36 protein-coding genes (1 of these 36 running past the window's edge) are annotated in these 45,937 nt (G+C 40.5%); 21 read left to right on the top strand and 15 right to left on the bottom strand.

Annotated elements, in window-relative coordinates; genetic code table 11:
- Nucleotides 1-144 precede the first annotated feature (144 nt).
- From QZ076_RS06490 to feoB, 4 genes are all read right to left on the bottom strand, one after another.
- The gene (locus QZ076_RS06490) at nucleotides 145-894 is read right to left on the bottom strand and encodes a WecB/TagA/CpsF family glycosyltransferase (protein WP_293711447.1); all 750 of its coding nucleotides are present in this window, start codon (nucleotides 892-894) and stop codon (nucleotides 145-147) included.
- Nucleotides 895-922: 28 nt separating this feature from the next.
- Nucleotides 923-1,918, bottom strand: coding sequence for an NAD-dependent epimerase/dehydratase family protein (locus tag QZ076_RS06485; RefSeq protein ID WP_293711445.1), 996 nt, complete (start codon nucleotides 1,916-1,918; stop codon nucleotides 923-925).
- A 159-nt stretch (nucleotides 1,919-2,077) separates the two neighbouring features.
- Nucleotides 2,078-3,736 (bottom strand): hypothetical protein, encoded by a 1,659-nt coding sequence (locus QZ076_RS06480; protein ID WP_293711443.1) that lies wholly within the window; start codon nucleotides 3,734-3,736, stop codon nucleotides 2,078-2,080.
- Nucleotides 3,737-3,991: 255 nt separating this feature from the next.
- Nucleotides 3,992-6,475, bottom strand: coding sequence for a ferrous iron transport protein B (gene feoB / locus QZ076_RS06475; protein ID WP_293711441.1), 2,484 nt, complete (start codon nucleotides 6,473-6,475; stop codon nucleotides 3,992-3,994).
- A 148-nt stretch (nucleotides 6,476-6,623) separates the two neighbouring features.
- Between feoB and QZ076_RS06470 the strand changes: the two genes are divergently transcribed.
- On the top strand, nucleotides 6,624-7,043 hold the full coding sequence (locus QZ076_RS06470) for a 2-amino-4-hydroxy-6-hydroxymethyldihydropteridine diphosphokinase (RefSeq protein WP_293711438.1): 420 nt from the start codon (nucleotides 6,624-6,626) through the stop codon (nucleotides 7,041-7,043).
- Here QZ076_RS06470 and QZ076_RS06465 read toward each other — a convergent pair.
- The 9 genes from QZ076_RS06465 to QZ076_RS06425 form a co-directional block, all read right to left on the bottom strand.
- Nucleotides 6,972-7,982 (bottom strand): class I SAM-dependent methyltransferase, encoded by a 1,011-nt coding sequence (locus QZ076_RS06465; protein WP_293711434.1) that lies wholly within the window; start codon nucleotides 7,980-7,982, stop codon nucleotides 6,972-6,974. The two genes, QZ076_RS06470 and QZ076_RS06465, sit on opposite strands and share 72 nt — an antisense overlap.
- Complete coding sequence (locus QZ076_RS06460; RefSeq protein ID WP_293711431.1) at nucleotides 7,969-9,099, bottom strand: glycosyltransferase family 1 protein; 1,131 nt, start codon at nucleotides 9,097-9,099, stop codon at nucleotides 7,969-7,971. The genes QZ076_RS06465 and QZ076_RS06460 overlap by 14 nt, the downstream gene beginning before the upstream one ends.
- Nucleotides 9,092-10,339: a hypothetical protein gene (locus QZ076_RS06455; protein WP_293711428.1), complete on the bottom strand. Its 1,248-nt coding sequence runs from the start codon at nucleotides 10,337-10,339 to the stop codon at nucleotides 9,092-9,094. The genes QZ076_RS06460 and QZ076_RS06455 overlap by 8 nt, the downstream gene beginning before the upstream one ends.
- Nucleotides 10,336-11,421: a UDP-N-acetylglucosamine 2-epimerase (non-hydrolyzing) gene (wecB, locus tag QZ076_RS06450; protein WP_293711425.1), complete on the bottom strand. Its 1,086-nt coding sequence runs from the start codon at nucleotides 11,419-11,421 to the stop codon at nucleotides 10,336-10,338. Before wecB ends, QZ076_RS06455 begins: the two co-directional genes overlap by 4 nt.
- A complete protein-coding gene (locus tag QZ076_RS06445) occupies nucleotides 11,418-12,719 on the bottom strand; it encodes a polysaccharide deacetylase family protein (RefSeq protein ID WP_293711422.1) in 1,302 nt (433 codons plus the stop codon). Before QZ076_RS06445 ends, wecB begins: the two co-directional genes overlap by 4 nt.
- Nucleotides 12,716-13,669: a GNAT family N-acetyltransferase gene (locus QZ076_RS06440; protein WP_293711419.1), complete on the bottom strand. Its 954-nt coding sequence runs from the start codon at nucleotides 13,667-13,669 to the stop codon at nucleotides 12,716-12,718. The genes QZ076_RS06445 and QZ076_RS06440 overlap by 4 nt, the downstream gene beginning before the upstream one ends.
- A gap of 108 nt (nucleotides 13,670-13,777) precedes the next feature.
- The gene (gene recA, locus QZ076_RS06435) at nucleotides 13,778-14,821 is read right to left on the bottom strand and encodes a recombinase RecA (protein ID WP_293711416.1); all 1,044 of its coding nucleotides are present in this window, start codon (nucleotides 14,819-14,821) and stop codon (nucleotides 13,778-13,780) included.
- Between the two features lie 5 nt (nucleotides 14,822-14,826).
- Nucleotides 14,827-15,285 (bottom strand): thioredoxin-dependent thiol peroxidase, encoded by a 459-nt coding sequence (gene bcp / locus QZ076_RS06430; RefSeq protein WP_293711413.1) that lies wholly within the window; start codon nucleotides 15,283-15,285, stop codon nucleotides 14,827-14,829.
- Nucleotides 15,285-16,478: a saccharopine dehydrogenase family protein gene (locus QZ076_RS06425; protein ID WP_195374608.1), complete on the bottom strand. Its 1,194-nt coding sequence runs from the start codon at nucleotides 16,476-16,478 to the stop codon at nucleotides 15,285-15,287. The genes bcp and QZ076_RS06425 overlap by 1 nt, the downstream gene beginning before the upstream one ends.
- A 631-nt stretch (nucleotides 16,479-17,109) precedes the next feature.
- Between QZ076_RS06425 and QZ076_RS06420 the strand changes: the two genes are divergently transcribed.
- From QZ076_RS06420 to QZ076_RS06325, 20 genes are all read left to right on the top strand, one after another.
- The gene (locus QZ076_RS06420) at nucleotides 17,110-18,480 is read left to right on the top strand and encodes a hypothetical protein (RefSeq protein ID WP_293711410.1); all 1,371 of its coding nucleotides are present in this window, start codon (nucleotides 17,110-17,112) and stop codon (nucleotides 18,478-18,480) included.
- A gap of 87 nt (nucleotides 18,481-18,567) precedes the next feature.
- Nucleotides 18,568-20,169 (top strand): outer membrane protein transport protein, encoded by a 1,602-nt coding sequence (locus tag QZ076_RS06415; RefSeq protein WP_293711407.1) that lies wholly within the window; start codon nucleotides 18,568-18,570, stop codon nucleotides 20,167-20,169.
- Between the two features lie 201 nt (nucleotides 20,170-20,370).
- Nucleotides 20,371-20,964 (top strand): sigma-70 family RNA polymerase sigma factor, encoded by a 594-nt coding sequence (locus QZ076_RS06410; protein ID WP_046148865.1) that lies wholly within the window; start codon nucleotides 20,371-20,373, stop codon nucleotides 20,962-20,964.
- Between the two features lie 82 nt (nucleotides 20,965-21,046).
- Nucleotides 21,047-21,223, top strand: a complete 177-nt coding sequence (locus tag QZ076_RS06405) for a hypothetical protein (RefSeq protein ID WP_293711404.1) — start codon at nucleotides 21,047-21,049, stop codon at nucleotides 21,221-21,223.
- 76 nt (nucleotides 21,224-21,299) lie between these two features.
- Nucleotides 21,300-21,950, top strand: a complete 651-nt coding sequence (gene rpe, locus QZ076_RS06400) for a ribulose-phosphate 3-epimerase (RefSeq protein WP_293711401.1) — start codon at nucleotides 21,300-21,302, stop codon at nucleotides 21,948-21,950.
- A 34-nt stretch (nucleotides 21,951-21,984) separates the two neighbouring features.
- Entirely contained in the window at nucleotides 21,985-23,268 is a 1,284-nt protein-coding gene (locus tag QZ076_RS06395; RefSeq protein WP_293711398.1) for a ComEC/Rec2 family competence protein, read from the top strand.
- Nucleotides 23,269-23,313: 45 nt separating this feature from the next.
- A complete protein-coding gene (locus tag QZ076_RS06390) occupies nucleotides 23,314-24,363 on the top strand; it encodes a bifunctional oligoribonuclease/PAP phosphatase NrnA (RefSeq protein ID WP_293711395.1) in 1,050 nt (349 codons plus the stop codon).
- A 55-nt stretch (nucleotides 24,364-24,418) separates the two neighbouring features.
- Entirely contained in the window at nucleotides 24,419-24,997 is a 579-nt protein-coding gene (locus QZ076_RS06385; RefSeq protein WP_293711392.1) for a DUF4827 family protein, read from the top strand.
- Between the two features lie 8 nt (nucleotides 24,998-25,005).
- Nucleotides 25,006-26,394: a phosphoglucosamine mutase gene (gene glmM / locus QZ076_RS06380; protein ID WP_293711389.1), complete on the top strand. Its 1,389-nt coding sequence runs from the start codon at nucleotides 25,006-25,008 to the stop codon at nucleotides 26,392-26,394.
- Nucleotides 26,395-26,818: 424 nt separating this feature from the next.
- Nucleotides 26,819-28,639 (top strand): histidine kinase, encoded by a 1,821-nt coding sequence (locus tag QZ076_RS06375; RefSeq protein WP_293711386.1) that lies wholly within the window; start codon nucleotides 26,819-26,821, stop codon nucleotides 28,637-28,639.
- Entirely contained in the window at nucleotides 28,636-29,403 is a 768-nt protein-coding gene (locus tag QZ076_RS06370) for a response regulator transcription factor (RefSeq protein WP_293711383.1), read from the top strand. The genes QZ076_RS06375 and QZ076_RS06370 overlap by 4 nt, the downstream gene beginning before the upstream one ends.
- Nucleotides 29,404-29,576: 173 nt before the next feature.
- Entirely contained in the window at nucleotides 29,577-30,281 is a 705-nt protein-coding gene (locus QZ076_RS06365) for an FHA domain-containing protein (protein ID WP_293711380.1), read from the top strand.
- A gap of 32 nt (nucleotides 30,282-30,313) precedes the next feature.
- Nucleotides 30,314-31,879 carry a serine/threonine-protein kinase gene (locus QZ076_RS06360; RefSeq protein WP_293711376.1) on the top strand — a complete coding sequence of 522 codons (1,566 nt, stop codon included), beginning with the start codon at nucleotides 30,314-30,316 and terminating at the stop codon, nucleotides 31,877-31,879.
- A gap of 13 nt (nucleotides 31,880-31,892) precedes the next feature.
- A complete protein-coding gene (locus QZ076_RS06355) occupies nucleotides 31,893-32,924 on the top strand; it encodes a serine/threonine-protein kinase (protein ID WP_293711373.1) in 1,032 nt (343 codons plus the stop codon).
- Nucleotides 32,921-34,276 (top strand): protein phosphatase 2C domain-containing protein, encoded by a 1,356-nt coding sequence (locus QZ076_RS06350; RefSeq protein WP_293711370.1) that lies wholly within the window; start codon nucleotides 32,921-32,923, stop codon nucleotides 34,274-34,276. The genes QZ076_RS06355 and QZ076_RS06350 overlap by 4 nt, the downstream gene beginning before the upstream one ends.
- A gap of 12 nt (nucleotides 34,277-34,288) precedes the next feature.
- Nucleotides 34,289-34,879, top strand: coding sequence for an FHA domain-containing protein (locus QZ076_RS06345; protein ID WP_293711367.1), 591 nt, complete (start codon nucleotides 34,289-34,291; stop codon nucleotides 34,877-34,879).
- A gap of 30 nt (nucleotides 34,880-34,909) precedes the next feature.
- Nucleotides 34,910-36,493: an FHA domain-containing protein gene (locus tag QZ076_RS06340; protein ID WP_293711364.1), complete on the top strand. Its 1,584-nt coding sequence runs from the start codon at nucleotides 34,910-34,912 to the stop codon at nucleotides 36,491-36,493.
- 1 nt (nucleotide 36,494) lies between these two features.
- Nucleotides 36,495-38,024, top strand: coding sequence for a WG repeat-containing protein (locus QZ076_RS06335; RefSeq protein ID WP_293711361.1), 1,530 nt, complete (start codon nucleotides 36,495-36,497; stop codon nucleotides 38,022-38,024).
- A gap of 16 nt (nucleotides 38,025-38,040) precedes the next feature.
- The gene (locus QZ076_RS06330) at nucleotides 38,041-39,303 is read left to right on the top strand and encodes a hypothetical protein (protein WP_293711358.1); all 1,263 of its coding nucleotides are present in this window, start codon (nucleotides 38,041-38,043) and stop codon (nucleotides 39,301-39,303) included.
- Between the two features lie 175 nt (nucleotides 39,304-39,478).
- Nucleotides 39,479-43,174, top strand: a complete 3,696-nt coding sequence (locus QZ076_RS06325) for a hypothetical protein (protein ID WP_293711355.1) — start codon at nucleotides 39,479-39,481, stop codon at nucleotides 43,172-43,174.
- A gap of 224 nt (nucleotides 43,175-43,398) precedes the next feature.
- On the opposite strand, the gene QZ076_RS06320 is transcribed toward QZ076_RS06325, so the two are convergent.
- Together QZ076_RS06320 and QZ076_RS06315 are read right to left on the bottom strand one after the other, a co-directional pair.
- Complete coding sequence (locus QZ076_RS06320; RefSeq protein WP_293711352.1) at nucleotides 43,399-43,890, bottom strand: NUDIX domain-containing protein; 492 nt, start codon at nucleotides 43,888-43,890, stop codon at nucleotides 43,399-43,401.
- 57 nt (nucleotides 43,891-43,947) lie between these two features.
- Nucleotides 43,948-45,937, bottom strand: the 3' portion of a protein-coding gene (locus QZ076_RS06315; RefSeq protein WP_293711349.1) for a DNA topoisomerase 3. It continues 83 nt past the right edge of the window; the window shows 1,990 of its 2,073 coding nt (coding positions 84-2,073); the start codon falls outside the window, past its right edge; its stop codon occupies nucleotides 43,948-43,950.

Here is a 45,937-nt window from a genome sequence, read left to right as displayed (position 1 = left end):
AAGGCACATATTTCATCTGCAGATTTAAAACCTATTAAATCATATAATACTACTCCAAAAAGTAAAGTAAATATATATAAATAATAAAATTGCTTGTTTATAAAATCTTGAATCATGTTTTATTTGTTCTTAATAAGGATATTATTATAGACTTTGATTTTTATTTAATTTCTTATATTCCTGCCTGATCAATCCTGGTAATATTTTAATGAAGCGAGCATAGCGCGGCATATTTTTTCGCGGTTCTTCAAAAGCCCTGAATAACCACTCTAAATGAAATTTTAACATTAATTTAGGGGCACGCTTTACAGAACCAACTCCTGCATTGAAATTGAATATTGCTCCAAACCCGAACATTACACCTTGATTTAAATGAGGAAGTAGCAGACTCATAAACTCTTCCTGTTTAGGTGCTCCTAATGAAACCCAAATTATATCAGGTTTATATTCGTTTATTTTTTGTGCAATAGCCGGATAATCGAATTCATGGACTTTTCTAAAGGGCAATTCTTCAAAAGGCATAGAACTTATTTTGGGATCAATTTTTGAAAGGTTGTTTTTTAGTCCTCTCAAAACTTCTTCTGTATTACCCAGAAAATATTGATTGTATTTACATTTATTTACATACTTGATGAATAAATCGGCGCCAATATAGGATTTAAATTTTTGTTTATGTATTTTTCCTAATATCCATGCCAAATTGGATCCATCACAAATATTAACTAAAGCTCCATTTACAACATTATTAAAAGTTTTATTTGTATTGGCTATAGTTAGATTATTACTTTCAATAGAGCAGACATATCCTTTTCCTTTCTCTTGAATGGTTTTGTGTATAATCTGATCTACTTTTTGGGGGTCAAATTCAATTGATACATTAAAATATGTTTCCATTCTAATTGTACATGATTTTAATAATATTTTATTGTTCTTTTTCAATCTGCTCTTTGACCCATTGATATTGAAGTTTTAACCCTTCTTCGAGAACCATTTGTGGATACCAGCCTAATACTCGCTTAGCTTTACTATAGTCTGCGCTTCTGGCTTTATCTCCTTCAGGTTTAGTTGTATCATAGTAGATATCAATATCTTTACCAGATATTTTTACTATCGACTCTGCAATTTCTTTAATTGAAGTGCATTCGGAAGGACCAATTTGTATAACTCCTTGGCCTAGACCTTTTTCTAGTCCCAAGCAAAGAGCATTGACAATGTCATTTACGTGAATAAATGCACGACCTTGTTTCCCGCTTCCCCAAACATTAAAGGGTTCTTTGGGATAGTTTATTGCTTTTCTAATTAAAGCCGGTATCACTTGGCTTCTTTCTCCAAAATCACATGGAGCTCCATAAACATTATGAAACATGAGTACGCAGGTCGGAATACCTGTTTCTTTTTCAAGAAGTTCTGTTTCATATTGCCCCATTAATTTACTCCATCCATACGCCGATTCCGGCATAGCTGGATAAAGTTCTTCTTCTTTTAGAGGAATGACATCCAGTGAGTTTTGACGAGTTAAGGGGAAACTACATGCTGTTCCAACATACAGAAAGCCTTTTATATTATCTTTTGCTAATCTGGCTGATGTAATTACGTTTGAATTTATTAATAAATTCTGTCTGAAAAGATCTCCTTGATTATTAAAGACATAGTCAATACCTGCTACAACATCAGCTAGATGAACAATATAATCTACTTTTTGTGCTAAATCGTCACAACTTCCTTTTTCAGATAAATCACGATTAAAGAAATGTGTATCTAACGGAATTACCGAATGACCATTTTCATCAAACAAATATTCTAACTTGCCTCTCCAAAGATTATCTACAACAAAAACTTCTTTCCCTTTGTTTACTAAGCGTTTAACCAAATTTGAGCCTATCATACCAGCTCCACCTGTAACAAGAATCTTTTCCATACAAAATAGATGATTATATGATTGTATTATTTTCCTTTAGTCTTAAAAACGAAATATTATTCTAGTTATTATAAAAGTGTCCTAGTTATTTGGACTGCCACAAAGGTAATACAAATTACTCGAAGAGTCTCAACAGATTCATTGTCTTTATTGTTTTTATTATTCGTAGTCGTTGTCTTGTATAGTCAAATCATTGATGATAGACAATCTATTTGTTAATGAATGTGCAGGAGTAAAGCCTTCATTAATATAGTACATTTCCCAGTCTGTTCCTGTAAAATAATAGAACTTATCTTTTTGAATATCCTGGAAGGCCCAAGTGATATTATTTATATCTTTATCTTTTTCATTATAGTGGACAGTAATAACTCTACCTTCTTTTTCAAAATAGCGAATGTCTGAATTCCAATCTTTCTCTTGTGGTAGAATAGATAATTTGTATCCATCCATGACAAGATAATGAGTAAGAAAAGATATTGCATTATATGTAATAACTGCAATATGATTTATTTTACCATTATTAATAATTTCTGTAATCTGTTTTCGTTCATTTTTTTCGTTAGTTTTAATATAGCTCCAATAAAAGGGAGAAAAGAAAGAGCCTGTTAAAGGTATAAGCTCATCAGCTGTGGGAATAATTTGCCCAATACCAATACCCAATGAAAACTCTACTTGGTCGGATATTTGTACAGATGCTCCTTTTATCAAAGGATGAGCATGCTGAATGGCATATGTTTTATTAATCCATGGCTTTGAAGCTGGAGTTATTGATATAGATATGAAGCTGTAAAGTATAAAAAATATGATTAATGGAGAAATAAAATACCGCTTCTGAACTTTTGTCAAATACTTTAAATAACAAATGGGGTAAGATGCTATGAATGCAACAAATGGTAAAATATACAATAGGTGCTTTGTCGCGTTTCCGAAATCTTTTAAAACATAATAGGTTATTAATATTGGTATAAAAGAAATAAGTAAATATTTCATTTGTTTATCTCTAACCAATAAGATTACACCTGCAAGTATAAATAGTAGATTGAAAAATGTAAAGAAGGTGATATTTATAATAATAAATTTATCTGAGAAAATTCGATTTTCAACATAATCCTGAAAAGAGTCAAAGGTAGATAAAGGATTAGAATTTAATATCCAAAATATGAGAGATATGCAAATAATAGTGCTGACAGCATAAAAAACAGAATATGCTAGTGCCTTACTCCACGATTCTTTTATCAAAAGAAGTGGAAAAACAACAGGATATATTATTAAAATATCGACTCTAAAAAGAGGTGCTAAAACTAATAAAATAGCACTATATATATTCCATGATTTATAATGTGTGATTAAATAAAATCCTAATAATGAGCTTGCTGCTGCAAAAATGGCTGTATTGGGATAAGAAGATATAGCGTAACTTTCAGGAAAGAGAAAGAGTATTAACATAATGTATTCCCACCGTGTTTTGATGAGTTTTGATATAAAGAGGGATATGAGGTATAAATAGCCAGCTGTACAGAAAAATGTTAATGTACAATAAATTTGTTCGCAGGTGAAAAAAGGAATAATATGTTTTACAAATATGATTAGAAGATATATTAATGGTTGCATATTCCACTCATATGAAAAAGAAGGTGGAATTTGAATGCCATTCTTCCACATTAATTCACAACCAGTAATTAGATTAATACTATCACTTTCAAAATTGATAATAGGAAATACACCAATAAGACACCATCCAAAAAGAAGCAATAATACGCATCTAACTATTAATAACTTATTTGTTAGATAAAAGCTCCACTTATTTGCTCGTTGCATATTTTTTTGTTGCCAAAGTTAAAGAAAATATGGAACTGATTGGTTTTACATTTTGAAAATATTGATTTATGTATATTTTTTTAGATGTTTTTGAGATCTGAAGTTCTCTTTTGTTAGAGAACAGCCACAGCACCCCTGACATGCTTTAGGTGAGCCTTTGTGGTTGCAGGTCAATAGAATATATAATTTTCTTCCAATGTAAGCGATTACCAATAAACCTATGATAAATATAGAAATTTCTTGCCACATAATTTTTCAATTTAGTAGATTAATAAACAAACTTCCCGTCTGATAAACCACAAACGAAACGATCCAAGCCAGCACACACGTGTAAATAACTACAAATATTCCCCATTTCCATGATCCTGATTCATTGACGATAGCAGAGATTGTTGCTATACATGGGAAATAGATGAGCACGAAAAGCATTAGGCTTAAAGCTATAAGGGGAGTAAATACCGGGTTGCCTTCTGCATCCATATCTTGTTTCAGACGCTCGGATAAGGCTTGGCTATCCTCTTCTTCACCTGTATATAATACACTCAGGGTACTTACAACAACTTCTTTGGCAGCCATACCTGTAAGTAAGCTGACACTCATTTTCCAATCGAAACCTAATGGATTGAGTACCGGTTGTATTGTCCGGCCTACCATTCCGATATAAGAGTTCTTTTGATGCTCCATGTTTTTCAGACGTTCCAGTTCTGCAATAGTTTCAGTCTTTTCGACAGAATCCAGTTCTGCATTTTCAACTTCCGCTATTTGCTTGTCAAATACGTCGCCTATTTCTGTGTTACGAGGGAAATACCCCAGGAACCAAATAATGATAGAAGCAACCAAGATGACACCTCCCATTTTATGAAGATATTGTTTTGCTTTCTCCCACATGTGGATCATGATCGATTTAGCCGTAGGCATACGATAGGGGGGAAGCTCCATTACAAACGGTACATCTTCTTCATTAAACAGGAAACGTTTGAACAATCGGGCCATAACGACAGCCAGAATAATTCCGGTAACGTATAATGCGAGCAGAATAAAGCTGGCATTGTTAGGGAAAAATGCTCCGGTCAATAATACATACACCGGAAGACGGGCGCTACAACTCATCAACGGGTTAATCAGCATCGTTATCATCCGGCTGTTACGGCTTTCGATCGTACGTGAGGCCATAATAGCCGGCACGTTACATCCGAATCCCATCACCAGCGGTATGAACGATTTTCCATGGAGTCCCATTTTGTGCATGATCTTATCCATGATGAAAGCTGCACGCGCCATATATCCCGAATCTTCCATAAAAGAAATGAATAGATATAATATTAGGATATTAGGCAGGAAGACAATAACACCGCCGACTCCACCGATGATACCGTCTACCAACAAATCTTTTAAAGGTCCTTCACTCATATGGGACCGTACAAAGTTGCCGATAAAACCAACCAAATCCTCGATCCATCCCATCGGATATTCTCCCAGGCGGAATGTCGCTTCGAACATAATCCACATAAACAGGATAAATATGGGAAAACCTAAAACTTTATGAGTAACAAACAGGTCTATGATCTGAGTGCTGGTTGCTTCTTTTATTTTATTTTGTTCAAAAGTTTCCCGTAAAGCCCCTGATATAAATCCATAGCGGGCATTCGTGAATGCCGTTTCGCAATCTTCCAGTAATAACTCTTCGATTTGAGTCACATTACGATCACGTTCCTGAAGGATTATTTCCGCACATGGCAATGTTTGTATAAATCCTTCGATTTCGGGATCACCTTCCAGTAGCTTGATAGAAAGGTAACGCTTTGAAAGGCTTTTGGCTATATTCGCATTCTCCTTGATTGCCTTGCGAACGTTAGTAATACCTTTCTCCAATACTTCGCCATAATTAATGTGAATATGCCGGATTACCGGGTCTTCTTCCTCGTAAACTTTGATAACTCGTTTGAAAAGATCTTCGATTCCGAAACCACTTCTACTTACTGTAGGAACGATCGGAGTCCCGATCATACGGGATAAAGATTCGTAATCGAACTTATTACCCTGCCGTTCCAGTTCGTCGTACATATTCAATGCAATGACAGAACGAACATCCATGTCGATAAGCTGACAAGTCAGGTATAAATTTCTTTCCAGATTGGAGGCATCTATTACATTGATGACTACATCCGGCTGTTCTTCGCTAAGGTGTTTACGGACATACAATTCTTCCGGAGTATAAGCAGATAAGGAGTAAGTTCCCGGTAAATCTACGATCCGGAATGTATAGCCGTCTTGTTGGAAGGTTCCTTCTTTGGCATCGACTGTGACCCCGCTGTAATTACCTACATGTTCGTGGGCTCCTGATGCAAAGTTAAACAAAGAGGTTTTTCCGCAATTAGGATTACCGACCAATGCTACGTTGATCGTTTTCCCTTTATTTATGGCAATTGCTTGTAAATCTTCGGTGGATGGAGAGATGTAAGAGTCTGCAGAACGCTTTTCTTCTTTTTCCGAGGCCTGCACTTTGGCGTATTCGGCAGCACTGATAACCTCTATCATAGCGGCATCATTGCGGCGTAATGATACGTCATATCCCATTACACGATAATGAATGGGGTCTTTAAGAGGTGCATTTTGTATAACATCCACTTCTTTCCCTCTGATAAATCCCATCTCGATAATACGTTTGCGGAAAGCTCCGCGTCCCATTACCTTTACAATAACACCTTTTTCGCCTGTGCGAAGCTCTGATAATCTCATTTTCTTAAATTCTTGTGCAAAGGTAAAAGTAAAAGCTTGTATAACCAATACCTAAAAATAGGTATTCAGCAAAGGCGTAATGTAATTTGTTATTTTTTTTTAGCTTTGTATTTCAAAAAACAAAGATTACCGGAAGGAGTAAATAAGTATGTTGAATAAAGTGATATTATGTCTCGGTTCAAACCGGGATAAAGAGAAGAATATTGAATTGGCAGATCAACTTTTGCGTGATCATTTTGCTTCGATTCACTTTTCAGAAGCAGTATATACCGAACCGGTAAATATGCAGAATTCATCTGCTTTTTTGAATCAGGTTGCCATTGCTTTTACTCCGGAGTGTCCGGAAAAGATAATAGATGCATTTAAGCAGATAGAACGATTGCTGGGACGTACACCGGACGACAAGCTAAAAGAAAGTATTCCTATCGACATTGATTTGCTGCAATGGAATGATTGTTTGTTGAAACCACTAGACTTACAACGTTCTTATGTCCAGTCAGCTCTCAGAACGTTGTCTGACGCAGGACAAGAATATAAAGGGAGCAATCAGAAAACCTCCTTTTCCTGAAAGTCGGATCAACAGATTTATGCATTTGCATATAATTGAACTGACTGAGTTATTCCTGTCCGTATTGTAAAAGCCTTTATCCACTTTCAGTGAATAATTATGAGTTCTGACCAATGAACGATAATCTTCGATCGGCAGAATCCGTTCCGTCCAGTTCCCACTTTCCGGATCACAAGTGTTGTGTGCATCTTTTAATTCCGGCAGTTGATTGGCTTTAATTGCTTTGTCTATGTCCTGGTATACAAGTCCACGAGTTTGCTGTGTCCATTTATTTATTTCATCGGCAGAGAAGTTGGGATAGTTTTTTTCGATATATTCTTTTCTTAATGTATAATAATTAGGACTCTCTGCTGTTCCGGCCTCACTGTTATCCATTAATCTATGCAGACGACGCTTTACATACGGATTGAAAGGAGTAGAGGCTGTCGTAAAGATCATTTGCATTTTCGGATTTACGCCGGCAAGATCTTTAAAGAAAGCTTCCAGATCGTAGACATGTTCGATCAAGTCTGTTGCGATCAGCAAATCCGGATGAATATCATTTTTTTTGCACCAATCGGCCAATGTGTCGGAATTCCCATGTAAAATGATATCTGGGCCGATTCCAGTTTCTTTTTTTAATACTCGAATGGTTTCTACCGATTTCGGATTAAGATCAAGATAGATCACTTTTCCGACTCCGGCTGATTTTGCCAGGATACTGAGAAATCCGCTTCCGCCTCCGTAATCGACAAAGGTGATATCTTGAGGAGAATGGTTAAGGATATCGAAACCTTTTGACAAGCATGCACTATAAATCTTCATATAATAATGCATAGCTGGTTTCAGGTTGCCAATATACCGTTTGTTGTAGTCGCTGATAGGTAGTCGATTGTAATCAATCTTCTGTAAACGCTCCGACAGCGACCTGGCAATATGTAATAAGTTATGCTTTTTCATAAATCATTTTATAAAGACGTTCTCCTTGTTGTTGGTTTGAATAGGTCGGGAACAAAAACTCTTTTCTTTTTCCGATTAGTTCTTCTGTCATCGGTTGTTTCATCAATTTGTCGCAGGTTTCTATCATATCTTCCGGTGTATTGGCGATATAGCATAAAGGATCCAATCCACTGCCTGTAACCATTTTCTGATTTACGATAGTGTATCTTCCTCCAAAAAGACTGTTCAGTAATTTTAGTTTTAAACCTGTATCCTGGAAAGTGATTAGCATATGTATTTGAGCTTCATGAGTCAGGTAATCCATTCGCTCGTCAGACGGATTTGCTTCTATCGTGATGTTGGGATAAGGTGTTGCTGCATCCAGTAATGCGGCAGGCGGGTTCATGCCGGCGATAATACAAGGATAATCCAGTTTGCAGAATACATTTTTTATCAGAAATAAAGCAGCCTGAGAGTTCTCTGTTACAGACAGTTTTCCATGATATAAAACGAAGTCTGACGATCCGGTTTTTACAGATATCTGATCGTTGATATGAAAACTGGGCATATATTCTACTTTCTTGTCAGGGAATATCTTACGTAGATAATCCGTATCGGTGACAGATACGACAATCATCAGGTCTGCATATTTTAATATATCCTGATAACGTTCAAAGCGCCAGGCTTCGAGCAGGAAGAAATACTTTTTAATCAGATCAGTTTCAGCTTTAGCCAGGTGGCGATAATAGTCGTGTTCGATATTACTTTCCCTGTATATCTTCATTCGTCCTTGTAATTGAGGATGATTTATATAATAACAGGAATGCAACCCGTCGAATAATATCGGATAGTCATTTTGTAAAAGGTTTTTCAGAAGTTCCGGATCTTTCCGGCTGAATACGTTGTATGGCAATAAAGTGACATTGGCGAGTATCCCTGTCTTTCGTTTATAATAATAAACCTTTTCGCATAAAGCTTCCAACTCTTTGGAACGGGGACGTTCGTATTCGAAGCAATGCAAGATGATTTTTACACCACACCTGTGTAAAGCCAACATTTTGTAATAAACGTCAATCACTCCACCATAATTGGCCGGCCAGGGAATATTGAATGCAACTATATTGATATATTTATCCATGAATATTTATCTTTTCGAATATCTGTATGAACTGTTTTGCCTGCTCTTCACGTGAAAAACGGAGCAATTTATTTTTATCTATCGGTGAAGATGTATATCTTTTCTCTCTCCACTCTTTGTAATAATATTTCAGAAAATGGCAAACTTCTTTTACATTGGTCGCAGCAAGTCCGGCCTTCGTCTCATCGATAGCCTTTGCCAGGTAACTTTCATCACTACGTACACAAAGTATCGGTTTCTCTACTGCCAACGACTCAAAGAACTTTGTGGTCATAACCCCTTTAGGTCCTGTACCCTGTGCCCGGTTGGTCAGTAACAATAATACGGAACTGTTATTTAATATCGACGGAATATCGGAAGCCGGTACATATCCTTTGAAATCCATAAAGGGCAGAACTCCATACTTCCTGGCTTCTTCAGTTATTATCTCCCGAGACGCATCGTCGACATACCAATAAACCCGACAGTCTTTATCCGTAAAAACATTTTCAGCGGATAAGGTTGCTAATGCGTCCATTAACAGGCCTGGATCACGCATAGCTGTGCTAAGCAACCTACCTGTGTAGGTAATGATAAACTGGTAGGTCGTTTTTTGTTCCGGATAGAATAGTTCCGGATCGAAACCATTGTAGATCAGTTCTACTTTTGGATTGTATTGTTTTAATATGTCTACATGCCAGGGAGAAATTGTTGTTACATAGCTGGCCTTTTGCAGTATCCGGTTTCTGTCGCGAAGGCTTTTCCGTTTGAATACCGAAACAAACAATTTGTTTAATCCGCAAAACGAAGGTAACGTATGCGACATAAATTCATCTCCCGTATATTGTTCGATGATATCCCTTAAATCGACCACTAAAGGCAGTTTGTATTTATCGGCGACTTTCTGTGCTGCGGGCAAGGGGAAGGTCCGGAAACTACTACATAATATCAGGTCGAATGTATTTCCTTCGACCAGTTTCTTCGCTGCATTATACATACGGGTATCTTTGTAACCGAAACACAGATCAAGAAAAAGTGTGCTGATCCATTGAAGCTTCTTTAGAACCGGATTTTTGGCCGTATAATAATTTACATAAGTAACCTTATCTTTTCCGGCAAGGAAAGTAAAAGTTTTCTCTTCCACAGCTTCTGTCAGGATGACAGGCTCCCAGTTATAATGCTTAAGGTACTTACACAGATATCCCATACGAGGACCGAAAGCCGGGGGAAAAAGGTCGCAGATGACTAAAACCTTCTTCATAATAAACCAATAATTTGACCGGAAGCATTACCGGTTCCGTATTCTATTATCTCTTTTCGTATCGGATTATTCTCCAGGCAATGCAGAATATTCTGTTTTTTATATCCGGCAATCTGGTTCCATCCGGCATCGACAGTTTCTACCCATTCCGTTTCATTCCGCAAGGTGATGCAAGGGGTATGATGGAAATATGCTTCTTTCTGTACGCCCCCCGAGTCGGTAAGAATCGTGGCAGCATGTTTCTCCAGCATTACCATATCTAAAAAGCTGATTGGGGGAATGATTTGAATGCCTTCCTGTTTTTTCAGCGCATAAAGCATACCATATTTTTCCAGGCAGTTGCGTGTACGGGGATGCAGAGGGAGGACAGTAGGAAAAGAAGGAGATGAAATTTCCTTCAGCGCGTCCATAATATCGGATAAGCATTCCCGGTTATCTGTGTTTTCTGCCCGGTGAACAGTACAAAGTCTGAATTGTTTACTTGTGAGATGGTACTGGGATAATATTTGTGAAGATTTATCAGCCAGTTCTCCGAATAATAAAGCTGCATCGTACATCACATCACCGACATGATGCACTCCTTCCCGAATTCCTTCGTTCGCCAGATGCTTTACTGCCGCAAGAGTCGGACAACAAAGCAGAGTCGCTATATGATCTGTCAAGATACGATTTATCTCTTCCGGCATCTGTTTATTGAAGCTACGTAGACCAGCTTCAACATGTATGACCGGTATATGAAGTTTTGATGCTGCCAGGGCACCGGCCAGTGTTGAATTGGTATCACCATATACCAGAACGTAGTCCGGTAATGCCTCGGATAATATCTTTTCAATTTCAATGAGCATATGACCGGTCATTTCCCCGTGCGTCCCGTTTCCGCATTGTAACTGCCAGACAGGTTGGGGAATTCCCATGCTATTGAAAAATATGTCGCTCATATTGGCGTCATAATGTTGTCCCGTATGAAGGAGAAGTTCTTCAATAGGAGAGACATTGTTTTTATTATGTTCCATAATCGCCCGGCTTACCATGGCCGCCTTTACGAACTGAGGCCTGGCACCGACAATAGTAACAATTTTCATTTTTTTGCGAGTTCGTTTAATAAATGGCTATAGAGCTTTCTTAAATAACTGTCTGTATTTTCCTGTGCACTGGTGTTATGCCACAGAAGGGTTAATTCTCCGCCGGCATTTTTTACCTGTTCAACCAGGTTGAGACTGTAAGTAAGAGCTTTATCATAATCTAATCCCATATATTTTTTCTCTTCCAGCGAACATTCCATCAGCGTTAACGGATGAAGCAGGATAGAAGATAACCGACGGTTTACAGGGTTGATCCATCGTACCGGATAGGAGGTTCCTAATCTGAAACCGGCTACATCTGCATATCCCATCGTAAAATCATGTGTAATTCCGGCGGCTTCCAGTTGAGTCATATCCTCCGGTTCTCGACTGGCCAGGAAATGATGCCGGTTACAGTATATACTTTTACCGATATTTTCTTCCAGCCCTGTTTTTTCTTTTCGGATGAGGGAAGGAGTAATGCTTGCCTGATAACTGCTGTGTAGCCCGACTGTCATATTGTTGGACAAAGCAGACTGTATCAGATTGTTTACATCCTTATTCCGTAAACTGTAATGGGGTTTGTCCAGTTTACTTTTACCACCGCTACGGACGAAAAGAACAGATTTGCAGATATCTGTCCCCACCTGATCCTGAAGCGCCTTGTTCTGTTGAAACATCCAAGGGAACGTATAATACGGATCATTTTCGACCGGTCCGCATCTTCCCTTAATAGATTTTCTCAATCCTCGGCCATCCCTGAGAGAGCGAATGAAACCTTTCCATGAACGATAAAGCGTTGGAGCATCCAGGTCGTGAGTCAGATAAATATGTTGTATTTGTTTTTTTATGTCAGGCACCCGAAGTCCGTAACGTTGCAGCCAGCTGCGTAATAATAACCTGTATTCATCGACAATTGGTCGGTGAAGGAAGCCAGCCCGATATGGCAAAGACTTTTTCCCGGGAAAACGTCCGTGTTCATCTCGCTCATTTCGCTGTATAATTTCTTCGTAACGGGTGATAAGGAAATAGGTGCTTGCAATGATATCTGCATGAATTACCAGGGTATCACCTGCCAGTTCTATTTGAGGTGAGCCAAACAGGAGAGGAGTTCCTTCTATTTCCTGCAACGGTAGTTCCGGAAGGGAAGCGGCGGTTCCGTATATCTGGTTGTTAAAGAACCCCGAGGGCACGATTACTATACTATAACGATCATATAATTTTCTATCAGCCGTATATCCGATAGCGGCAATCACCTCCCCGGAAATATCTTCTCCAAGAAGGAAACGTATAATATAATGTATAGTGCGATCGTTCATTTCCATTTCTTTATTTTCAGCCAGGCCCTATATAATAAACTCAGATTCCCTTTGGTTATTGTGAAGAAGGGCGTTTGAATTGCTCCGAATTCGCGGAAAAAACGTTCGACACCGGGTATCATCGATCCTTCGAAGTCGAATAAATCGGTGTATTGTGCAGTGAAGCGAATACCTTCCCATAAGACAAGGCTATGTGCGCCCGATGCCCGTAATTCGGGATCGCCTCCTCCGGCCAGGTAATAGGCGGAACTTTCCTGCCATGCAATGAAAGCCACGGCATGCAGATTCCCTTTGTCGTCGTAGGCTCCCCAGAGATCTCCCTGGTTACGTTGACGACAGACAGATATAATCTTTTTCAGTATTTCACGTTCTTTGGGTGCAGAGAGCTGCTGACGTTTGAATGTTAGTGCCTGAATTCTTAGGAAGTCGTCGACGGGAATGCCCTTCTTTACTGTGATGCCCTGTTTTTCTTTTGCTTTTGTAATGTTCCGGCGGATATTGGAACTCATATTTTCCCACAATGATTGCTCATCCCGGATGTTATTCAACAGGTAAGTATATCGTGTCGTTTGTTTGTAGCCTTCCCAGTAAAATGGTAACCAATCCGTTATCCGGTAACTGAAATATTGCAAGAAATGCGGATATATCTTCAGTGCATCTGTAAATACCTTACAGATAGCCTGGTGTTTACCTAAAGTCCGGGTATATTTCGCGTCAGCAGGTTCCGGTGCAAACCACGGACCCATTGTCTGGGTGTAAGGAGGCATCGTTATGATACCCTGGTGTGGAATATATAATGGAAACGATGCCAGAATTTTCCCCTTTTCTTCAACTAGCAAGACATCCCATAAGGTTTCGCCACAAACCGTATCCAACCACCAATCACGTGAAAACAGGGGCAGGCTTGTTTCTTTATTGCAAAGCTGGCGATATTTGTCTTTGTCAGTCATATTATAAGGTTAGAAAATTCTTAATACCGGTTTATATGAAGTGTGACGAAAACCCGGGAAAGGTATTCGTCACACGTTTCAATATACATATTATTATATGTAAGAATATTATGCTTTTAAAGCGTCGAATATCAGCGCCGACAATTCTTCGGCCAGTTCCGGATTGTCGTTGATACATTGTTTTGCAGCATCACGGCCTTGTCCCAACTTCGTTTCGTTGTAGCTGTACCATGAACCGCTTTTCTTGATAATGTTCAGTTCTGCTCCCAAGTCGACGATTTCGCCGGCATGTGAGATTCCTTCTCCAAACATGATATCGAATTCAGCTTTGCGGAAAGGAGGTGCCACTTTGTTCTTCACAACCTTTACACGTACCTGGTTACCTTTCATTTCGTCTCCGTCTTTCAACGTTCCGATCTTGCGGATATCCAGACGTACGGAAGCATAGAACTTCAGAGCATTACCACCCGTTGTCGTTTCCGGGTTACCGAACATGACACCGATCTTATCACGCAACTGGTTGATAAAGATACAAGTCGTGTTTGTCTTGTTGATAGTTCCGGTCAGCTTACGTAAAGCCTGAGACATCAAACGAGCTTGCAGACCCATCTTGCTGTCACCCATATCGCCTTCGATTTCAGCTTTCGGTGTCAGGGCGGCAACAGAGTCGATAACGATAATGTCGACTGCTGAAGAACGGATCAGCTGTTCTGCGATTTCCAAAGCCTGTTCGCCGTTGTCCGGCTGGGAGATCCATAGATTTTCTACATCTACACCCAGCTTTTCAGCATAGAAACGGTCGAAAGCATGTTCCGCATCGATAAATGCGGCGATACCTCCTTTTTTCTGTGCTTCAGCAATTGCGTGGATTGCCAAGGTTGTCTTACCGGAAGATTCCGGTCCGTATATTTCGATTACGCGTCCTTTCGGATAACCGCCAACGCCTAATGCTGCGTTCAGGGCGATAGATCCGGTAGGAATCACTTCGATATTTTCAATACTTTCGTCGCCCAACTTCATGATAGAACCTTTTCCGTAGTTCTTTTCAATCTTGTCCATCGCTGCACGAAGCGCTTTTAACTTGTCGGCATTTACTGCCGGTTTACCTTCCGGTGTTTTTCCTTCTTCGAATAAATTATCTTCTTTTGCCATCCCTTTTATGAATTAAGGATTTGATTTGCATGGTCTTTTGTCTTCACCTCTTTCGGACCGATTATCTTCTCGATGATCCCATCTTCGTTGATAATAAAGGTGGTGCGGAGCGTCCCCATGTATGAACGTCCGTACAGTTTCTTTTCGGCCCATACGCCAAATGCTTGTTGCAGGGCTGTGTCCGTGTCAGCGATCAGGGGAAAAGGCAGGTTCTGCTTTGAGATAAATCCCTGATGGGATTTGGCACTGTCTTTACTAACCCCGACCACAGCATAGCCGGCAGCCAGCAAATCCTGGTAACCGTCACGCAGACTGCAGGCTTCCGCCGTGCAACCGCTGGTGTTGTCTTTGGGATAAAAATAAAGAGCCAGCTTTTTACCTTTGAAGTCGCTGAGTTTTATTTCATTTCCGTTCTGATCGAGCCCCAGTACTTCGGGGGCTTTGTCGCCTACTTGTAATGCCATTATAATTCCAGATCTACGTTAAACATTTCATGCCAGGGCAAACCTTGTTCATTCAGTTCTTTCATAAATGGATCGGGGTTGAATTCTTCCACGTTCCAAACGCCCGGCTTCTTCCATACGCCTTGCATGAATAGCTTGGCACCGATCATAGCCGGAACACCGGTTGTATAACTTACGCCCTGTGCACCTGTTTCTTTATAAGCAGCTTCGTGGCTACAGTTGTTATATACATAATATGTCAGTTCCTTGCCATCCTTGATACCGCGGATGCGGCAGCCGATAGACGTTTCGCCTGTATAGTTTTCTCCCAGGTCGCCCGGGTTTGGCAATACGGCTTTCAGGAACTGGATCGGAACGATTTCCTGTCCGTTGTACATCACCGGATCGATGCGCGACATACCGATATTCTGTATCACACGCAAGTGAGTCAGGTATTCCTGTCCGAAGGTCATCCAGAAACGGGCACGTTTGATGGTCGGGAAGTTCTTGGTCAGGCTTTCCAGTTCCTCGTGATACATCAGGTAAGATTCACGCGGACCCACATTCGGGTAATTCAACGGTTTGTGAACCGACAGCGGATCCGTATCTTTCCATTCCCCGTCTTCATAATATTTACCACGCTGAGTGATCTCGCGGATATTGATTTCCGGATTAAAGTTTGTTGCGAACGCCTTGTGATGATCTCCGGCGTTACAATCTACGATATCCAGGTATTGAATTTCATCGAAATGATGTTTAGCTGCATAAGCTGTATATACCCCCGTCACTCCCGGGTCGAATCCGCACCCCAGGATTGCAGTCAGCCCAGCCTTTTCGAAACGGTCTTTGTAAGCCCATTGCCAGCTATATTCATATTTGGCTTCGTCCAGCGGTTCGTAGTTGGCAGTGTCGAGATAACTCACACCGTAAGCCAGACAGGCGTCCATGATGGAGAGGTCCTGATAAGGTAAAGCCAGGTTGATAACCAACTCGGGCTTGAAGTCATTAAACAATGCAACGAGTTCGTCTACATTATCTGCATTGACCTGTGCTGTCTTTATTTTTACATTCTTAATATCAGCGGCAATCTGATCACACTTGCTTTTTGTGCGGCTAGCCAACATGATATCGGTAAAAACATCGGCATTCATCGCGATCTTTTTAACAGCAACGGTACTTACGCCCCCGGCACCAATAACTAATACTCTTCCCATTTACTAAATAGAATTAATCTTGTTAATATACAGTTTACAAGGTTTTAAACCAAAGGACAAATATACGATTTATCTTTGGAATAAATCCAATCGGTTGTATAAAAACGATCGTCTGTCTGTAAGGCTACCGGCAACTATCTGCAAATACCTTGTATTCTAATGTTTTTCATCTTATATTTTAGTTCAAATGAGCAATATTAGTATGCTTTTGAGCTAGCTTGAATTTAATTTTTAGCATGCTCGAAATTGATTTTGGGCTAGCTAAAAATTGATTTTGACCATGCTCAAAAGTATAAAAGTATATGACTTAAATATTAAATAACTGGGAGGAAAAAGATTAGATAATACTGTCTCTTCATTAGTTTCTGCCGGGCTGGTTTCCTTTACTTTAGTATTTGCCGGATGCAGCGTTTGTAAATGAAACGGCATCTTATCCTATATAAATAGGCGATAGCAGGATAAATATTAAAGTTAAAGTATATATAAATGCTTGATACTTATTGGGAACGTGTTATATTTGTAAGTAGAATGCAATATTTTTATAGTTATTAAGGATATGCATTTAAACCCTGACGGTGGAAACATAGTCTAAACAATAGAATAAATATATTAATGTAGAGGAGAAACGAATATGAAACCCATGAAATTAACATCTTTAGTGGTGATGCTTCTGGTAGCATTTAGTGCTGCTGCTCAGGAGGAATTCTTTGATGATGTGTATTTCTCTTCAAGTAAAGACAAAAAGAAGGACAAAAAAGAAGAGAAGGTTATACAGCCCAAACAAGAGGAAACAACGAAGTCATCATCGGCAATTGTATTGGCGTCGGCCTCCGACTCCAATAGTTCAGCATACGATGCAAATCGTGATGTAGACGAATATAATCGCAGATATACATCTGTCGACGTAGAAGAACCGTACGATGAAGATCTGGACGAAGAGGATGGTACTTATGTTGAAGAGCTACCTTCTAAAAATCAGAAAGTAACAAAGAAATCGGAACGTCGTTCCGACTCGGAATATACCGAACGTATTGTTCGCTATCATTCACCCAGCAAAATTACGATAGCCGGTGCCGATCAGGTAGATTTGTATCTGAGCGACGGTTATTACAGTTATGGGTATGATACGGATTACTCCGACGGCAATGCCAATGTAAATGTGAATATCAACATGGGCAATAGCTGGGGAGGCTGGTATTCTCCGTGGTATAATAACTGGTACGATCCTTGGTATAGTTACAGTCCGTGGTGGACTTACTCTTCCTGGTACGGTCCTCGTTGGGGATTCGGCTGGGGCTGGGGTGGTTTCTACGCCGGCTGGAGCAGTCCATGGTATGGAGGTTATTACGGTCCCGGTTATTGGGGCGGTGGTTACTGGGGCGGTGGTTACTGGGGAGGTGGCTATTATGGACACCATCACCATCATTATTATAATCCTTATAATTATGGCTCACACGGACGTCAGACATCGAGCCGCTATACAACCGGAAGAAATTCTTCCAGTCGTTATAGTTCCGCATCTTCCGGACGTGCAGTTTCCAACAGGTCTTCGAGCCGTGCATCTTCTTTAAGAAGTGAAAGCAACCGTACCAGCAGTTCAAGGGGATTGAGTTCCGATCGTTATTCGACACGCTCGTCTTCTTCAACAAGAGGTGAAGGAGTTGGTAGCAGCGTTCGTTCTTCAAGCAGGGGAACTTCGTCTGGCAGAGTGCAATCGGAAGGAACCGTTCGTACACGTACAGCTACCCGTAGCGAGTATAGTGGCGGTTCATCTACACGTTCTTCCTCCGGCATTCAGTCGACTCCGTCTACAAGAAGCAGTAGTAGCTCACGTTCAAGTTACAGCAACTCTGCTCCTTCGAGAAGCCAGAGCACTTATTCGGCTCCGTCAAGAAGTAGCAGCAGTAGCCGGAGCAGCGGTTCGTTCAGTAGCGGAGGTAGCAGCAGCAGCCGTTCAAGTGGCGGTGGCGGAGGAGGCGGTCGTTCAGGCGGACGCAGATAATGAGAGAGATAATATAATTATAGTATAAGGGCCGGTATGCGTACTTGTGCCCTTATATATTTAAGGTATTAGAAATAAACAGAAACGATGAAAAGAGTAGCGTGCTTATTTATATCGGCATTTTTCCTGGCCGGTGGTGTCGCATATGCACAAGGTGAAATGGATGCATACAAAATGTCTCAGACCGACCTGAACGGGACTGCCCGTTATCTGGGTATGAGCGGAGCTTTTGGAGCATTGGGTGGGGATATATCGTCTATGTCTACTAACCCTGCAGGGTTGGGGATATATCGTAGTTCGGAAGTCGTAACTACGATAAGTCTTTCGTCAATAAAGGCCAACACGAACTGGAACGGTTCGAAAGCAGATGAGAGCAAGACAAGGTTTAACTTTGATAATATTGCTTATGTAGGTTATTTCCCAACCGGTAATGATGAAGGTATCGTTGGATGGAATCTGGGTGTCTCTTACAATCGTGTAAAGAATTTTAACCGTACTTATCGGATGAATGGGGCTCAGGCTTATTCGCTGGCTGACTATGTCGCTGATTTGGCTTATGGTGTAAAGCAGGGTGACTTTAAACCAGAGGGTGGCTATGATCCTTATTTTGATTCGAATATATCTTGGCTTGCAATTCTAGGATATGATGCAGGCTTTATGGATCCATATGATGGGAAGAATGAGTATCATTCGGCATTTGGAAAGCAGGGAGCTAATGGCTGGGAGGCTTATAGTCCACAAAACGTGGATTTGCTAGTCAATGAAAAAGGATCGATCGGTCAGTATAACTTCTCGTTTGCAACTAATATTTCGGATCGTGTTTTCCTGGGGGCAACAGTTGCTGTTACTGATATGGATTATAGTTTGAAGACGAGGTATACGGAGGATTTTTCAACGGTTGATCAGTTATGGTTGGATAATGGTCTTTCTTCTAGTGGAACGGGTTATGCCTTTAATTTAGGAGCAATAGTTCGTCCAACGGATTTTCTTCGCTTGGGTATTGCTTACAATTCACCTACATGGTATAAATTAACAGATTATTTTCATGGTGAAGCGCAAACAATAATTAATAATATTAAATGGGATCCTATGAATACTCCGGATTATCAGTCGGGTAGTTATCATCTTCGTACTCCGGATCGTTGGATCTTTAGTGTTGCAGGTGTTGGTAAAAGTTTTTTAGTAAGTGTCGATTACGAATTGACAAATTACAAAAGAATGAATTTGAATGATATGGATGGGTATGATTTGCAGGCCACCGATGATATAAAGAAGGATTTCGGAATGTCCGGAACTTTGAAGGTTGGTGCAGAAGTAAAGGTTACACCTCAGTTTTCTGTTCGTGCCGGTACTTTATGGAGAACATCGCCTATGAAACAACATATAAAAGATGGGCTTTCTCCACAGAAGCCGGACGGAACCTATTATGCAGATGCCGTAGGTATTGTCGGCACTATTCCTAATTATACTGTAGATAAAGGTACTAATTCTTATTCTATTGGTTTGGGATACCGTTTTACTCCGAGTTTCTATGCTGATCTGGCATGTGTATATCGTGAATATAAAGAAGATGCTTATGCATTCCCAAGTACATTCCGGGAAAATGGAGAAGTATTTGTTAAATCCGATCCCGCTTCATTAAAGACAAAAACTACTCAGGTCGCTTTAACTTTGGGTTATAAGTTCTGAAAATATAGTTTGTTAGCAAATGTCCCCTGTTTGTACATAAAACGTACAGGCAGGGGACATTTTTGTTTAAAAATAACAGAAATGTTTGCCTGTTTAAAATACTTTTTGTTCTTTTGCTTTCGAAAACAAAATTGTATAACATTTAAAACCGCATTGCCTATAGCATAAACATTACTCAAGAAACTATAAAATACAGAAGTAATGAAGACTTTAAAATCGATGACAGACGAAGATCTGGTTGTCCTTTATGCACAGGGTAATAATACCGCCTTTGATGTGTTGTTAAATCGTCATAAGAGCAGTATCCATTCCTATATTTACTTTATAGTCCGCAATAAAGAGTTAACGGAAGATATCTTCCAGGAGACTTTTGTGAAAGTGATTATGACTATTAAACAGGGCCGTTATACCGAAAACGGTAAGTTTAAAGCATGGATCACCCGTATTGCACATAATCTGATCATTGACAACTTCCGTCAGGAACGCAGTGAAAATACTGTATCTAATGATGAGGTGGAAGTCGATTTGTTCAATAATATCAAACTTTGCGATGGAACGATCGAAGATAATATCGTGCGTCATCAGGTATTGTCGGATGTTAAGAAGCTTGTAAAACATCTTCCCGACAGTCAGCGCGAAGTATTGGAAATGCGCTATTATCAGGATTTGAGCTTTAAAGAAATAGCCGATATTACAGGCGTTAGTATTAATACGGCATTAGGACGTATGCGTTATGCTATCCTGAATATGCGTCGTATGGCTGACGAAAACCATATAGAGTTATCTTTGGCATAATCGGTAAAAATATTCTGCAGTCCGTACAATAAGTAGAAAATGCTCCCGTTTTATTATCAAACGAATAAAAAAGGGGATGCCTATGAAGAGATTTTCTACTCAATGTATGAATGGATTAGAGAATAAAACTAAAAAGAACCGGGACGGGAAGAAAAGTGCACCAAGTAAACAAACGCTTGATTTTCTTTCTCAATTTGCAAGGATTTATCATGCAGAACCTGCAATGCAACCGGAACTATGTGGTTATGTGATGAACTAAGAAATTGAAGGAAAGGGAACACTGGTAATAGTGTTCTCTTTCTTTTTTTGTACCTTTGCCGAAAAGACATTTAATTATGAAACATAAGATTGCTCCTTCTTTGCTGGCTGCCGATTTTCTGAACTTGCAAAAAGAAGTGGAAATGATTAATAACAGTGAGGCGGACTGGTTGCACATGGATATTATGGACGGGGTATTTGTTCCGAATATATCTTTCGGGTTTCCTGTATTGGAGGCGGTAAAGCCCATCCTGAAGAAACCGATGGATGTGCACCTGATGATTGTCGAGCCTCAGAAGTTTGTGAAAGAAGTGGCTGCTGCCGGAGCTTATATGATGAATGTTCATTATGAGGCCAGTACACACCTGCATCGTACAATCGGTGCGATAAAGGAAGCCGGAATGAAAGCAGGGGTTACCTTAAACCCGCATACACCGATCAGCCTGCTGGAAGATATTATTCAGGATCTCGATATGGTATTGCTTATGTCCGTCAATCCGGGTTTCGGAGGACAGCGTTTCATTGAGCATTCGGTGAATAAAACGGCTCGTCTGAAAGAAATGATCCGGGAAAAAGGACTGGAAACTCTCATAGAAGTAGATGGCGGCGTGAATCTGGAAACCGGGAAACGTCTGATAGATGCCGGTGCGGATGTGCTGGTTGCCGGAAGTTTTGTTTTTAGTTCTCCAGATCCGATACGAACGATAAAAGAACTAAAAGATATGTAGAGAATATATTTAACCAACCAAAACCGACCTTTGTATGATAATAAAAGAGATACAAAAGCGGCCTTTTATCAGGCCGCTTTTAATATGGATAACCGGAATCTTATTGCAAGCTTACCTTGATTGCCGTATTCTGTCGTTACTGCTGATACTTATCCCTTTACTGATTATTCTGCTTTCTCATATTGCAGCAATATCCGGGCCGGACAAAAACTACTGGAGTTATGAGTTTCGTTGGCTATGGGGAGCGGCATTTCTTTTGTTGCTGCTGTCTTTTTCTATTCAACAAACCGCATATTGGCAGGATAGGAATGAGAGACCGGCTTTTTCTTCCGTTTCAGAATTGTCCGGGCAGGGGCAGCAGCGTTTATTGAAACCTTTTGAACGTTTACGTTTGTCGAATGAAGAAAAATCTGTACTGGCAACGATCACCCTTGGGTACAGGGAAGGGATGGGGAAGGATGTAAAAAGGCGTTTTTCGGTGACTGGAGTGGCTCATCTTTTGGCTGTAAGCGGTTTTCATGTCGCTATTGTTTGTGGTTTCCTTTCTTTGTTCTTTTCTTTCTTTCCCCAAAATACTTTTTATAGGTGGCTGAAGTTCTTATTGATGATCGGTCTGCTTTGGAGTTTTGTTTTAATTACCGGATTTGCCGCTTCTGCTATCCGTGCCGGATTGATGTTGACGTTGTATCTGACGGGTAGAACGCTACGACGAAGAACCGACGGTTATAATACATTGGCTGCTTCTGCTTTTTGTATGCTGGTGTTCGATCCTTTTTACCTGTTTGATATCGGTTTTCAGTTAAGTTATCTGGCTGTACTGTCTATTTTATATCTGCAACCCCGGTTTCAGAAACTGATCGAAGTAAGGAATCCTCTCCTGGCTGCTCCCTGGGGTTGGATAACTGTGACACTGTCTGCACAGGCTGGAACAACATTGCTTTGCCTGTATTATTTCCGGCAATTCTCCCTTGTCTTTCTATGTACGAATTTACCGTTGACGTTGCTGGCAACCTTGCTTATACCCGCCGGACTTGTCTGGCTAATGTTACCAGTCGATTTTCCCGGCTATGAATTGCTTCAACATCTAGTCGAAACAATGACTCATAATTTATTACAGATCGTAGATGCTTTTAGTAAGGTGCCGGGGGCTACCTTTTCTTTTCGGCTTGGTTTATTTCTGACAATCTTAGGGTATGGGGTTGTCTTCTTTTTCCTGTTGTTCCTGCAAACCCGGCGTCCACGATTTTTATTCGCCTCGTTACTTCTATTGTTATTTCTATTGTTTGATTTGCTTATTGAACGTTTTTTTACTGTGTAGAACATAAAAAAAGTAGTACCTTTGTCCTTGTAAACAAGATAATATATGATTACGAAAATCATTCAGGAAGAGAAAATTCAGAAAGCCAAGAAATACGTAGAGAAAGGCGAAAGTTTTGTTATCGTGACCCATGTTACTCCCGACGGCGATGCCCTTGGTTCAGCTTTGGGATTGTACCATTTCCTTACATCCTATGGTAAAGATAATGTAACAGTAGTTGTCCCCAATGAATTCCCCTTATTTTATAAATGGATGCCGGGAGCAAAGGATATTGTGATACATGAAAAGTATCCTGAGTTTGCAGAGCAGTTGATCCATGATGCGGATGTTGTTTTTTGTCTGGACTTTAATGAACCTAAGCGTATAGAGAAACTGGCTCCGGCTGTTGTTGCTGCGGAAGGTCGCAAGGTCTTGATCGATCATCATTTGAATCCTGCAGATTTTTGTCGGGTTATGATGTCGTATCCGGAAATGTCGTCTACCAGTGAGATGATTTTCCGCTTTATCTGTCGCATGGGCATGTTTGACCTGCTTAACAAAGACGCTGCTGCTTGTATTTATACGGGAATGATGACGGATACAGGTTCTTTTACCTATAACTCGAATAAGCCGGAGATTTATACGATTATCGGTGAACTGATAAAGAAAGGGATAGATAAAGATTTGATTTATCGTAAGGTTTTTCAGGTCTATTCTGAATCACGTCTTCGCATGCAAGGTTATGTCCTGTATGAAAAGATGAAGATCTATCCGGAGAAACATGCTGCATTGATTACACTTTCACAAGCAGAATTAGACCGGTTCAATTATGTAACCGGTGATACGGAAGGTTTTGTGAATATGCCGTTAAGTATTGAAGGCGTATCGTTCAGTGTCTTTATCCGTGAAGATAAAGATTATATCAAAGTCTCTTTACGCTCGGTAGGTGATTTCCCTTGCAATCTGTTTGCCAGCCAGTATTTTAACGGTGGTGGTCACAAAAATGCTTCCGGTGGAGAGTTTCATGGTTCTCTGGAAGAAGCTGTAGCTGTCTTTGAGAGGGGATTAAAAGAATTTAATCCTAATAAAACAGAAGAAATAGAGAAACTTGCCTGAGATATGGCGGATATTATTTACATTTGTCGCTCATTTATACATTAAAGAATAACAGATGAAAAGAGGTTTTTATATCCTGATGATTTTGTGTGCTGCCTTGATGGTGGTATCATGCGATAAAACGAAGTCGTATACGGAGAGGTTGAAGGATGAAAGGAAAGCAATCGAGCGATTGATTGACCGTGAAGGAATAAAAGTTCTTAAAGACTATCCTGCAGATGGAGTCTTTAAAGAAAACGAATTTGTAAAATTGGATAATGATGTGTATCTGAATGTGATAGATTCAGGAAATGGGGAACGGGCAGTATTAGGACAAACAAAGGTCCTTTGTCGTTTTGAAGCAAATGGTATTTTAGATGCTGATACTTCTATATACGTTAATAATCTGATCTATGGAGTAGGTTATTACGGATATCCTACCGAGTTTATTTTCGGTTACAATGTTTATTCCGGGGAAACAAGAAGTTATCCTCCTGATTATTTTGTAGGTGAGGGTCTGGCTACAGGTTTATATCATGTAGGAAATGAGGCTTTAATTAAATTAATAGTACCGTTCAAAAGAATGGGAACTACTTTTCAGAGTTCTTACAGCCCAATCTATTATAGCAAAGTAAAATATACATTCGAAAAATAATCCAACTTATGACACTTATTAAATCTATTTCCGGTATCCGCGGTACAATCGGCGGAGCACCGGAAGACGGACTAAATCCGTTAGCCATTGTGAAGTTTGTAGCAGCTTATGCAACCTTCATTAGAAAAAGCACAAAAGCAACATCAAACAAGATCGTAGTAGGACGTGATGCCCGTATCTCTGGCCCGATGGTAAAACAGGTGGTTTTAGGTACGCTTACGGGAATGGGTTTTGACGTGGTAGACATTGACCTGGCAACTACTCCCACAACCGAGTTGGCTGTAGCTATGGAAGGTGCATGTGGCGGTATTATTTTGACTGCCAGTCATAATCCAAAACAATGGAACGCATTAAAATTGCTGAATGAAAAGGGCGAATTCCTGAATGCGGCAGAAGGTGCAGAGGTTCTGGAAATTGCCGCTTCTGAAAGTTTTGAATTTGCAGATGTCGATCATTTAGGAAAAGTGATCGTTGACAATACATATAAACAGAAACATATCGAAAGTGTACTCAATCTCGACCTGGTTGACGTAGAAGCTATTAAGGCTGCTAACTTCCGTGTCGCTATCGATGCCGTAAACTCTGTAGGTGGTGTTGTATTGCCTGATTTACTGTATGCTTTAGGTGTAAAAGAAATCTTCAAACTACATTGTGCTCCTCATGGTAACTTTTCTCATAATCCGGAACCTCTTCCTGAGAACCTGACTGAGATCTCTGACCTGATGAAGCATGCCAAAGCAGATGTAGGTTTCGTTGTCGATCCGGATGTAGACCGTTTGGCTATTATCTGTGAAGATGGTGATATGTTTGGCGAAGAGTATACATTAGTGGCAGTAGCTGACTATGTATTGAGCCATACTCCGGGTAATACGGTAAGTAACCTGAGTTCAAGCCGTGCCTTGCGTGATGTGACCCGCGCCCATGGTTGTGAATATAATGCTGCGGCAGTCGGTGAAGTGAATGTTGTAGCCAAAATGAAAGCAACTAATGCGGTTATTGGCGGTGAAGGCAACGGTGGTGTGATCTATCCGGCCAGCCATTACGGTCGTGATGCTTTGGTAGGTATCGCTTTGTTCCTGACTCATCTGGCAAAGAAAAAGATGAAAACAAGCGAACTGCGTGCCAGCTATCCTCCGTATTTTATCTCCAAGCAGAAAGTACAGCTTACTCCGGAGATTGATGTGGATGCTATTTTAGCAAAGGTGAAAGAAAAATTCGCTCAATATGATATTACAGATATCGATGGTGTGAAGATTGACTTCCCCGATAAATGGGTTCATCTTCGTAAAAGTAACACCGAGCCGATCATCCGTATCTATGCAGAGGCTCATACAATGAAAGAAGCTGAAGAGATAGGCGGCGAGTTGATTGCGGTGATTAATGAGATGTGTAAGTAAAATTCAATACATATTGTAATAGACGAAAGAGGATGCTCGAAAGAGTATCCTTTTTTTGTATATATATACTTTGTGGATTTCGCTTTTATTTGTTTAAATATGATATTTAATCGTGATAATGAAACTTTATACGTTAAAATGGATTTGAACGATTGTGAATGTCATAATAATTTATGTCCTTTGTTAAAAAGGGAAGGTAAGTATGGAAAAACAACAGTTAACGCCATGTGGGGTATTCATTATCCTGTTTAGTATACTCTTAGGCTGTTCGTTTCAGAAATCATCAGTAAAAGATGTTGAAACGGACAGAGTTGATTCTTTGCTTTCTCTCTATGCGGATTCTTTGACTGTAAAGCCGTTAGATGTTATTTCTATATTAAGAACCTGTCAGAAGAATGTGTCGGATAGTATAAATTATTATAATTTGGAACAAACGATTTCCTGTTGTTATTATTTCAGTAACCGGGGTGATTCTGCATTCCTACTGAGTGATCGGATTCTACATTATATAGAGGAACAGCCAGATAAGGGAGGTCGCTTGTTGAAGTTATCGGCTGATGTCTGTAATGGCCGGGGCGTTTTCTTCCAGGATATTAATCAGTGGGATTCTGCAATTGTTTATTTGCATAAAGCTTTGGATGCATCGAGAAATATTCAGGATCGGCAGCCGGTCATAAATATATATATTAATATGGCAGACTGTTATCAGCATCAGGGTGATTATGAATGGGCAGGTTTCTATTATCGCAAGGCTTTGTTTCTCTCAGACTCTTTAGGTGTTAGCGATAAGATGAATTATCCGATTTATTCAGGATTGGCAAAACTCTATCAGGAGTTGGAAAACTATCCGTTATCCGATTCTTATTTTCAGAAAATCGAACAGTATTGGGATAGAGGATCGGATTATGAAAAGTATTTTCTGGCCAATTCCCGAGGTAACTATTATTATGTGACTAAGGAATATGATAAAGCCCTGGTTTGGTTTCAACGGGCAAATGCGATTGTAGCGAATTTTTCTCAACCAGTCTATCAGGGGATTGTGGAAGGTAATATCGGTGAGATTTATTTACTGAAGGGATTGCCCGATTCTGCCCGTTTTTATCTGGATCGTGCTGTTAATTTTTTTGGACAATATGCTTTACAGCAACCTGGCATAAAGTTTTATATAGATGGCTTACTGGCTTCTTTAGCTTTACAGGAAAATAATTTGCAGGAGGCAGCCCAGCTCTTGGAACAACCTTATGATACACTTCGCACAGATCTTCAATACCAATATTATCATAATAAACGACTGGAGGAATTATACCGGAAAAAGAATGACTATGCTAAAACTTATTATTACAGAAATAAAGCAGATATCTGTCAAGATTCTTTACGGAATATAAAGGTAGAGAATAGTATCCGTGAAACGGATTTTCGCTACCGGCAGGATACGACCCTGCTGAAGAAAGATATTTATATTGCTTATGCAGAGACAAAAGCGCAGCGGTGGATGTGGTTTGCCTGCATCACCGGTTTGTGTTTCATTATTGTTGTTTTATTATTGTTCGGTGTGCTGTTTTGTCTCCGGAGAAAAAAAGAACTTAATTATAAACGGCAAATGGAGACAATAACCTGTTTACGTATGGCTGTTATTAGAAACCGGATTGCTCCACATTATATATGTAATGTCTTAAATTCAGTGATACCGGCTTTTCGACAATACAATGACCTTTCCGAGCCTGTTAATTTGTTGATAGATGTATTGAGAGGAGATTTGTTATCATCCGAACAGTTGGCTGTTTCATTAGAAAAAGAAATCAGTTTTGTAAAGAATTATCTGAAACTAAAAATGTTGAGTGATCCGGATCGTATCTGTATCGAATGGACTATTTTTCCAGAAGTGCCTTTGGAGACGCTTATCCCTTCCATGTTTATCCAGATACCGGTTGAAAATGCTGTAAAATATGCATTCAATGGTGATTGCTTGAATCCGGAGATCAGGATAACTGTTAGAGTAATGGATGACTCTCTTCATATAATAATAGAAGATAATGGTCTTGGGTATGATCCCGGAGCACATGCTGGTGATGAAAGAAGTACTGGTCAGGGACTGAAAATAATATATCGTACAACAGAACTTTTGAATACCTATAATTCCCGAAAGATGCGATTCTCTATTCGGAATTTGCAATTGGATTCAATGACAGATCATGGGACTTGGGTTCAGTTGATTGTTCCATTTAATTATAACTTTGCTTTATGAATATGAATGAAATTACTACTATTATCGTTGATGACGAACCTGCTTGTATCAAGACTTTAGAATGTGACCTATTGCGCTTTCCGGAAATACGTACGGTAGCAACTTGTACGACACCGGATAATGCAGTTCGCGAAATTGTTCGTTTACAACCGGACTTATTGTTTCTTGATGTCGAAATGCCCGGTATGTCGGGGCTGGAACTTTTAAGCCGGATACAATCGGATATTCATCCGGGTATGCATATAGTATTCTACACCGCTTATGATAAATATCTGTTGGATGCAATACATGCGTCTGCCTTCGATTATTTACTGAAACCGTATAAGTTGAAAGAGTTGGACAATCTGATAATACGCCTCCATACACATATCGGAAAAAGTGAGAAAGTAAATCTGGAGCAATCTTTGCGTAAATTGTTGATCCAAAATACCAAGTTTGCGGTTCAAACCATTTCGGGTCTGGTACTGGTCAAATATGAAGAGATTCTTTTATTTCAGTACCTGAAAGATCAGCGTTGCTGGCAAATGATACAGACTGACCGCAAACAGCATAAGCTCCGTATGAGTACGACTGCCAAAGATCTGTTGGGAATAAGTTCTTCTTTTGTGCAGATCAGCCAGGATTGTATTGTAAATCTTAATTATCTCTGTTCGATTGAGAATGTGACGTTGAAATGCAGTTTGGCTCCATCTTTTTCCGATATAGTACTGACCGTATCGCAAAGGTATTACCGAAGGTTGAAAGAGGCTTTGGAAATATTTTAGTTGTTTTGTAAATACTTTGTTTAAACATGATTTTGATGCGGTTAAATAGGTATCTGTTTATATAAACGTTATCGTTTGAATTCTGGGCATAGGTATGCTTTTTAATTTGATATATTTGAACATAATAATGTAAAAAATATACAAATAAATAAGTTCTATTAATATTTAAAGTTATGTCACAGAATAAAACTATTGTGCCGGGAATGGCAGGAGGTCCATTCTCTGATAGGAGAGATGGTAATGCTTTTTATTCCAGAGACGCGATTTCTTCAGGGAAACAACACAAAGGTACCATTGTGACGGGAATGGAACAATGTGCTCCAGGGGTGACTCTTAATCCTTCGACTGAGCAAAATGTGTCGCCTGTTATCGGTTTTCTGTACACAATATCCCGCCAAGGGATTGGTGAATATTGGCCTTTGCATATAGGATCTAATCTGATCGGCAGTTCGACTGATTGTGATATCTGCCTGAAAGAGAAAACTGTATCCGGTAACCATGCGGCATTAGTAGTCCGTAAAATGAAAAACACAGATAAAGTAATTGCTTCTATAAAGGACGACAGTTCGAAGAACGGGACTTTGGTTAATGGGGATGATATAGGGTTTGGCGGACATGAATGCTTTAACGGAGATATTATCACTATTGGATCCGGATATGAAATGTTACTGATATTAGTTGATGCACGGGCACTTGGTTTGCGAGTGTCAGAAAACTTTATACCAATGGAAGAGGAAGATAATGAACCATTCGGTAATCCGGTAGTCGATTATAATAATTTTAACCCTTACGATCATAATAGCCGACCAACACAGGGGGGAACTATTGCTATGGATGGCTCCAATCCTATAACATCTGGAGGAACGGAATTTATGTAATTGTATAATTGTTTTTTTAGAATTACTGTGTTATGCCAATAATCAGATTACAAGGAAGAGAAGAAAAAGCACAAGGTATTTATTATGAATTTGACTATGCGGATGAGCCGTTGGGAGTCGGAGGCATGGGGAAAGTTTATAGCGGACGTCGAATTATTCAGGCTACCGGGGCAACAACAAATGTAGCAATCAAATTTATGTTTGACGATCTGCCTCAAAGTGTGATCGAGCGTGCTCGACGTGAAGCTTCTATCCATATACAAAATGAGAATTTGGTTGAAATGTTAGGTTTCATTCAGATTGACGAAAAATTAGCATCCGGAGAAATACATCAACGTTATCATGTGGTAAGCGAACTGTTGGACGGGGTGATGCTGAACGATCTGTTGCAAGGGAAGGTCACTGATCGTCATGGCGAGATAGTCCCTTTCGCTCAGAGTTTGTATATGGATTATATGAATGATCCGTCTCATTTTGCAGTACTTATCATACGGAATATATTATCAGGAATAATGGCATTGCATGATAAAGGATATATCCACCGCGATATAGATCCTACAAATGTGATGATTACACGTGAAGGTAAAATCAAATTGATCGACTTTGGTATAGCCAAGCAACTGTCGACACTCAGTACGCAGGATAAGTCGTTGACTACTACGGGACAGTTTATGGGCAAGGCTGTTTATGCTTCACCGGAATTGGTATTGGGAGACGTCAACTATCAGAATAGGACAACTGATATTTATGCGATTGGTATTATGTTTTTTCAGTTGATTGTCGGGCATCCGCCTTTCGAAGGTGCTACCCATGAAGTGTTGGAGATGCAATTACATAAGAAAGTACCTCTTCAACTGATAAAGCAAAAACAGTTTCGCGAAGTCATCTCAAAAGCAACTGCTAAAAAACAATCGGAACGTTATCAGACAGCAGCAGAGTTCAGGGTTGCGGTGGAACAGCTGGAAGGGCTTGCTTTGCAAGATGCTGCACCTCGTTTATTTTTGAACAGGAAGAATATGCTTTATCCCACAGTTGCGATTGTTTTGATCTTATTCGCTGTCGGTATTTATTGGGGAACACAATCCGGAGAAAAAGAAATTGAGACGAATGAAGAAGCCAATGTCTTCACCCTTATGGATTCTATTCCCGAGGTCATTTCTCCTTATCAGGAAACTGTTGCTCTTTTGATGGATTCGCTATCGAGTAAAGAGGGCTTCACCCAGTTGAAGGAGTTGGTGGATAGAAATCCGTCTAGTGAAGCTGCTTACTTATTGGGACGTTTGTATTATTCCGGAGAAGAAAATAATGATTCGGTTAAAATAATGCAAAAGTATTTATCGGAGATACTTGTTAGCGATAATGCTAAATCGCATGATATGAATGAGTTGTCAGTGTCGTTGGATAGCCTCAATTATAAGTCTTTGTATGAGTTAGGTTGCGATTATTATTCCGGAGAGATGAGAACCGGCGGGGTAACTTCCCGAAATGTAGACAAAGCCATTTTGTATTTCCAGCGTGGCATGCAATTGGCGGAACAATCCGGGGATGCAGACTTTCAGGAAAAATTCGGCAAACGTCTAAAACAACTTGGACAATAACAAACTTGGAGATATGAATTCGCAAAGGGATAAGAGGAGAGAGGCACAGCCTAAAGCCAATGTCATTAAGAAGGGTAATGACATGTTTCTCTGTGTGAATAATGAATGGTTCGTTTATTCTGTTTCTTCCCAGCCATTAGGAAGCGGGGCGATGGGGACAGTCTATCTTGGCCGGTCGTGTAGTACACATGAAAAAGTAGCGATTAAGCGGGTAAATGATACATATTCGAATCTTCCTGCCATCCGGGAGCGTGCCCGTCTGGAGGCTTCCCTCCTTTTCCGCCATCGGAATCTGGTGGAGATGATCGGCTATTGCGAATGTAATCCGTACAACGGTCCGATATTTATTATTAGTCGGTTAGTGTCGGGGATCACATTGGACGACCATGTCAGTTTGCATTTAAGGAACCGTCCTGACTTTGTAGAGAAAATATGTCACTCTGTTTTCCCGGTAATGGATGCTTTAGAATATTTGCATGCTAAAAACATTATCCACATGGATATAAAGCCATCTAATATTATGATAGAAAACGGCTCGAATGTTCGCTTGATGGATTTAGGGATCGCATTTGCCAGTCATAATAATTCGGGTGGTTCCATTCCCGGATCCGGCTATGGATCCGGATTGGGGGGAACTCCCCAATATGCTGCTCCCGAGCAAATGAATCATGGTAAAGAGGCTCTGGTCGCAGTCAATAAAACAACTGATATTTATGAATTAGGAATGACCCTGTATGAGTTGCTGGCCGGAAATAACCCCTTTGATTGTCCTACTATTGAAGAAACACTGGAAAAGCAAAAGCATGAGATATTGCCTGCTATCCCCGGTGTGTCTGAGAAGGTAATGTCTATTATATTAAAAGCGACGGAGAAAGAACAAAAGAAAAGATACCAGACTGTTCGTGAGTTTAAATCTGATTTGCAGCAAGCTATAATAGTCGTCATTCCCTGGTGGGAAAGACTTTTGTATAATCCTTATTTTATCGGAGGTATCATCGGTATTATACTCGTTTTGATTTTATTGATCTTAACTAATATTCTATGAGCAAAATAAATACATCATTGCCCTATAGCGGATTTATAGATTCCCGCCAGGGAGGACGTCCCGAAAATCAGGATAGCTGTGGGTTTGTGGATACAGCCAGAGGACTGTTGGTCGTTGTCTGCGACGGAATGGGAGGTGGTCCCGGAGGCAGGACGGCTTCTTCGCTCGCAGTAGAAACGATCATTAGGGAAATACAGAAAGCTGGACAGGCTGAACACTCGGGACAGGTAATAAAACAAGCCATAAAGACAGCCAACAGACTTATCTATAAAAAAGGGTTGGATACAGCTTCTTTACGTGGCATGGGCTCTACTGCTGTGGTCCTGTTGATAAATAAACAATCTGCAATTATAGCTCATGTGGGCGACAGTAGGGGGTATCAATTGCGCCGAGGGTCAAAAGTGTTTCGCACGTTCGACCATTCAATGGTTTTCGATATGGTCAGACAGAAGGTACTTACAGAAGAGCAGGCCCGCTTATCTGCACAGTCGAATCTGATCACACGTGCTTTAGGGGTCAAACCGGAAGTGGAAGTGGAGATAACGGAACGGGCTTATGAGAAAGGAGATCGTTTCCTGCTTTGTACCGATGGCTTGTGGGGAGCCATGCCTGAAAAGGAATTTATCAAAACGATAGGGAAAATGGCCTCCCCCGAACAGCTTTTGGATACAATGATGATTACGGTCGATGAATATGGATTCCGGAATGGTGGAGGACATGATAATCTAACCGGTGTTTTAATTGAAACAATGTCAAATTCTACACGAAAAGAAAAAATGAGTACACGTATAAGAAACATAGTAATTGGGTTGGTGATCGTTTGTATAGGCAGTATAGCGGGCAATATTATTCAGTATTCCGGCCCGTTTACCCGGATCGGCCAGGATGTGATGGATTCATTGAATGTACAAAAGGCGGGCATCGACCAGTTGAGGCAGGAGAATGCTGACCTGAAAGCTGCCAATCAGCAAATATTGAAATCTATTAATGAGTTTCTTTCAAAACAAGACATCCGGGCTGCACAGAAGATTATTAAGGAAGAGAATGATAAACAGGAAATCATTGATAAGTTGGATGTAATCATTTGCAGGTTGGAAGAACTTGGCAATATGCAAAGTGGAAAAAAGAAGAACAAAGAGATCGATCAACTGATCTCTGAAATAGAAGAGATAATTCCTCCATTGGAAAAATATAACATCGGAAAAGATGAATTCTCTGATTCTAACAAAGGAATTATCGGCTATCTGAAGCAAAAAATGGCGAAAGGAGAAGGCGATGAAACACTGGGTCATTATAAGAAGATTATAGAAGAAATACAGAGTATAAAAGAAATAGTTAATAGCTCAAATTAAACAGGTAGTGTTATGAAAGTTTTATCAATAGGGCGGGATAATGCCTGTGATATTATATTGAATGATGAGAAAGACTTGATCAGCCGTCGTCATGCCATTCTGTATATTACCTCTTCAGGTAAAATGACATTGGTTGGTCAGGGGCAGAATGGAACCTATGTAAACGGGATACGGATAAATCCCAATATCCCTTATCCGGTAACCCGGAAGGATATTATTTCTTTTGCCCATGTCAAACAATTGGATTGGAAACTCGTGCCCAACCGCTTTGCGTTGATACGGGCGCTTATACTGATTTTGATCATAGTTCTGGTTGTAACGGGTGGTATGCTTTTCTTTATCAACCGCGACCGTCATCCGGTTGTCAACGAGGCGTCGGACAATGTTCCGCCTGTCGAAGTAGCCGACGATACGGTTCCGAGTCCCCAAAACGATTCTACATCAGCAAAAAAGGTGATCCCTCAGGTGTTGCCAAGCAAGGAAGCGTTGAAAAAGAAGAAAGAAGAAGAGGAAAGGAAAGCAGCAGAAGCTCAGAAGAAGAGAAAAGAAGCCGAGAAAAAGGATAGTGTGAAGCCGGAGAAAGTAACTCCGCCGATTATATAAGAAATGCATTATGAAATAGGAGGATATGATATGAAGCTTTTAACGATAGGAAGATCGCCTTCCTGCAACATAGTATTAAACAGCGAAAAAGTAAGTTCGCTACATGCTGAAATTACCGTATTGGATAATGGCGATATTTTTCTGGAAGATAAAAACAGTACGAACGGTACATTCGTAGGAAACAATAAGATCAATTCCAATGCGGAAGTACCAATTCGACGAGGGGATTATATACGCTTTGCTAATGTTGAGTTACAGTGGGCATTGGTTCCTGCTCCGGAAGATAACAGCCGGTATAAAGCAATTTATAATATCGGTAGTAATTACAGGAATGAGATACATCTCGAAGGAAGTACAGTCAGCCGTTTTCATGGCAGCCTGAAAATAACGAAAGACGATAAGGCTTTTCTTATCGATCATAGTAAAAACGGGACAACGGTTAATGGAGTGAAAATTCTTTCGGGAAAAGAATATAGAGTAAAGAAAGGCGATGTCGTTTCTTGCGGGGGTGTTTCTGTCGACATTTCCAAATATATTCCCTCTTCCAATTGGATAAAGATAGTAGCGGGAGTAGCTATTGCTGCTGCTTTAGCCGGGGTTGTTTTTCTGGCAATATCCGGAATGAAGCCCCCGGTCAGGGAATACGCTTCTGCTTCCACTTATGTATATGCTTATTATTATTATCAGGTGGAGTTTATCGATGATCCGTTCCAGTTTGGTCCTTTAACAGTTGATGCAACCTATACCGTATCGGATAAATACCCGATTCCTTATAGCGGAACGGCCTTTTTTCTGGACAGGAAAGGAAGGATGGGTACTAATCGCCATGTAGCTGTTCCCTGGGAGTATATTAAGGAAAAAGAAAAAGAACAAATTTCTCAGAGTATAGCAACTATCAAGGAGGAGCAAATACCGGTTAATCAAATAAAATATAGTGAGGACCTGGATCGTTTAGGAGGTGATCCCAAGCAAGAACTTAAACTGGGAACTATCGTTCGTGCTCTGATAGTTAGTGAATTAAATCAAGGAATTCCTACTTCTGTTGTCCTGAATAAATATAATGGATTGATAAACCGGTTTAAAACCTCTCCGATTAAAATTACTGGACGTATGGCTTATATGGCTGTCGGATATGCTAAACGCAATTATTCATCGGAAGCCGAATTTGACAGATGTACAGTGGTAGCCGAGTCGGGCGATAAAGATATAGATCTGGCCATTCTCCAGTTGAATACAAAAAAGACACCGGAGAATGTAGAACTTATATATGATATTAAAAAGGCTCGTATAAATTCAAAAGAGCTGAATCCCCAGGAAGAGTCGCTGTATACGATAGGTTATCCGGCCGGCTTATTGATGGCATTGACAAAAGATCATCAGGGGATAGAACCTGAAATACGTGAACTTAAATGTAGTAAAACACCGGGGAAATATAATTTCGAGTTTCAGGGCGAATCAATAGGTGGAGCCAGCGGTTCTCCTATTTTTGATAAAAAAGGAAAGCTGGTCGGCGTTTTATGGGGAGGATGGACTACCGGTGCGACGTTTGGGTTAGCCTGTCATATTAAGTATTTGAAAGAAATGTATAATAAAGTAGCCAGTGAAGATGAATAGTATGAAATTATTAAGCTTACTCGCAATAGTATTTCTGGCATCAGTCTTGTCTATTGATGCTCAAACTGTGACATGGAGTATTAAGCCTGCGTACACAAATATTACTTTGTTTGATAACGGAGTATATAAAGTGAAAAATGGAACGAAGGTCGGCTTGATCGATGAAACCGGAACGGTTATTGTCCCCGTTACTACCGATTCTATTACCGATCCGGTGGAAGGATACTCCCTGATGTTGGGATTCGGAGAAGAAAAATACCGGTTGGAGGGATTTGTGGGAAACGATAAAAAAGTGATTCCCGTGCCTGCCGATTATTACGTGGACCAGTATCCTTTTTTCTCAGACGGCAAACTGCCGGTGTGCAACAGTAAAGGAAAATATGGTTTTATCAATACGAACGGACGTTTAATTATTGGCTTTGAGTATGCAACGATTCATCCTTTTTCGGAAGGGTTGGCTGCGGTCAGTAAGAAGAATTTAATAGGGAATATGACCTCACTGATAAATAAGAAGAATAAGGGCAGTGTATTGTATATTGATGAGAATGGGCGTCCGCTGACTTTGCAGGCTGAGATAGAGAATATATCTTCCGGTACAACCTTTAAAAACGGGGAAGCACTGGTTACATCTAAGAATGATAAACAGTATATCATTAATACAGCAGGTACTATTTTACGGGAAGGCTATGACCAGCCTCTGATTTTTGATGAAAAATATTGTCTGGTTACGGATAATGCCAAACAGGAAGAACCCCGGCAATCGACAATCCTGTATGACGGTCCGACTACATTCTCTGAAAATGGATTGTATGGTTACAGGTTGAATGATAAAATCGTCTTGCCGCCACAGTTTTCTGAGGCGATGCCTTTTAGTAAAGGATATGCTATTGTAAAGAAAGACGGAAAGAAAGGTATGTTGAAATTAATAAAAGGAACGTTTGTGATACAACAGAATAAAGGTTCTTTGTCTTCGACAGACTCAGAGAAAGAAGCGATTGATTATGTGGCAGAAGTGCCGGACGAATGGAAGAATGAAACATTGAAACTTTATTATCTGGATAAGGAGGAGAAGAATAGTATCAGTGCCTCGTTGCCCGGCAGCGCAACGAACAGTCGGACCTTCTCGTTTTTACTGCCTACCGACAGAGACGAGGGGCAAGTGATGCTGGAAGGACAGAACCTGATACTTTACAAGACTAAAGTAGAAGATAAGAAAAAAAATGCTGCATCAGCCATAGAGGTTACCGTTGTTTCGGAAACTACGAAAGCGAACGCAAAAGATAATGCAATAGTTTCGGTTCGTTTGAAAAATAACTCGGAAGAATCGTACGAAATAACGGTCAATATCTCTGGCGACCGCTTAAAAGCTGTAAAGAAAACGCTTACGCTTCAAGGAAATAGTGTGGAACGTATTTCTGCCAGTTTTTATAAAGTGACTAAAAAGGAGAAACGTGCGATGACAATCGAAACCTCTTTTAGAGATAAAATAAGTAAAGAGATATGGGTTGTTCCGTTTTTTACGGAGTTATAATTAGTAAGATTAGTTTATGAAAAATATACGATTGCTTATTGGGGTACTATTGTTTTTACCGGGATTCATAGTCAGGGCAAATCCGGTGGAACGTATCATTTTAAAGAATGGTTCTGTTTTGGAAGGGTATATATCGAATCAACATCCGGGGAAAGACATTACGTTTTTGTCGGAAAGGTCGACAGTCTATTTGCCTTCGTCGGAGGTCAAATCGATGGATATTCTCGAATATAATTTGGAAGATGTATCCGCTGAATGGCAGAACTGGGCGAAGGAGAACGGTGCAATTCGGCATGATGGGAAGAAATCTGTATTCAAATTGGCTCATATCGTGAGGCAGGCTGGATCGAAGGAGAAGCAGGATATTCGGAATGTCCGCATATTGGAGCAGGGGGCTGTCGTTAAATATCTGGACCTGTCGCCCGATACTTTCTTTTTCGACTGGAAAGATGTGGAGGCTATCGAGCGTGACAAACGTGATAAAGCGCAGTTGAACGGCTTAAATGATCTGATTCTACTAAAATCCTCTTCGAAAGAACTGGAAGGACAGATTATCAGACAAGTTCCCGGCGAGCTGGTCAGCCTGCTTAAAACAGACGGGGTAGTAGAAGTTCTTAAACAGGAACAGATCATCCGGCAAAAGAAGGTTAAAATAAATCCGGAACAAAGTCTGTTTGAGCAGAGCCAGTTATTGGATATTGTCCGGATAGAGGACGGTCGAAGCATTAAAGGTATTGTAGTAGACCAATATTACGGTACCGATAAAGAACCGGGGTATTTGTTGGTACAGACTTCTGCCGGCGAAACAAAGAAGGTGGAACACAAGGATATCCGTGAAATGCAACGCGAGGAAAACCCGGAGTATAAAGAGAAAAAAGATATCCTTTTAAATAAAGGTGATTTATATATCAACCGGAAACCGGTTACCAACGCAATCGTGGAAGAAGATGAGGAATTAATAACTATTTTACCAGAATCCGTGCCTGTTGTATTATCATTAGATTCTTTACATCAGGAATTGGTTGTAGAAACGCGTTTGGAAAATGAATATGATGTGGAAGGTTGGCTTTTATTGCCGGTTAGTCCTAAACCAATAAATAAGAAAGAATCGCGTAATGGGTTTACTTATAAAGAAATGATTACTAATGGCATTCATTATACAAGTAAGGAAACGAGTGTGAATGGCACTACCAGACTCGTCTATCCTTTGACAACTCCGGGTTACTACGTTGTATATGCGATGAAAGGGAAACGTATTATTCTCTGTTTGATAAAGTAGTGCATTTAGGAATAAATTTATCTCGCTTATTTGTACTTGTGAAAGTATAATCGTTATCAGCAAATACTGTAAATAAAGGGCTTTCTTTTGTTTGATATATTTGTCTATATATAACAAAAGATTAGAGATGTTATGTCTGTTGATTTATCGTCTTTTTTCTTTAAATACTATGCATATGAAAAAGAGGTACACTCAAAAGTTGGCAAGCATGATATTGCTTAGCTTAATCAGTTGGCTACCAGTTATGGCCCAAAACTCCATAGAAATAAAAACTATGGAACAATTGCAGGAGGTCTTATCATCACCACAATTAAGAAGTGATGACGTTCTAGATCGGCCTATTACTGCAGAAGGTATTATTGTTGATGAAATAGTACCAGTAAGTATCAGTTCGTATAGAATGCATGGCGGTCCTTTAATTAGGGCCGAAGGGTACACTGGTGTTATTTTGTCTGTTAAAGATGGCGGAAATATAACGATAGAAAATACCATTGACGGTGCGGATTTGGAAGCTCAAAATATGCCATTGATAGACATTCAAAAAGGTGGAACATTGACTCTTGCCGAAGGCGGATCTTTTCAAAGAAATAGGGGAATAGAACATGCTTTATGTGTAATGAATTTTGGAACATTCAATCTCGATGGTGGTTCAATTACTCATAATGTAGGGGAAGACAATCATGTAATTTTTAATTTTGGAACGGCTCATTTATTAAAGGGTGAAATTGCCGGAAATGAGACTCGAGGTTCTATTTATTCAGGAGGTACAACTGTTTTAAATGCATCAGCTATATCTCTGAGTGGGACGGATGCGACTCTATGGGTGGATGAGAATTTCCCCATCAATTTAACTTCTTCTTTGACATCGGAGATTATTATCGAAACAATCATGGATGAAGGTGACGTTGTTGCCATCGGAGGTGGCGTCGGGAATTATACTTTGACCGCAAGCGATCTGGCAAAGATCTCTATTAAAAACTTAAAGCATCCGGATTTGAAGTTGAGTTTGATTAATAATCAGATCATATTATCTAAATCCTCTTCCGGAACAGGTGAAATAACGACAGAAAAAGAATTGCAGGATGCAATTGATAACGCTTCCGGAACATCCGGCGCTCCGACAACTATTACGATTGCTGAAAAGGGGATAACCTTATCTGCTCCGGTAACCATTGACGGCAAGTATCTGAAAATAACAGGTGGAACGATTAAAGCTGATTTTTCCAAAACGCAATGGCTTACGATGTTTGAAATTAAATCAGGTGACGTAAAGTTTGAGAATATCAAATTAGACGGTGCTAAATCGGCGGCAACCAATAATTGGTGTACCTTTATCCGTCAATCGGGAGGAAGTTGTTATTTGGAGAATGGAACTATACTTACAAACGCCCTTGGACATTACGACTGGTATAACGGTATTTTAGTAACCGGCGGGTATTGTTATTTGAATAAAAATGCACGCATCGAACTAAATACCTATGGTATAGGCGGAACAATTCGAATTGAGGGTGACGGACACTTTTCTATCGACGGTGGTATGATGTATGCCAATGAAGACGGTCGTGGAAGTAATATTGAGAATGATGAAGTATATCCCCGGTTCGGAACGGTTTATGTATCTGGAAATATGACCTTTTACTCTGGTGAAGTATCTCATGATTATGTCAGTATCGGTGTAGCTGGTAACCTTATGTATGGGACAGTAGCCGGTGCGAAACTTTTTACGGATGCAATTAAAATGTTCAAAGGAGGAACCATCTCACTGGGTGCCGGGTTATCCGGTAATGTTAATTTATTGTTTGATAATGAAGTAGCCGATGGCGATGTTATCATACGGGGCACAGACAGCTATCAGTTAACGACTTCCGACCTGGCTTGTTTTCGTCTGCCGGACGGTTTCTCTTTGAAAGCAGAGGGGAATACTTTTGTCCTTTCGAAAGCAGGTTCTACCGGAGTTATCGCTACCGTTGATCAATTGCAGGCTGCAATTGATGCCGCACCGGCAGGTACGGTAGATAATCTAACCGAACTGACCATTACTTCTGCCGGAATAGATTTCAACAAAACGGTTACAATCAAAGGCAAACATATTAAGCTGGTAGGAAACAACGTTGTTTATAGCAATATCCTCACAAGTAATATCCGTATGTTTTCCGTCGAATCAAAAGGTAGTTTAACTATTGAGAATGCAACTCTTTTGGGTACAAAGACGGGTACGAATGCTTATTGCTCATTCCTTTTTGTCGATTATGGTTCGTCTGCCATGTTAAACAAGGTGACCATGCAAAGGTCGTTGAGTCAATTAGACACCTGGACAATGTTGCGTATTTACGGAAGTTGTACATTGAAAGATTGCATCATCTCTGAGAATAACGGAGATGCTCTTATTCTTATCGGCTCAAATGGCAATTGCCGGATCGAAGGAGGTAAAATACAAAATAATAGTTGTACGGATAGCAAATATGTTTATAATCTGATACGGAATCTGGGAACATTAGATTATGTTTCAGGTGAATATACCAATAATCACGCGATCTCTCTTTCTTCCCAGGGTACAACGACGCTTCGTTCGGTGCATATCCAGAATTATCTGTCGACACTGATTAAAGACGAAGGAAGTGGAATCTTTGTTTATGGTAATTTGAATTTGTATAATACGGCAACAATAGGCGATGACTTTTACATGGATAAATCCGGTTCACGCTGGGGATGTTTGAATATCTATGGTCAATTGAAAAGTAACCTCGGTTTGGTGTGCCATGACGCTGAAGACGGTTGGGTAATTGCTAAAGGGGCTGATTATATGTTGACACAGGCTGATTTGCAGAAGTTTGTTCTTGCCCAGGCGCTGGCAAAGGAATATACCTTGAAGAAAGTAGACAATACTTTTGTATTGAGTGCTTTAAAAGCGAAGTCGTATAATGTGAAAACAGAAACTTGCCAGAATGGAAAGATTTCAGCCGACAAGGTTACTGCGGCACAGGATGAAATGGTTACTGTAACGGCTACACCTTTGTCGGGCTATAAATTGTATAAGGAAAGCCTTTCTTATAATAAGACCGGTAAATTGCAGTCAACTAATAAAACTAACATCTTTACATTTAAGATGCCGGCTGTCGATGCGCTGATTACTGCCGAGTTTATTCCTGACGGAGTAACTGTTGCTCCTGTTGATACTTCTAAATTTGATCCGGATAACGACCTTATTCCGGATACAGGAATTGGCAACTTGGATTCATTAATTGCAATTTTAAATCCGAAAGAGATCTATCCTAAAGCTCAACCTGTTCCGGATGAAGATCTGCCCGGTATTTTGCAAGACGAAGTGAAGGATGCAGAACGCAATGGCGATGAGGTTATAGGTTCGTTAGAGGAGCTGATCGATATTGTTTCAGGAAATGGCGGCGGACAAAGCCAGACCTATTATGATCTTCCGGTCAAACTAACCATTGTTTGTTATCTGCCGAAGATTCAGGTTGCAGGAGGATTGCGTGTATCATCGGAAGCCGGAAACTATTACATCCTGAATGAATCGAAAGGGAGGATATCTCGTATCGTCCCAACGTATGATGCCGAGTCGAATGCCCTGATTTTCCAAACCAGCCGATTAGGAGTATTTACTGTTATGCGTTCTAACTCGTCTACCGCTGCAGAGGAGATAACTTTAGATGCATTGAAGATAGAATCTTATAATAAAGAGATTGTCATTTCTAATTTGCCTGTCGGTAAGCCTTATGCTATTTACAATGCGGCAGGACAATTATTGGATACAGGAACAGGAAACGGGTTGCAAATCCGATACCGTCCGTCATTGGCAGGCATATATATTGTAGAATATAAGGAAGGAGCACAAAAAGTTTATGTTCAATAGAACTATTCACCATTCACCTCATCCTCTTTAACATGCTGGACTATTTCTGTTTAAGTGGATGGATATCGGGTGAATGGTTGTTGTAAAAGGTGAAGGGCTGAGGCGAACCCTTCACCTTTTGTCTTAATCTTTCACTCGTATTGTGGTATGTTTATCCCTTGTTATTTAATAGTTAAAAGAATACAGGGTGAATGGTGAATAGTTTTGTGCTTGTTTTTTATATGTTATAAGAATAACCTTTTAAACTCCTGTTCAAAGTTAGGAGTAAACACATTCTTTCCCAGATTTGCTTTGATCTCTTCGATCGGCCAGAAGCGTCCGCCGTCCAGTTCTTCGGTATCCGGTATGATCTTTCCGTCATAAACAGTACGGAAGGTATTGACGAGTTCTTTCTCGATGGCCGACTCAAAGACATAACGGGTGATGAATTCGGGGATAAAGTCCGTTATACCCAGTTCTTCGCGTACTTCGCGGCGGAGGGCTTCTTCTACTGTTTCGCCATAATCGATATGTCCGCCTACGGCTGTGTCCCATTTGCCGGGTTGGATATCTTTCGACATAGAGCGTTTTTGCAGATATAATTCGCCATCCTTATTGAAGATATGCAAATGTATTACCGGGTGGAGTTGTTTACTTCCGCTATGGCATTCCCTGCGGGTAGCTTTGCCTATTGTTTCTCCCTCTTCATTTACCAGAGGGAACCATTCTTCTTTCATCTTTCTAATTGTTTGAGGTTGCAAAGATAAGGAATAAAGGTCGCTGGAATGTGAAATTTAATTGTTACTTTTACCAATTACCTTTATCAACTCTTCATCCGATAATCCTTCTCCATAAGTCGCATAATCCAGACGGAAGGTACAGCCGTTCTTGTATTCTGAACATCCATAAGCTGTCTTGCCTCGTAGAATACTTCCTTTTTTACAGATCGGACAAACCGGCTTCTCTGATTGTTTGGGGGCTGCTTTCTCTTTCGGAGTCTCTTCCTTCTTAGCACGGGGCTTACGGGGTTTCTTTTCCTTTTTTTCTTCTTCTTTGGGAGTTTCTTTAACAGCCTCGGTAATCGTGATTGAACGGGTCGATTGGTCGGACAGGACGTTGATGACTACCTGGTTGACCATCTGTTTCAACTCCTCCAGGAAGGTACGGGCTTCATAAGTGCCTCGTTCGATCTGGCGCAGTTTCTTTTCCCATAGACCGGTTAGTTCGGCACTTTTGAGCAGTTCCTCATGTATGGTGCCGATCAGTTCGACACCGGTAGCGGTAGGGAACAGGTTTTTGCGCTCCTTCCGGATGTAGTTGCGTTTGAACAGTGTTTCGATAATGGCGGCGCGTGTGGAGGGGCGGCCAATGCCGTTTTCCTTCAGGGCGTCGCGCAGTTCATCGTTGTCTACCAGCTTACCGGCCGTTTCCATGGCACGAAGTAGGGTCGCTTCGGTATAAGGCTTGGGGGGAGTAGTCCACGTTTCCTTTAAAATCGGTTTGTGTGGGCCGCTTTCACCTTTTACGAAGTCGGGCAATACACCTTCCTCTTCGGTCGGTTCGGCATCGGGGTCTTTTTGTTCGGCACCGAATACGACACGCCATCCCGGTTTGAGAATCTGTTTACCGGTTACTTTGAAATCCACTTTGTCTACCTTACCGAGTACGGTGGTAGTCGATATATCACAATCTGGATAGAAAGCAGCTATGAAGCGACGGGTAACCAGATCGTACACCTTCCGCTCATTTTCCGTCAGGTTGCGGGCGGGTACCCCGGTCGGGATAATGGCATGGTGATCGGTTACTTTCGTGTTGTCGAATACTCTTTTACTTTTGGGGATCTTGGCGGATAATACCGGAGCCGTTAACTCGGTATAATCGACCAGACCTTTCAATGTATTGGGAACTTTCGGATAAATGTCCTCACTCAGGAAAGTAGTATCCACACGGGGATAGGTCGTCACTTTCTTTTCATAGAGCGACTGGATCAACTTCAATGTATCGTCGGCGGTAAAAGCAAATTTCTTATTGCATTCTACCTGCAAGGAAGTCAGGTCGAAAAGCCTCGGAGCATACTCTTTCCCTTTCTTTTCGGAAATATCGGTGACGGTGAAGTCTTCCTTTTGTACTACTTCCAGAAAAGCTTCTCCTTCTTCTTTTTTGGTGAATTTACCTTTCGTCGCAGAGAAAGTCGTATTCCGGTAGATCGTTTTTAATTCCCAGTAAGGTTCGGGCTTGAAGTTGTCGATCTCCGCCTGGCGGTTTACGATCAAGGCGAGTGTCGGAGTCTGCACCCGTCCGATGGAAAGCACCTGACGGTTTTGTCCGTAACGGATCGTATAGAGCCGAGTTGCGTTCATACCCAATAACCAGTCGCCGATAGCCCGTGACAGTCCGGCTTCATATAGTGTCTTGAATTCTGTTTGTTCTTTCAGATGTTGGAACCCTTCGCGGATAGCTTCTTCCGTCAAAGAAGAAATCCATAACCGGTATACCGGACAAGTGCATCCGGCTTTTTGCATCACCCAGCGTTGTATCAGTTCTCCTTCCTGGCCGGCATCACCGCAGTTGATCACCATTTCTGCATTCTGCATCAGAGTTTCGATCACTTTGAACTGCTGCTCGTAAGTCGGGTTGCTGATCAGTTTGATACCGAATCGGGGAGGGATCATCGGTAGCGCACTCAGGCTCCACCGTTTCCACTCGTCGGCATAGTCGTGAGGTTCCTTCAGCGTACACAGATGACCGAATGTCCAGGTAACCTGATACCCGTTTCCTTCAATA

It is taken from the genome of uncultured Parabacteroides sp., from assembly GCF_905196875.1.
In the GTDB taxonomy this organism is placed as follows: Bacteria; Bacteroidota; Bacteroidia; order Bacteroidales; family Tannerellaceae; genus Parabacteroides.
This window is presented reverse-complemented; position numbering and strand designations above follow the sequence as displayed.

Excerpts from the sequence above, each read along its gene's own strand:
- QZ076_RS06460 (WP_293711431.1), bottom strand. The coding sequence starts at position 9,099 with ATGGATAAATATATCAATATAGTTGCATTCAATATTCCCTGGCCGGCC.
- QZ076_RS06425 (WP_195374608.1), bottom strand. The coding sequence starts at position 16,478 with ATGGGAAGAGTATTAGTTATTGGTGCCGGGGGCGTAAGTACCGTTGCT.
- QZ076_RS06370 (WP_293711383.1), top strand. The coding sequence starts at position 28,636 with ATGAATATGAATGAAATTACTACTATTATCGTTGATGACGAACCTGCT.
- feoB (WP_293711441.1), bottom strand. The coding sequence starts at position 6,475 with ATGAGATTATCAGAGCTTCGCACAGGCGAAAAAGGTGTTATTGTAAAG.
- QZ076_RS06395 (WP_293711398.1), top strand. The coding sequence starts at position 21,985 with ATGATAATAAAAGAGATACAAAAGCGGCCTTTTATCAGGCCGCTTTTA.
- QZ076_RS06415 (WP_293711407.1), top strand. The coding sequence starts at position 18,568 with ATGAAAAGAGTAGCGTGCTTATTTATATCGGCATTTTTCCTGGCCGGT.
- bcp (WP_293711413.1), bottom strand. The coding sequence starts at position 15,285 with ATGGCATTACAAGTAGGCGACAAAGCCCCCGAAGTACTGGGGCTCGAT.
- QZ076_RS06340 (WP_293711364.1), top strand. The coding sequence starts at position 34,910 with ATGAAGCTTTTAACGATAGGAAGATCGCCTTCCTGCAACATAGTATTA.
- QZ076_RS06465 (WP_293711434.1), bottom strand. The coding sequence starts at position 7,982 with ATGAAAAAGCATAACTTATTACATATTGCCAGGTCGCTGTCGGAGCGT.
- QZ076_RS06420 (WP_293711410.1), top strand. The coding sequence starts at position 17,110 with ATGAAACCCATGAAATTAACATCTTTAGTGGTGATGCTTCTGGTAGCA.
- rpe (WP_293711401.1), top strand. The coding sequence starts at position 21,300 with ATGAAACATAAGATTGCTCCTTCTTTGCTGGCTGCCGATTTTCTGAAC.
- QZ076_RS06360 (WP_293711376.1), top strand. The coding sequence starts at position 30,314 with ATGCCAATAATCAGATTACAAGGAAGAGAAGAAAAAGCACAAGGTATT.
- QZ076_RS06390 (WP_293711395.1), top strand. The coding sequence starts at position 23,314 with ATGATTACGAAAATCATTCAGGAAGAGAAAATTCAGAAAGCCAAGAAA.
- wecB (WP_293711425.1), bottom strand. The coding sequence starts at position 11,421 with ATGAAAATTGTTACTATTGTCGGTGCCAGGCCTCAGTTCGTAAAGGCG.
- QZ076_RS06335 (WP_293711361.1), top strand. The coding sequence starts at position 36,495 with ATGAAATTATTAAGCTTACTCGCAATAGTATTTCTGGCATCAGTCTTG.
- QZ076_RS06385 (WP_293711392.1), top strand. The coding sequence starts at position 24,419 with ATGAAAAGAGGTTTTTATATCCTGATGATTTTGTGTGCTGCCTTGATG.
- QZ076_RS06485 (WP_293711445.1), bottom strand. The coding sequence starts at position 1,918 with ATGGAAAAGATTCTTGTTACAGGTGGAGCTGGTATGATAGGCTCAAAT.
- QZ076_RS06350 (WP_293711370.1), top strand. The coding sequence starts at position 32,921 with ATGAGCAAAATAAATACATCATTGCCCTATAGCGGATTTATAGATTCC.
- glmM (WP_293711389.1), top strand. The coding sequence starts at position 25,006 with ATGACACTTATTAAATCTATTTCCGGTATCCGCGGTACAATCGGCGGA.
- QZ076_RS06445 (WP_293711422.1), bottom strand. The coding sequence starts at position 12,719 with ATGAACGATCGCACTATACATTATATTATACGTTTCCTTCTTGGAGAA.
- QZ076_RS06440 (WP_293711419.1), bottom strand. The coding sequence starts at position 13,669 with ATGACTGACAAAGACAAATATCGCCAGCTTTGCAATAAAGAAACAAGC.
- QZ076_RS06330 (WP_293711358.1), top strand. The coding sequence starts at position 38,041 with ATGAAAAATATACGATTGCTTATTGGGGTACTATTGTTTTTACCGGGA.
- QZ076_RS06325 (WP_293711355.1), top strand. The coding sequence starts at position 39,479 with ATGAAAAAGAGGTACACTCAAAAGTTGGCAAGCATGATATTGCTTAGC.
- QZ076_RS06480 (WP_293711443.1), bottom strand. The coding sequence starts at position 3,736 with ATGCAACGAGCAAATAAGTGGAGCTTTTATCTAACAAATAAGTTATTA.
- QZ076_RS06320 (WP_293711352.1), bottom strand. The coding sequence starts at position 43,890 with ATGAAAGAAGAATGGTTCCCTCTGGTAAATGAAGAGGGAGAAACAATA.
- QZ076_RS06490 (WP_293711447.1), bottom strand. The coding sequence starts at position 894 with ATGGAAACATATTTTAATGTATCAATTGAATTTGACCCCCAAAAAGTA.
- QZ076_RS06355 (WP_293711373.1), top strand. The coding sequence starts at position 31,893 with ATGAATTCGCAAAGGGATAAGAGGAGAGAGGCACAGCCTAAAGCCAAT.
- QZ076_RS06365 (WP_293711380.1), top strand. The coding sequence starts at position 29,577 with ATGTCACAGAATAAAACTATTGTGCCGGGAATGGCAGGAGGTCCATTC.
- QZ076_RS06405 (WP_293711404.1), top strand. The coding sequence starts at position 21,047 with ATGAAGAGATTTTCTACTCAATGTATGAATGGATTAGAGAATAAAACT.
- QZ076_RS06470 (WP_293711438.1), top strand. The coding sequence starts at position 6,624 with ATGTTGAATAAAGTGATATTATGTCTCGGTTCAAACCGGGATAAAGAG.
- QZ076_RS06345 (WP_293711367.1), top strand. The coding sequence starts at position 34,289 with ATGAAAGTTTTATCAATAGGGCGGGATAATGCCTGTGATATTATATTG.
- QZ076_RS06455 (WP_293711428.1), bottom strand. The coding sequence starts at position 10,339 with ATGAAGAAGGTTTTAGTCATCTGCGACCTTTTTCCCCCGGCTTTCGGT.
- QZ076_RS06410 (WP_046148865.1), top strand. The coding sequence starts at position 20,371 with ATGAAGACTTTAAAATCGATGACAGACGAAGATCTGGTTGTCCTTTAT.
- recA (WP_293711416.1), bottom strand. The coding sequence starts at position 14,821 with ATGGCAAAAGAAGATAATTTATTCGAAGAAGGAAAAACACCGGAAGGT.